Consider the following 56908-nt stretch of genomic DNA (forward strand, 5'->3'; position numbering starts at 1 on the left):
GGCCGGGCCGGCGCTCCGCCCGGGGGGGCGGGGGGTGTTTGTTTTTGGGTGGGCCCCTGCTTTCCTTTTCCGCCCGCCCCGGGGGGGCGGGGGGGGGGGGCCGGGGCCCCCCCCCCCCCCCCGACTCCAAGGGTTCGCCTGTGTGACGGGCCCTGGACCGGTGGACCGCTGTTCTTGACGCGAGCTCAACTATCGGATAGCGGGCGGGAGTTCATCGGCCTGCCGGGAGCGAGGTGTCGAGGACGGCCCTGATCCCCTTGTCCTCGTGCCCAACCGTCCGATCCCGGCCGCCCTCGCGTACGGGTTCAGCGGGTGGCGAGGGCCTCCACGACCCGCTCCAGCGAGGTGCCCAGGCCCCAGCGGGCGGACAGCTCCTCCAGGGTCATCGGGTCCAGCGGCTCGCGCGGCAGGGCGGGGTCGAACTCCGGCAGCGGCGCGTCGGTGGCGACCCGGACCACCGTCGGCGCGACGTCCAGGTAGCCGGCGCCCTCGACGATGTTGCGCCGACGGGCCGGGGTGAGCTTGGAGCCGGCGTCCAGGGCGGCGGCCCGGACGGCGGCGAGGTCCCCGTACTCGTTGATCAGCTGGACGGCCGTCTTCTCCCCGATGCCCTTGACTCCCGGCAGGCCGTCGCTCGGGTCCCCCCGCAGCGCGGCCATGTCGGCGTACCGGGCACCGCGCACGCCGTACTTCTCCAGCAGCAGCGCGTCATCGGTGACCTGTAGGTTCCCCATGCCCTTGACCGGGTAGAGCACGGTGACCGCCCGGGCGTCGTCGACCAGCTGGAACAGGTCGCGGTCCCCGGTGACGATCTGCACCGGGCCGGTGGCGCGGGCGGTGAGGGTGCCGATCACGTCGTCCGCCTCGTAACCGGGGGAGCCGGCCCGGGCGATGCCGAGCGCGTCCAGGACCTGCTCGATCACCGGGACCTGCGGGGCGAGCGTGTCGGGCACCTCCTCCTCGCCGTCCTCGGCCGCCTCGGCGACCCGGTGCGTCTTGTACGAGGGGATGAGGTCCACCCGCCACTGCGGGCGCCAGTCGGCGTCCATGCAGGCGACCAGTTGGTCGGGCCGGTGGTCCTGGACCAGCCGGGCGATGAAGTCCAGCAGGCCCCGGACGGCGTTGACCGGCTCACCCTGCGGGGAGCGCAGGGTGTCCGGCACACCGAAGTAGGCCCGGAAGTACAGGCTGGCGGAGTCGAGCAGCATCAGTCGCGGTGCGGTCACGCCTCAGATCATGCCGTACCGGGCGGACAGCCCGCCGGTTTCAGTGCTGGTGCGGGCCGGCGCGGTGGACCGGACCGTGCGAGTCGGCGCAGTGCTCGGGGTCGGGGCCGCGCCCGGTCGGCGCGGTGATCTGGAGCAGCGCGCCGGCCTCGTCCTCGCCGACATGGTCGACCTGGAGCGTGCTGTGGGTGATCCCGTACTCGCCGGCCAGCCGCCGCTGGAGCTCGCGGCGGACGGCGTGGCAGTCGCCGCCCGGGGTGACCAGGATGTGCGCCGACAGGGCGGGCTGGCCGGAGGTGATCTCCCAGATGTGCAGATCGTGGATCTCCGCCACCAGCGGCTGCGCGACCAGCCGGTCCGCCACGGCGTCCGGGTCGATGCCGGCCGGCGCGGCCTCCAGGAAGATCCGCCCGGAGTCCCGGACCAGGCCGATACCGGCCCGCAGCATCAGCGCGACCACGATCAGCGAGGCGATCGAGTCGGCCCGGACGAAGCCGGTGGTCAGCATGACCACGCCGGCGACGGCGGTGGCGATGAACGCGTACAGGTCGGTGAGCACGTGCTGGAAGGCACCCTCGACGTTGAGCGAGGTGCGGTTGGCCTTCGACATGCACCAGGTGGCGGCCAGGTTGACCACGATCCCGACCAGCGCGGTGACCAGCACCAGCGAGCCCGCCACCTCCGGCGGCTCGAACAGCCGGGTGATCGCCTCGTAGCCGAGCCAGGCGGAGAGCACCAGCAGGGTGACCCCGTTGGCCTGCGCGGAGAGGATCTCGGCGCGCTTGAGCCCGTAGGTGTACCCGCCCCGGGCCGGCCGGGCGGCCAGCCGCATCGCGACCAGGGCGAGCACGATCGAGGCGGCGTCGGTGAGCATGTGCGCGGCGTCCGAGATCAGCGCCAGCGACTTGGCGGCGAAGCCGACCACCACCTCGCCGGCCATGAACACCACGATCAGCGCGAGCGCGCTCAGCAGCCAGCGGCGGTCGGCGTCGGCGGCCACCCCGTGCGAGTGCCCGCCGTGCCCGTGACCGCCGGACGGCTGCCGGTCGGGCGTGTGCCCGTGGTCATGCGCATGATCATCGTGGGAGTGCTCGTACCCGGCCATCGATGTCCTCTCCTGGACGCACGGGGGGTAAGGGGGAAGGGGCGCGACCGCCCTGCACCCGAAGTGAACCGCAGATCGGACGGAGATCCAAAGGCTGTACTGGTGACCGTTGTCGTTGCCGTCGCGGCACCTCGCTCCGGTAGGGCCACGCCGCCGCTGAGCAGGGGAGGAACCGCCATGAGGGGCGCCGGACCGCTCGGCCCGGCGACGATCGCCGCCCCGCTCGGCCACGGCCGGCGGCGGGAGGCGCCGCCCCGGCCGGTCGCGGCCCGCCGGGGCGTGGTGCCCACGCTGCTCGCCGCCGGCGCGGCCGGGGTGCCCGCCACCCCGGCGGGCCCGCCCCAGGCCCACCCCCGGCCCGCCGCCCGTTCCGCGCCGGGCCTCAGCCCAGCGCCGCCTCCACGGCCTCCAGCGGCACCGAACGCGCCGCCGTCGCCGCCCGTACCAGCGCCTGCATCACCCGCAGGTCGTCGCCCTGCTCCGGGTGCCACTGCACGCCCAGCGCGAAGCCCGGGCCCTCCACCGCCTCGGCCGTGCCGTCCGGCGCGTGCGCGCTCACCCGCAGCCCCGAGCCCAGCCGGTCCACCGCCTGGTGGTGGAAGGTCGGCACGGTCAGCTCGCTCTCCGGCAGCAGCCCGCCCAGCAGCGTCCCCGGCACCGGCCGTACGGCGTGCTCCCGGTACCGGCCGGGCGAGCCGCCGTGCACGTCCGGGGTGACCACGTCCGGGAGGTGCTGCACCAGCGAGCCGCCGCACACCACGTTGAGCACCTGCATGCCCCGGCAGATGCCCAGCAGCGGGATGCCCGCGGCCAGCGCGGCCCGGACCAGCGCCGACTCCCACTGGTCCCGCTCCGGAGCGTCCGCCTCCGTCGACGGGTGCGGAGGCTGCCCGTAGTACGCCGGGTCGATGTCCGGCCCGCCCGCGATGACCAGCGCGTCCAGCCGGGCGAGCACCTCCGGCGCGCGCTCCGGGGCGTCCGGCGGCAGCAGCACCGCGATCCCGCCCGAATCCCGCACGTACGCGGTGTACCGCTCGGGGACCAACGCCACCCGGCGATCCCGCCAGTCGCTCCAACTCGCGTCCACCACGTAGGTGCTGACGCCGATGAAAGGCCTGCGATCCATGGCGCGCATTCTCCTCCCGCACCACCTGATAACCCGTCAATCCGGGCTCTCGGCGCGCCACACCCGCCCGCCCTCTTCCGCGCTGTCAGGGGCAGGCCGTACGGTTCGCTGTGACCGACCGATCTCGCAGAGTGATCGAGGAGGAGGGTTCCGCCATGCCCGACCACGCCACCGCGGGCGCGCCGCCGCGCCCGCCGCTCACCCTGGACGAACTGCGCACGCTGGTCGACGCCGGCGAGATCCACACCGTCGCGCTCGCCTTCACCGACATGCAGGGCCGCCTCCAGGGCAAGCGCTTCGCCGCCCGCTTCTTCCTCGACGAGGTCGCCGAACACGGCGCCGAGGCCTGCGACTACCTGCTGGCCGTCGACATCGACCTCAACACCGTCGACGGCTACGCCCTCTCCTCCTGGGAGAGCGGCTACGGCGACTTCGCGATGCGCCCCGACCTCGCCACCCTCCGGCGCACCCCCTGGCAGCCCGGCACCGCCCAGGTCACCGCCGACCTCGCCCGGCACGGCGGCCACCCCGTCGCCGCCGCGCCCCGCCAGCTGCTCCGCCGCCAGATCGAGCGCCTCGCCGAGCACGGACTCGCCGCCGACATCGGCACCGAGCTGGAGTTCCTGGTCTTCCGCGACACCTACGAACAGGCCTGGCTCGGCGGCTACCGCGGCCTCACCCCGGCCAACCAGTACAACGTCGACTACTCACTGCTCGGCACCGCCCGGGTCGAGCCGCTGCTCGCCCGGATCCGCAACGAGATGGCCGGCGCCGGGCTCGTCGTCGAGTCCGCCAAGGGCGAGTGCAACCTCGGCCAGCACGAGATCGCCTTCCGCTACGCCGACGCCCTCACCACCTGCGACCAGCACAGCGTCTACAAGACCGGAGCCAAGGAGATCGCCGCCCAACAGGGCTGCGCGCTCACCTTCATGGCGAAGTACGACGAGCGCGAGGGCAACAGCTGCCACATCCACCTCTCCCTGCGCGACGCCGACGGCGCCCCGGCCTTCGCCGGCCGCGACGGGCGGATGACCGACACCATGCGGCACTTCCTCGCCGGACAGCTCACCGCGCTGCGCGAGTTCGGCCTGCTCTACGCGCCCAACATCAACTCCTACAAGCGCTACCGGCCCGGCTCCTTCGCCCCGACCGCCGTCGCCTGGGGCCGGGACAACCGCACCTGCGCCTACCGCGTCGTCGGCCGCGGCCCCGGCCTGCGGATGGAGAACCGCGTCCCCGGCGGCGACGTCAACCCGTATCTCGCCGTGGCCGGAATGATCGCCGCCGGGCTGCACGGCCTTCGGCAGAAGCTCGACCTGCCCGCCCCCTGCCTCGGTAACGCCTACGCCGCCGACGAGTACGCCCGGGTGCCCGGCTCGCTGCGCGAGGCCGCCGGCCTCTGGGCGGAGAGCGAACTCGCCCGCGCCGCGTTCGGCGACGACGTGGTCGAGCACTACCTCCACATGGCCCGGGTCGAACAGGCCGCCTACGACGGCGCCGTCACCGACTGGGAGCGCTACCGATCCTTCGAGCGGATGTGAGCACCATGCCCGAGCCCACCGCCAGCACCGTCCTCAACCCCGCCACCGGCGAGCCGCTCGCCACCGTCCCCGACACCACCCCCGAGCAGCTCGACGCCGCCGTCCAGCGCGCCCTCAAGGCCCAGCAGGGCTGGGCCGCCCTCGCCCCGGGCGAACGCGCCCGGCTGCTGCGCCGCTTCGCCGACCAGGTCGAGGTGCACATCCCCGAACTCGCCGCCCTGGAGGTGCGCGAGGCCGGCCACACCCTCGGCAACGCCCGCTGGGAGGCCGGCAACGTCCGCGACCTGCTGGAGTACGCGGCCGGGGGAGTGGAACGGCTGACCGGCCGGCAGATCCCGGTGGCGGGCGGCCTGAACGTCACCTTCCACGAGCCGGTCGGCGTGGTCGGCGTGATCGCCCCGTGGAACTTCCCGATGCCGATCGCCGCCTGGGGCTTCGCGCCCGCCCTCGCCGCAGGCAACGCCGTCCTGCTCAAGCCCGCCGAGGCCACCCCGCTCACCGCCCTGCGGCTGGCCGAACTCGCCCTCGCCGCCGGGCTGCCCGAAGGCCTGTTCCAGGTCGTCCCCGGCGCCGGCCCCGTCACCGGGCGGGCCCTGGTCGACCACCCGGCCGTCCGCGGGATCGTCTTCACCGGCTCGACCGTGGTCGGCAAGGAGGTCGCCGCCCGGTGCGCCGCCCGCGCCAAGCGGGTCACCCTCGAACTCGGCGGCAAGAGCCCCAACATCGTCTTCGCCGACGCCGATCTCGCCCGCGCCGCCGACCCGATGTCCTTCCTCGACAACAGCGGCCAGGACTGCTGCGCCCGCAGCCGGATCCTGGTCCAGCGCGAGGCCCTCGACGACTTCCTCGCCCTGCTGCTGCCCGCCGTCGAGGCCGTCCGCACCGGGGACCCGGCCGACCCGGACACCCGGCTCGGGCCGCTGATCTCCGCCGCCCAGGTCCGCCGGGTCGCCTCCTACGTCACCCCCGACCTGCCGGTGCTCGCCCGCGGCCGGGTGCCCGACGGCCCCGGGTTCTGGTACCCGCCGACGGTCCTCGCGCCCACCGACCCGGACGTGCCCGCCGTCACCGAGGAGATCTTCGGCCCGGTCGCCGTCGTCCTGCCCTTCGACGGCGAGGCGGACGCCCTGCGGCTCGCCAACGCCACCCGCTACGGCCTCTCCGGCTCCATCTGGACCAGGGACCTCGGCCGGGCGCTGCGCCTGGCCCGGGGCGTCGCGGCGGGCAACCTCTCGGTCAACTCCCATTCCTCGGTGCGGTACTGGACGCCGTTCGGGGGCTTCGGCGAGTCCGGCGTGGGCCGGGAGCTGGGGCCGGACGCGCTGGCCCACTTCACCGAGACCAAGAACGTCTTCATCCGGAGCGAGGAGTAGGGGACCAGCCATGACCGAGAAGCCCGCCACCACCGGGAAGGACGCGCCGGTCTGCCGGCGCCTGGTCGGCCGCACCGCCGTGATCACCGGCGCGGGCAGCGGCATCGGTCTGGCCGCCGCCCGCCGGCTCGCCGCCGAGGGCGCCAAGGTGGTCTGCGCCGACATCGACGAGAGCAGTGGCAAGGCGGCCGCCCAGGAGGTCGGCGGCCTCTTCGTGCACACCGACGTCACCGACCCGTACATGGTCGAGGCGCTGTTCGACCAGGCCTACGAGACGTACGGCGGCGTGGACGTGGCGTTCAACAACGCGGGGATCTCACCGCCGGAGGACGACTCCATCCTGACCACCGGCCTGGAGGCCTGGCGGCGGGTGCAGGAGGTCAACCTCACCTCCGTCTACCTGTGCTGCAAGGCCGCGTTGCCGTACATGCGCCGGCACGGGCGCGGCTCGATCATCAACACCGCCAGCTTCGTGGCCCGGATGGGCGCGGCCACCTCGCAGATCTCCTACACCGCCTCCAAGGGCGGGGTGCTGGCGATGTCCCGGGAGCTGGGGGTGCAGTTCGCCCGCGAGGGGATCCGGGTGAACGCGCTCTCGCCGGGGCCGGTGGACACCCCGCTGCTGCGGGAGCTGTTCGCCAAGGACCCGGAGCGGGCGGCCCGCCGGCTGGTGCACATCCCGCTCGGCCGGTTCGCCCGGGCCGAGGAGATCGCGGCCGCCGTCGCCTTTCTGGCGAGCGACGACTCCTCCTTCATCACGGCGAGCGAGTTCCTGGTCGACGGCGGGATCGCGGGGGCGTACGTCACCCCGCTGTAGGCGGCGGCGCGGGGCCGCCCGGCGGGTTCTCACCGTAATCTCATCGAAAAACCCCGGAATTCGCGGTCCCGCTGATATCGCGTTTATCCGCGTGCCTTTAGATTCTCTGTCGTGAGTGAGCAGATTCCCGCCGGGTGGTACCCGGACCCGAAGGACACCACCAGCGACCCGAGACCGCAGCGCTGGTGGGACGGCAAGGGCTGGACGGCCAGTACCCGGCCCGCACCCTCGGACGCGCCGGCCCCGGTACCCCCGGTGGCGGACGCTCCGGGGCCGGACGCGACCGCCGAGACCCGGGTGCTGGAGGGGGAGGTGCTGGAGAGCGGGCCGACGGTCCGCCATCCCGGGCCGCCCCCCTTCGGCGCCGCCTACGGCGCCGCGGTGCCGCCCGCGCCCAGGCCCCGGCGCAAGCCCTCCAAGCTCGTGGTCGCGGCCACCGTGGCGGCGGTGCTCGGACTGGGCGTCGGGTCCGGGGTCACCTACCTGGCGATGGACGGGCACGGCGACCGGGCGCCCCACCGCACCGCTCGGCAGGCCCCGCCGTACGGCGGGAACGGCCCCGGGGACGGCCAGCCCGGCAACGGAGGCAACGGCAACGGGGGTGGCAGCAACGGGGGTGGCAGCAACGGCGGTGGCAGCAACGGGAACGGCAAGGGCAACGGGAACGGGAACGGCAAGGGCGGCCCGCTGTCCGGCAGCGGGATCGCCCCCGACCTGGTGAACCGGATCACCCTGCCCGTCCCCTCCGGCTGGGAGGGCGGCACCACCACCGACGGCTTCGCCGCGCTCAGCGTCGGCTCCTACACCTGCGAGGGCGGCGGCAGTTGCTCGCTCGGCGGGGCCAACACCGGCCAGATCTCCGGCGGCGGCACCGACGTCCAGGCGGCGGCCAAGGCGGACATCGAGAAGGCGGCCAAGGACTCCTACAACGACATCAACTCCCACGAGGAGCTGAAGTCCGAGGCGGTCAAGGTCGACGGCCGCGACGGCTACCTGGTCCGCTGGAAGGTCGACGCGGCCAAGGGCAACGACGGCTACGTCCAGACCGTGGTCTTCCCGTCCGCCGACGGCAAGTCGCTGGTCTCCGTCCACCTGGGCTTCGACATCGCCGCCAAGGCGCCCGACGTCTCCGTGATGGACACCATCGTCAAGGGCATCGCCGACTACAGCGGCAAGATCCCCGCCTTCCCCGGCGGCGGCGCCGGCCCCGACGGCGGCACCGCCACCACCTGACCGCACCGCTCAGCTCACGCACGGCGGCCCACCCGGAAGGATCCGGGTGGGCCGCCGTCGTTCGGGTCTGCCTACGGGCTGGCGGGGGCCGGACCGTCCGGGGGTTGGCGGGCGGTCCGACCCCGGCCTCCGGCGGTCAGAAGTCGCGTCGAACAGCCTCGATGCGACGGCGCCGGAGCACCATGCCGGCCCAGCCGACGCTGATCGCGGCGGCACCGCTCAGCAGCAGCGGACCGGTGGGCGAGCTGCCGACGGCGGCGCTGGAGGTCGGAACCACCGCGCCGGCCGGCTCGTTCTGGTCGCCGCCGTGCCCGTGGTGGGCGACGGTGGACTTGGGCGCGTCCGCGGCGATCTGCTGCTCGCTCGGCGCGGCCGGAGCCTGCGCGGACAGTGCCGAGACGGCCTGGCCGGCCGCGGCGGGCTGGCCGAAGTCGACGTCGGAGCAGCTGTAGAACGCCTCCGGGCTGTCGCTGCGCTGCCACACCATGTAGAGCAGCTGACGGCCGGTGCGCTGCGGCAGCGTGCCGGTGTAGTTGTAGTAGCCGTCGGTGGGGTTGCGGGTGACCGGCACCTGGGCGACCGGGGTCGGGTCCAGGTCGGACCACTTCAGCGGCTTGGTCGGGTCGTAGCCCGGCTTGGTGATGTAGACCGTCTGGGTGCCGACGTGGGCCGCGGTGACGCGGAACTTGAAGTCGAAGCTGCCCGCGTGCACGGGGGTGGCGGGCCAGTCGGTCCGCGGCATGTCGAGCGCCTTGTACTTGTCGCGGTTGGCCGAGCAGAGCTTGCCGTCCGGGATCAGCGCCTGGTGGTTGCCGTTCGCGTTGGCGATGTTGACCTCGTTCCAGTCGTACAGCGGCTGGGTGCCGCTCATCGCGACGAGGTCCTTGCAGACCTGGGACTTGGGGGTCTCCGGGCCTTCGGCGTAGCAGGCCGCGACGCGGCTGACCGGGTTGGTCATGGTGCCGTGGGCGCTGGCGGTGCCGGCGGTGGATGCCGCCACGGCGAGGAATGCGGCGCCGATGACGCCGACGGACAGGGCACTTCGCTTGATGGACATGGGGTGGGGACTCCTTGACCGTGTTCCGGGCCGAGGTTGTGGGGGGAACGAACGGGCACGTCTGCCCGGGGGCCGTCGGCCCGGCGCGCCGACCCCCGGCTGAGCGTATGATTGGACTAGACCAACTGGCAATAGCCCGTTGTGTCGCACTTTTTGACGGACTGTAGTCGTACGAGCGGTGCAAAGGCCCGACAGGTCGGCGAAGTTAGCCGTTCCATCGGGCCTTCTTAAGGCTCGGAAAAGGTGTCGGGCCTGAACGGCCCCCGGCGGCCCGGGATATCCCCGGGGCGCCCCCGGCTCAGTGCCGCGGCCGGTGGCCGCCCGGTACCTGGCCGATGGCCAGTCCGTTCACCGTGTGCGCCTGGACCACGGTGCCGTCGTGCACCGTCCCGCCGCTGATCACGTTGTGCACCGCGGCGCCCTCGCCGGTCCGGGTGGCGGGCGCGAACTCGTCCAGGATCGACCGGAGTTCGGCCGCCGCCTCCGGGTTCTGGCGGATCATCCGGCGGAGCCGGCCGCGAAGCTCGGCGGCGTGGTCGGCGAGCACCTCGTCGTCGCCGTCCGCCTCGACCACCTCGCCCCGGATCACCTCCAGCTCGGCGCTCACCTCCGCGACGTCCCGGCCCCGCCCCAGCAGCGTCGCGAGACGCGAACGCACCTGCGTCCAGGCCTCGGTGGCCATCAGTCCGACCACCGTCGTGGCACCCGACGTCACCAGCTGCTGCACGATCTCGGCCTCCACAGCTGCCCCCTCTGGTCGCTTGCGGTTCCCGCTTATACCACGGTAGAGCACCCGCCCGACCGGCGCGCCGGCCCGGACCGTTCAGAGGAAGGTTTTCCGCTCGCCCCGGTAGGTCGGGGCGGTGCGCACCACCCGGTCGCCCTCGATCAGGTGCAGCTCGGCGAAGCGCTCGCAGAGTTCACCCGCCTTGGCGTGCCGGAACCAGACCCGGTCGCCGATCAGCAGGTCGTCGGCGGCCGCACCGAGCAGTGGGGTCTGCACCTCGCCGGCGCCCTCCATCGGGTCGTAGCGCAGCCCCGGCGGAAGCCAGGGCACCGGCGAGCGGTCCGGGCCGGCCGCGCCGGAGGCCGGGTAGCCGCCGCCGAGCACCGTCACCACGCCGACGCCGGGCCGGCGCACCACCGGCTGGCCGAACAGCGCGGCCGGCCTGCCGTGGAACGAGCGGTAGTTGTCGAACAGCCGTGGTTGGTACAGTCCGGAGCCGGCCGCCACCTCGGTGACCGCCGGCTCCGCCGCGGTCGACTCCACGCTGCCGGTACCGCCGCCGTTGACGAACTCCAGTTCCGCGACCTGCCGCAGCCGTCGGACCGCCGCCGCGCGCCGCTCGGCCAGCTCGGCCCGGGCCGCGGACTGCATCAGCCGGATCAGCCGCGAGCGCACCGGCCGCCCGGGCGCCCGGTCGCCCACCCCGGCGACGTGCCCCTCGTACGCCATCAGCCCCACCACCCGGAATCCCGGGCGGAGCTGGACGAGTTCGGCGAACGCGGCCAGGTCCTCGGGCGTGCGCAGCGGCGAGCGCCGGGCGCCGACCCGGATCCGCCCGCCGAGCAGGTGCAGCGCGGTGTCCAGCTCCAGGCAGACCCGCACCTCGGCGTCGCCGGCCCGGGCGGCGTCGATCAGGTCGAGCTGGGCCGGGTCGTCCAGCAGGACGGTGACGGCGGCGGCCGGCCCGGGGTCGGCGGTCAGTTCGGCGAAACCGGCCCGGTCGGCGGAGGGGTAGGCGAGCAGGATGTCGCGCAGGCCCGAGCGGGCCAGCCAGAGCGACTCGGCGAGGGTGAAGCTCATCACCCCGGCGAAGCCGTCCATCGCCAGCACCCGCTCCAGCAGGGCCCGGCAGCGAACCGACTTGCTGGCCACCCGGACCGGCTTCCCGGCGGCCCGGCGCACCAGGTCGGCGGCGTTGGCGTCGAAGGCCGCGAGGTCGACGACGGCCACCGGCCCGTCCAGATGGGCGGTGGCCCGGTCGTACCGGGCCCGGTCGGCACTCGGCGAGCCGGCCGGGACGGTGGCGGGGACGGCGGGGGCGGCAGCGACATCGGGCGTGGCCATGCGCGCAGACTGCCACACCCCTCCTACCGGTGGGTAGGGGTGCGACGGCGTCCGCCGACCTCCGCGGGCCGCGGGTGTGAGGTGGCATAGGGTCGGCCGCGTGGACCGCAAGAACATCCCGAACCCAGGATTCGCCGGAGACGACGGCACCGCCGACCCGGCGCTCGTCGAGGCGCTCGCGCGCTGGTCGCAGGGCGACACGGCCGAACCGGAGCTGCTCGCGGCGCTGACGCAGACCCGGCTGATGGTCCCGATCGTCGCCATCCTCGGTGAGGTGGAGCTGGACGAGAACGGGCTCAAGCGCGAGAAGACCAGCGACATGGCCGTCCCGGTGATCGAGGCCGCCGACGGCCGCCGGGCCCTGCCGGCCTTCACCTCGCTGGAGACCCTGGCCCGCTGGCGCGCCGACGCCCGCCCGGCTCCGGTCGCCGCGCCGCAGGCCGCGATGGTGGCCTTCTCCGAGCGGGCCGACACCCTGCTGATCGACCCGGCCGGCCCGGTCACGTACCGGCTGAGCGGTGCCCGGCTGCGCGCGCTGGCGGAGAACCGCCCGTACCTGCCGCCGGTGCGCGACCCCGAGGTGCGGGAGGCCGTCCGGGCGCTGCTGGCGGCCGAGCCGCAGGTGGTGAGCGGTCTGCTGGCGCCGTACGAGGACGGGGACGGGCTGCTCGCGGTGGTGCTGGACCCGGCCCTGGACCAGCCGTCCGTGCAGGAGGCCGCGCAGCGGGTCGGGCAGGCCGTCGCGGCCGACCCGGTGCTGCGGGTGCGGCTCGACCGGGGCCTGAGCCTGGCCGTGCTGCCGACGGACGCGCAGCTGCCCGGCGAACCGCTCTACCGGCGGTAGCGCGCACCCCGCGCCTCCCGCTCCGAATACGAAGGTGCCCCCTCGGTTTCGAGGGGGCACCTTCGTATTCGGAGCGGGAGGGCTCAGGCGTAGACCGGCCCGGTGAACTTCTCGCCCGGGCCCGCGCCCGGCGCGTCCGGGACGAGGGAGGCCTCGCGGAAGGCCAGCTGGAGCGACTTCAGGCCGTCCCGCAGCGGCGCGGCGTGGAAGTTGCTGATCTCGGGGGCGCCGGCGGTGACCAGCCCGGCCAGCGCGGTGATCAGCTTGCGCGCCTCGTCGAGGTCCTTGTCCGCCTCGCCGCCCTCGGCCAGGCCGCACTTGACGGCGGCGGCGCTCATCAGGTGCACCGCGACGGTGGTGATCACCTCGACGGCCGGGACCTCGGCGATGTCCCGGGTGAGGTCGTCGAAGCCGATCGCGTCGTCGTCCGCGGCGGGGTTCTTGGTGGGCTCGCTGCTCAAGGGTGGCTCGTTCCGTCGTGCCGGTGTAGATACCGTGCCGGTGTAGATACACAGGGAGCGTACAAGGGGGCGCGCGAAGGGGCGGAATGGCGTTCGACCGGGCGGCACGGTAAGCTTCGAGACTGACCGGCCAGGAGTCCTCAGGACGCCGGGCCAGCAAGTGGAGGCTCCACCCAGGAGGCCCCGAGGGGCAATCCCGAAAGTCTCCCACCTGATCGGCTTCACCGTCGACGGGTCCGGTCCGCGACGGGCGCCCAGGCGCCGAGTCGCCCGCAGTGCCCCTCACCGGGCACCGCCCCCGGTTGTGTGGAGCCCCGCTTGTACCGAGCGGGGCTTTTTTCGTGTCGCGGTGCATGCAGTGCCTAGCAGCAAGTCAGGCAGCGCAGCACGAATGAAGCCCCGCCCAGTGGTCGAGTCCACTACGTGCGACCGCCGTCCGACGGCCGCATCGCAGAAGGTGCAACCGAGGAGGCCCCATCAGCACCGAGCCCCGCATCAACGACCGGATTCGCGTCCCCGAGGTGCGACTCGTCGGTCCCAGCGGCGAGCAGGTCGGCATCGTGCCGCTTGCCAAGGCGCTGGAGCTCGCGCAGGAGTACGACCTCGACCTGGTCGAGGTCGCGGCGACCGCCCGGCCGCCGGTGTGCAAGCTCATGGACTACGGCAAGTTCAAGTACGAGTCGGCCATGAAGGCCCGTGAGGCGCGCAAGAACCAGGCGCACACGGTCATCAAGGAGATGAAGCTCCGGCCGAAGATCGACCCGCACGACTATGACACCAAGAAGGGTCACGTCGTCCGGTTCCTCAAGCAGGGCGACAAGGTCAAGATCACGATCATGTTCCGCGGTCGTGAGCAGTCCCGCCCCGAGCTGGGCTTCCGACTGCTGCAGCGGCTGGCGAACGACGTCCAGGACCTGGGCTTCGTGGAGTCCTCGGCCAAGCAGGACGGCCGAAACATGATCATGGTTCTTGGCCCGCACAAGAAGAAGACCGAGGCGATGGCCGAGGCCCGCGCGCTCGCGGACGCCCGCAAGGCCGAGCGTCAGGGCCGCACCGTCGGCTCCGACGACGACGCCGCGGCCGACGACGCGGCGCTCGAGGCCGAGAACGCCGCGGCCGAGGCGGAGGCGGACGCCGACGAGGCCGACGTCGAGGACGCCGCCGAGGTCGAGCAGCCGGCCGAGGCCTCCCAGGACGCCTGAGCCGTAACGGCCAGGGCGGCCCGGGAGACCGGCCACCAGAGGTGACGGGGCGTCCCGCCCGGTCACCGCAGATCCATCCAGTTCACGCCCGCGCGGCGCAATCCGCGCGGGCGTGGGCGGACCGACGAGGAGATACGGCGAAATGCCGAAGCAGAAGACGCACAGTGGCGCCAGCAAGCGCTTCAAGATCAGTGGCTCTGGCAAGGTGCTGCGCGAGCGCGCCGGCCGCCGCCACCTCCTGGAGCACAAGCCCTCGACGCTGACCCGCAAGCTGGCCGGGACCGTCGAGCTGGCCCCCGCTGACGCCAAGAAGATCAAGAAGCTTCTCGGCAAGTGATCGCCCTCCCGCCCGGCGCGAGCCGAGCGGGGCAGCTGATCCTTCCCGACCCATTCGAATGACGGACCACGTGAAGTAGTCCGTGGTCCAACCCAAGGAGTAATCAAGTGGCACGCGTCAAGCGGGCAGTCAACGCCCACAAGAAGCGCCGGGTCATCCTGGAGCGCGCCAGCGGCTACCGTGGCCAGCGTTCGCGCCTGTACCGCAAGGCCAAGGAGCAGGTCACCCACTCGCTGGTCTACAACTTCAACGACCGCAAGAAGCGCAAGGGCGACTTCCGTCAGCTGTGGATCCAGCGCATCAACGCTGCGGCCCGTGCCAACGGCATCACCTACAACCGCTTTGTGCAGGGCCTGAAGGCCGCCAGCGTCGAGATCGACCGCAAGATGCTGGCCGACCTCGCCGTCAACGACCCGGGCGCGTTCGCCTCGCTCGTCGAGGTGGCCCAGAAGGCGCTGCCGGCCGACGTCAACGCCCCGAAGGCCGCCGCCGACGCCGCCTGATCTTCCTGGATCAGTTGAGCTGACCGGACCCGCAGGCTCTCCCTGCGGGTCCGGTTTTGCTTTCCTCCGCCACAGAGACGAGACCATGCAGAGCACCGACACCCCCCTGCTCACCTCCCTGCGCTCGCCCCGCGTCGTCGCCGCCCGCCGGCTCGCCAAGCGCAACCAGCGGAGCAAGGACCGCCGCTTCCTGGCCGAGGGCCCGCAGGCCGTCCGCGAGGCGGTCGCGTTCGGGAGGCTGCCGGGCTCGTCCGACCACGCCGTGGTCGAGGTGTACGCCACCCTGGAGGCCGCCGAGCGGCACGCCGGCATCGTCGCCGCCGCCGAGGCCGAGGGCCTGCCGGTGCTCACCGCCACCGACGAGGTGATCGCGGAGATCTGCGACACCGTGACGCCGCAGGGCATCGTGGCGCTCTGCCGCTTCATCGACACCCCGTTCGACGAGGTGCTCAGGGCCCGCCCCCGGCTGGTCGCCGTCCTCGCCCACGTCCGTGACCCCGGCAACGCCGGCACCGTGCTGCGCACCGCCGACGCGGCCGGCGCGGACGCCGTGGTGCTCACCGACGCTTCGGTGGACCTGTACAACCCGAAGGCCGTCCGGGCCTCGGTCGGCAGCCTGTTCCACCTCCCGGTCGCCGTCGGCGTGCCGGTCGAGGAGGCGGTCGGCCGGCTGCGCGAGGCCGGCGTCAGGGTGCTCGCCGCGGACGGCGCGGGGGAGCGCGACCTGGATCAGGAACTGGACGAGGGCACCCTGGGCGCGCCCGGCGCATGGGTGTTCGGCAACGAGGCCTGGGGGCTTCCGGAGGAGACCCGCGCGCTCACCGACGAGGTGGTGCGGGTGCCGATCCACGGGCACGCCGAGAGCCTCAACCTGGCCACCGCCGCCGCCGTCTGCCTCTACGCCTCGGCCCGGGCGCAGCGCTCGCCCGGCGGGTGTCGCGCGCAGGCGTAGGGCACGCCCCGCGAGCCCCCGGAAGTCGCGATCGCGACGCCGCGGGCCCTACTGCGGGGGGCCGCGAGACGCTAGGGTCTGCCTCGGTGGGGGAAAAGACACGGTGGGTAATCGGGGAGGACACCCATGGTCGGCAGCGGGCCAGAGCTCGACCCGGACGACCTGCCGGACGGTCTGGTGGTCGCGGACGTCCTGGGCCGGGTGGTCTGTTTCAACCGCGCCGCCGCCCGGCTGACCGGCATCCCCCCGGAGCTGGCGCTCGGCAGCCCGCTGGAGGAGGCGCTCCCGCTGGAGGACCTGGACGGCCGCCGCTGGTGGCAGCTGACCGATCCGTACGGCGGCCTGGCGATCCGCACCAGCCAGCCGGAGCGCAACCTGCTGCTGCCCGGCGGCCGTGAGGTGCTGGTCTCCGCCCGGTACGTCCGCGCCCGCCCGCAGGGGCCGCTGGAGCGGCTGGTGATCGCCCTGCGGGGCACGGAGGCGCGGCGGCGGACCGAGCGCAGTCACGCCGAGCTGATCGCCACCGTCGCGCACGAGCTGCGCTCCCCGCTCACCAGCGTCAAGGGCTTCACCGCGACCCTGCTGGCCAAGTGGGAGCGGTTCACCGACGGGCAGAAGCGGCTGATGCTGGAGACCGTCGACGCGGACGCCGACCGGGTCACCCGGCTGATCGCCGAGCTACTGGACATCTCCCGGATCGACGCGGGCCGGCTGGAGCTGCGCAAGCAGGTGGTGGACCTGGCCGCCGCCGTCCGCCGCCACGTCGAGCGCAAGGTCGCGACCGGCATCCCCGAGGACCGCTTCGACATCCGGATCCACGAGCCGCTCACCGTGCTCTGGGCCGACCCCGACAAGGTCGACCAGGTGCTGGCCAACCTGCTGGAAAATGCGGTGCGGCACGGTGAGGGAACTGTCACGATCGAGGTGGCACCGGCCAAGGAGGTCGTCGAGGCGCACATCTGGGAGCGCCCCGGCACCCCGCCCCGCACCCTGGAAGGCACCGCGATCACCGTGAGCGACGAAGGCAGCGGCATCCCCGAGGAGTCGATGCCCCGCGTCTTCACCCGCTTCTGGCGCGGCTCCAAGCGCGGCGGCACGGGCCTGGGCCTCTACATCGTGAAGGGCATCGTGGAGGCCCACGGCGGCTCGATCCGCGTCGACCGCGCGCCCGGCGGCGGCGCCCGGTTCCGATTTATCCTGCCCGCCGGCGTGCCCGATTTCATGCTCTGACCGCCCACCGGCCGCCTCGGCCGCAGCGGCGGAGCAGGCTCTGGATCGGCCCCCGGACGGGCTTCACGGCGGTTGCGCTACGCGCTGCGACTACACTCGACCTTTGGCGTTTGTGGGACGCCCTGCGCGGTTGTGCCGCGGACAACCCTCCTCCCCGTACGGAGATCGGCTGCCCGCGCCCCGGCCCCGCCGGGCGTAGCGCACTGGGCCCCTCCCGTCCCCTGGCGGGCCGGGAGGGCGCGAGTCCACCCTTACCTGAGCACGGACGAGCAGGAGCACGGGAAAGATAGAGATGTCGGCACCCAACAAGTCGTACGACCCGGTCGAGGTCGAGGCCCTCAAGCCCGAGGCGGTGGAGCAGGCCCGGGACGAGGCCGTCGCGGCCTTCGCCGCCGCCACCACCCTGGACGAGCTGAAGCAGGCCAAGGTCGCCCACACCGGCGACCGCTCCGCGCTCTCCCTCGCCAACCGCGAGATCGGTGCGCTCCCGCCGCACGCCAAGGCCGCCGCAGGCAAGCTGATCGGCCAGGCCAGGGGCGCCGTCAACCAGGCCCTCGCCAAGCGGCAGGCCGAGCTGGAGGCGGAGCGCGACGCCCGCGTGCTGGTCGAGGAGGCGGTGGACGTCACGCTGCCCTACGACCGCACCCCGCGCGGCGCCCGCCACCCGCTGACCACGATGGCCGAGCGCATCGAGGACACCTTCGTCGCGATGGGTTACCAGGTCGCCGAGGGCCCCGAGGTCGAGGCCGAGTGGCTGAACTTCGACGCCCTCAACCTGGGTCCGGACCACCCGGCCCGCTCGATGCAGGACACCTTCTTCGTCCAGGCCCCGGACGGCTCCGCCGACTCCGGCGTGGTGCTGCGCACCCAGACCTCCCCGGTCCAGGCCCGCACCCTGCTCGACCGCGAGCCGCCGGTCTACGTGATCTGCCCCGGCCGGGTCTACCGGACGGACGAGCTGGACGCCACCCACACCCCGGTCTTCCGGCAGGTCGAGGGCCTGGCCGTGGACGAGGGCATCACCTTCGCCGACCTCAAGGGCACCATCGAGCAGCTGGTGTCCACGCTGATCGGCGACGGCCTGGAGCTGCGCTGGCGCCCCTCGTACTTCCCGTTCACCGAGCCGAGCGCCGAGATCGACCTGCAGTGCTTCGTCTGCCGCGGCGAGAGCGTCGGCGACCCGGACCGGCCCTGCCGCACCTGCTCCTCCGAGGGCTGGATCGAGCTCGGCGGCTGCGGCGTGGTCAACCCGCGGGTGCTGGTCGCCTGCGGTGTCGACCCGAACCGCTACAGCGGGTTCGCCTTCGGCCTGGGCCTGGAGCGAATCCTGATGAACCGTCACAACGTCGCCGACATGCGCGACATGGTCGAGGGTGACATCCGCTTCACCCTCCCGTTCGGGATGGAGATCTGATGCGCGTCCCGCTTTCCTGGCTGCGCGAGTACGTGGACCTGCCGGCCGGCGAGACCGGCCGCGACGTGGCGGAGCGCCTGGTCCGCGCCGGCCTCGAGGTCGAGACCGTCGAGCAGATCGGCACCGACCTCAAGGGCCCGCTGGTGGTCGGCCAGGTGCTCTCGATCGAGGAGCTGTCCGGCTTCAAGAAGCCGATCCGGCACTGCTTCGTCAACGTCGGCGACGCCAACGGCACCGGTGAGCCGCAGGAGATCGTCTGCGGCGCGACCAACTTCGCCGTCGGCGACAAGGTCGTGGTCGTGCTCCCGGGCGCCGTGCTGCCCGGCCCGTTCCCGATCGCCGCCCGCAAGACCTACGGCCAGACCTCGGCCGGCATGATCTGCTCCGCCCGCGAGCTGGGCATGGGCGACGACCACAACGGCATCATCGTGCTCCCGCCCGAGTACGAGCCCGGCACCGACGCGATCGAGCTGCTCCAGCTCGTCGACGAGGTGCTGGACATCGCCGTCACCCCGGACCGCGGCTACTGCCTCTCCATGCGCGGCGTCGCCCGCGAGGCCGCCGCCGCGTACGGGCTGCCGCTGGCCGACCCGGCGCTGCTCGACGTGCCGCCCGCCAACTCCTACGGCTACCTGGTCAAGGTCGCCGACCCGGCCGGCTGTGACCGTTTCGTGGCCCGCACGGTGGTCGGCCTCGACCCGGCCGCCAAGTCCCCGATCTGGCTCCAGCGCCGCCTGCAGAAGTCCGGCATCCGCCCGATCTCGCTGGCCGTGGACATCACCAACTACGTGATGCTGGAGGTCGGCCAGCCGCTGCACGCGTACGACAAGCAGCGGGTGGACGGGCCGATCCTGGTCCACCGGGCCGAGGAGGGCGAGACCCTCACCACCCTCGACGGCGTCGAGCGCAAGCTCTCCGCCGAGGACCTGCTGATCTGCGACAACAGCGGCCCGATCGGCCTGGCCGGTGTCATGGGTGGCGCCTCCACCGAGATCCTCGACCCGGCCGCAGGCCCGGGCACCACCGAGGTGATCATCGAGGCGGCGCACTTCGACCCGGTCGCCATCGCCCGCGGCGCCAAGCGGCACAAGCTGCCGTCCGAGGCGTCCAAGCGCTTCGAGCGCGGCGTGGACCCGGAGGCCGCCCGCGCCGCCGCGCAGCGCGCCGTGGACCTGCTGGTGCTGATCGCCGGCGGCACCGCCGAGGCCGGGGTCACCGACATCGCGGCCCCGCACCCGGTCCGCACCATCACCATCGCCGCCGACCTGCCCGACCGGGTCGCCGGCACCGGGTACGGTCGCGAGACCGTCACCCGGCGTCTGCAGGAGATCGGCTGCTCGGTCGCGGGCGCCGACATCCTGGAGGTCACCCCGCCGACCTGGCGGCCCGACCTCACCGACCCGTACGACCTCGCGGAGGAGGTCATCCGCCTGGAGGGCTACGACAACGTGCCCTCGCGGATGCCCACCGTGCCGCCGGGCTCGGGCCTGACCGAGGCCCAGCGCATCCACCGCCGGACCGGGGTCGCGCTGGCCGGTGCCGGCTACGTCGAGGTCAACACCTACCCGTTCCTCGGCCAGGCCGCCTTCGAGGCGCTCGGCCTGGAGCCGGAGGACCGGCGCCGCCGTACGGTGAAGCTGGTCAACCCGCTCAACGACGAGGAGCCGGAGCTGCGCACCACGCTGCTGCCGGGCCTGCTCGGAGCGCTGCGCCGCAACGTCGGCCGCGGCAACACCGATCTGGCGGTCTTCGAGACCGGGACGGTCTTCCTGCCCAAGGACGAGCTGTCCGTCGCGCCGCGCCCGGCCGTGGACCGCCGTCCGAGCGACGAGGAACTGGCCGCGCTCGACGCCGCCCTGCCGGACCAGCCGCGCCGGATCGCCGTCGCGCTGACCGGTGAGCGGCTGCCCTCCGGCTGGTGGGGCAAGGGCGCGCCGGCGGGCTGGGCGGACGCCGTCGAGGCGGGCCGCACGGTGGCCCGCGCGGCCGGCGTCGAGCTGACCGTGCGCCAGGGCCAGCTGGCCCCGTGGCACCCGGGCCGCTGCGCCGAGCTGCTGGTCGCCGGCACCGACCGGGTGGTCGGCCACGCCGGTGAGCTGCACCCGCGCGTGGTCAAGGCGCTCGGCCTGCCGGCCCGCACCAGCGCGATGGAGATCGACCTCGACCTGCTCACCGCCGACGGCGCCGAGCGGGTCTCGGGCCCGGTCGTCTCCGGGTTCCCGGTGGCCACCCAGGACGTGGCGCTGATCGTCGACGCCGCCGTCCCGGCCGCCGAGGTGGAGGCCGCGCTGCGCTCCGGCGCGGGTGAACTGCTGGAGGCCATCCGACTGTTCGACGTCTTCACCGGCGAGCAGGTCGGCGAGGGGAAGAAGTCGCTGGCGTACGCGCTGCGCTTCCGCGCCACGGACCGCACGCTGACCGCCGATGAGGCGAGCGCCGCCCGCGAGGCGGCCGTCGCCGAGGCCGTCGCCCGCACCGGCGCGGTGCTGCGCGGCGCCTGACCCGCCCGGCCCCAGGGGCCCCGCCCGGACACCGTCCGGGCGGGGGCCCCGGCCGGGGGCGGTGAGCGGGTGCGGGTGGCGCGGGGGGGGGGGGGCCGGGCGGGCGGGGGGGGGGGGGGGGGCGCCCCGCCCCCCCCCCCCCCGGGGGGGCGGGCCCCCCCCCCGCCCCCCCCCCCGGGCCCCTGGCCGTTCCAGTTCATCGCGTTCGGCTGGACGGCGGCGGCGGGGGTGGCGGCCTGCGCGGCCGCGGTGCGGTGGGTGCGGCGCCGGGCGGTGTGAGCGGGCCCGGCTTTTTGAAGAGGTTCGGTCAAAGCCCTTGCGGGCGTGCGGCGGCTGACGCTATCTCTTGGTTAGGAAAGTTTCCTAACTCCCCGCGAGCGGGCGCACCCCCTTGCCCGCTCCTCACGGAACCGGAGCGCGAGATGCACCGTCAGCAGCACCGCATCGTACGCATGGCCCTCGCCGCCCTGCTGGTGGCCGCACCGGCCACGGTCGCGGCCGCCGGGGCCGCCCACGCCGCCCCGGCGGGCGCCGCCGCCGTCCAGGTCAAGGGCATAGGCCTGGACGACCCGCACAAGAAGGACATCGCGATGCAGCTGGTGTCCAGCGCCGAGAACTCCTCGCTGGACTGGAAGGCCCAGTACAAGTACATCGAGGACATCGGCGACGGCCGCGGCTACACCGCCGGCATCATCGGGTTCTGTTCCGGCACCGGCGACATGCTCGACCTGGTGCAGCACTACACCGACCTCAAGTCCGGCAACGTCCTCGCCAAGTACCTGCCCGCGCTGCGCAAGGTCAACGGCAGCGACTCGCACTCCGGCCTCGGCGCCGCCTTCGAGAAGGACTGGGCCACGGCCGCCAAGGACTCCGTCTTCCAGCAGGCGCAGAACGACGAGCGGGACCGCGTCTACTTCAACCCCGCCGTCAAGCAGGCCAAGGCGGACGGTCTGCGCGCCCTCGGCCAGTTCGCCTACTACGACGCCATCGTCATGCACGGCGACGGCTCCGACCCGACCAGCTTCGGCGGCATCCGCAAGGCCGCCCTGAAGAAGGCCAGGACCCCCGCCCAGGGCGGCGACGAGGCCACCTACCTCAAGGCCTTCCTGGACGCCCGCCGGGCCGCCATGAAGACCGAGGAGGCGCACTCGGACACCACCCGCGTCGACACCGAGCAGCTGGTCTTCCTCAACGCCAAGAACTTCGACCTCAACCCGCCGCTCAAGTGGAAGGTCTACGGCGACAGCTACGCCATCAACAGCTGACGTACCGTCATCAAGGCTGCGGGGGGCCGGAGATCCGGCCTCCCGCACGGCCGTCGGCGGCGAATCGCCCGGCGGCGGGAGCGCGGCGGGCCGTCCGCACCGACTCCACCGCCCCGGACCGCGCCCCGTGCCTCCGGTGACCGCGGGCCCCCGGGCGCGGCGGAGCGGCACGGCGGGACCGACCGTTCCGGTCGAGGTCCCGCTTGGCCGGTTCCGTCGTTTCCAGGAGCCCGGGCGCCGGGGTAGAACGGGGCGAGGCCGCGGCAGCGCGGCAGGAGGAGGCGCCGGGTGGACGCTTCACTGCCCGCGGCCGGGAGCGCCGCCGGCGGCCCGGGCGGTGGTCCGCCCGCCTGCCGTGCGGCGGCACCGTGCGGCGCCGCCGCTGGAGCGGGGCGACCCGGGACGCCCGGCGAACCCGGCGGCCTCCACCGCGCCGCCAGACACCGAACCGGGGGTTTCGTATGGGCATGGACGGGCTGGAAATCCACACCTCGCACATCCACGACCGGGGGGTCTTCGCCACCCGCGGATACCGTGCGGGGGAGACCGTCGAACGGTGCCCCGTGCTGGTCGTCCCGGCCGCCGAGCGCCACCTGATCGACCGGACCCACCTCCACCACTACTGCTTCCCCTGGCAGGACGGTGCCGCCGCGATCGCCCTGGGCTTCGGCAGCCTGTACAACCACGCCGCCGAACCCCGGGCGCGGTACCGCAAGGACTTCGGCGCGGGCATCGTCGAGATCGTGGCCGCCCGCGACATCCCGGCCGGGTACGAGATCACCGTCGACTACACCGAGGGCGGCACCGAGAAGCTGTGGTTCCCCCAGTGACGGCCCCGGGGGCCCGGGGAGGCCGGCCGCGCGCGTGAGAGAGTCGGGGCGCCAGCCCGCACGCGCGTGAGGAGGACCAGGGTGTCGGAGTGGAAGAGCTACGGCCGGCGGCAGGTCTACGGATCGCCGTGGGTGGAGGTCTGGCTCGACGACGTCGACATCCCCGGCGTGGGCCGCGTCGACCACCACGTCGTCGCCATGCCCCGGGCCTCGACCACCGCGGTCGTCACCGACGAGCGGGGCCGCTTCCTCCTGCTCTACCGGCACCGCTTCATCACCGGCCGGTGGGGCTGGGAGGTGCCCGCCGGCTGGGCCGAGCCCGGGGAGGAGCCGGCCGACGCGGTCGCCCGCGAGGTCGAGGAGGAGACCGGCTGGCGCCCCGGCCGGGTCGACCCCCTGCTCGCGTACGACGCCCTGTCCGGCATCTCCACCATGCGGTTCCACTCCTTCCACGTCACCGGCTGCACCCGGGTCGGGGCACCCCAGGACATCAGCGAGGCGACCAGGGTGGAGTGGGTCCCGGAGGCCGACGTCCTCGACCTCCTGACCGGCGGCAAGGTCAACGACGGCGCCTCCCTGGCCGCCCTGACCTACTACCTCGGCCCCTACCGCCTGGCCGCTGCCAGGCGGTAGGGGCGGCCGTCACCCGCGATCGCGGGGGAGTATCGCGGCGCTGTTCGGGTCACCGACGAAGGTGCCGATGCCGCCCTTGAGGACGGTCAGCGCGGCCGGCAGGGCGGCCACCGCCGCCGCCCGCAGCGTGCCGACGCTCGTCAGGTCGACGCGGTCGGCCAGCAGCAGGCCGAGCAGGGCCGCGAGGTAGGTGGCGACCGTGCGTTCGGTGAGGTCGAGGAGGAACGTGCGCATGCTGATCTCCTTGATCAGTCGGTGACGGTGAAGCCGTGGGCGGCGCCCAGGCGCTGGAGGGAGTCGCGGCCGGGGATGCCGTCCGCGGCGGTACCGGAGTAGCCCAGCCGCTGCTGCCAGCGGGAGTACGCCGTCACGGTCCTGGTGCCGAACGAGCCGTCCACCCACTGGCCGTCGAGCAGGCCCTCGTCGGCCAGTGCCTGCTCGACGATCAGGACGTCGGCGCCGTACGTCCGGTGGCCCTGTTCGGCGCCGGGGTCCGTTTGCGCCGCCGCGACGACGTGCGACAGCGAGACGGTGCCGCCGGGCAGGGTGCCGAGCAGCCGGCGGAGGCTGGTCTCGCCGGGGACGCCGTCCGCGTCCGACCCGCTGAAGCCGAGACTGCGCTGGTAGTCCTGGTAGTTGAGGGTGTCCGCGTCCGTCCAGTCGGGGCCGGGGCCCTGCTGGTAGTGGCTGCCGAAGCCCGCGGCCACGAGCGCCCGGCCGACCTCGGTCACCTGGTCGCCGTGCGCGCCGTAGCCGTACGGCAGGCCGTTGATCGTCACCTGGTACCGGGCGGGGGTCTGCCCGGGGGCCGGCGGCGAGGGCGGCGATCCGGGGGTGAAGTCGGGCCACGAACCCGGGTCGGTGTGGTCGTTCTCCGGGACCTGGCTGTGGCCGTACCAGCCGCCCCGGGTCTCCCACACGCCCTCGTCGCGGTGGGCGGTGAAGTCGACCGGCCTGCCCATCGGCCAGACGTCCGGGACGCCCCAGCCGCTGATCCAGGCGTGCAGCCGGTCCCAGCCGGTGCACGGGGTGTCCGTCAGCCGGGCGTACACCTGACCGTTGTAGCGGCAGTACGGGAAGAACACCGCCTCGATCTGGATCACCACCCGCCCCGCCCGGTTGGTGCGGGTGCCGCCCGGCGCGTCGACGAGGCTCTTCGAGCGGGAGTCGGCCGGGAACAGCTGGGCGATCCGCCCGCTGAACGGGTCCCAGACGATGTGCGGCGCCTCGTCGGCGCCGCTGCCGGTGAAGTAGCCGACCAGGGAGTCGAAGTCGCACCAGTCCTGCGGCGCGGCGGCGGTGGCGTCGCGGTCCCACGTGATGTGGGCGATCGCCTTGGGCGGGTACTGCTGGTCGGTCGGCGCGTGATCGCCGACGTCATGGACCTCGGCTCCGGGTATCCACAGATCGGGCATGCGGGCCTCCAGGCATGCGCGGGCCCCGAACGGGAGGGTTCGGTGGCGGGTCGGGACGGGTGGATACGCTTCTTATCGGCACAACAGGCCTCGGGCTTCAGTGGTTTGGGGCAGGCAAAAACCCCCGGCCGACGGCGCGGGGGCTGGTGGGGGAGACGGGGCCGGAGGGGCGGAAGGCCCGGCCGGACCAGGACGGTCCGGCCGGGCCGGGGGTCAGGCGCTCGCGGTGTAGTCGTAGAAGCCGCGGCCGGACTTGCGGCCCAGCAGGCCCGCGTCGACCATCCGGGAGAGCAGCGGGGGAGCGGCGTACAGCGGCTCCTTGTACTCGTCGTACATCGACTCGGCGATCGACACGATGGTGTCCAGGCCGATCAGGTCGCACAGCCGCAGCGGGCCCATCGGGTGGGCGCAGCCGGCCTCCATGCCCTTGTCGATGTCGGAGGCGGTCGCCACGCCCGACTCGAACATCCGTACCGCCGACAGCAGGTAGGGCACCAGCAGCGCGTTCACCACGAAGCCGGCCCGGTCGCGGGCGCGGATCGGCTCCTTGCCGAGGACCTGGAAGGCGAACGCCTCGACCCGCTCGGTGGTGCCGCCCGAGGTGGTCAGCGTCGGGATCACCTCGACCAGCTTCTGCACCGGCGCCGGGTTGAAGAAGTGCAGACCGATCACCTGCTCCGGCCGCGAGGTGGCGGCGGCCAGCTTCACGATCGGGATCGACGAGGTGTTGGAGGCGAGGATGGCGTCCCGGCGCTCGACCACCTGGTCCAGCTTCTGGAAGATCTGGACCTTGATGTCCTCGCGCTCGGCGACCGCCTCGACCACCAGGTCACGGTCGGCGAAGTCGGCCAGGTCGGTGGTGAAGGTCAGCCGGGCCAGCGCCTCGTCCCGCAGTTCGGGGGCCAGCTTGCCGCGCTTGACCGCCGTCTCCAGGGAGTTGGTCAGCCGGGTGCGGCCGAACTCCAGTGCCTCGCCACTGGCCTCCGATACCAGGACGTCCAGCCCGGCCCGGGCGAAGACCTCCGCGATGCCCGACCCCATCAGGCCGCAGCCGATCACTCCGACGCGCGCGATGTCACTCACTCAGTTGCCCTTCGGTGGTGCTGGGGGTGGCCCAGCGACAGGTGTCCCATGCAAGCTGCTGTTCAGCGGGTGGGCGCCGGTGTGTGTGGACCGGTGCACCGTCCTGACGACGTTACTACTCCGTACCGGCCGGTAGGGCATTCCCTCCCCGGCTCCTCCGAACGGGTGGGCCCGCTCCCGCCGTCCGTGCGCCCGGGTTCCGGCACGCCCGCGGCCGGACAGAATGCCGCAGACGCGACGCCGGTCCTGGTGGGGCGGGCGCGGGGACGTGAAGGGAGCACGGGATGTCGACGGGATCACTCGCAGGACAGGTCGCTCTGGTCACCGGTGCCGGCCGGGGCATCGGCCGGGAGATCGCCATCGGCCTGGCCGCCGAAGGCATGGCCGTCGGCCTGGTCGGCCGCACCCACGAGACCCTCACCGAGACCCTCAAGGAGTGCGCCCGGCACGGCGCCCGCGGGGTCGCCGTCACCGCCGACGTCACCCGTCCCGGCTCCGTCCGCGAGGCCGTGCGCATCGTCGAACGCGACCTCGGCCCGATCGACCTGCTGATCAACAACGCCGGCCAGGTCGACCCCTCCGAGGTCCCGATCTGGGAGACCGACGCCAACCAGTGGTGGCAGGTCGTCGAGACCAATCTGCGCGGCCCCTACAACCTGCTGCGCTGCGTCCTGCCCGGTATGGTCCAGCGCCGCGGCGGCCGCGTCATCAACCTCAACTCCGGCTTCGCGCTGCGCCCCGACGGCCACTACACCGCCTACGCCACCTCCAAGGGCGCGCTGCTCCAGCTCTCCGACAACATGGCGGACTCGCTCGCCGAGCACCACGTGGTGGTCCTCGACATCAGCCCCGGCGCGGTCGCCACCGACATGACCGCGGGCATGCCGATGTTCCGGGACACCAAGACCTGGGGCAGCATCCCGTACATGGTCGCCGTCACCGTCGACGCCGCCCGCGGCCGCTTCGACGCCCTGCACGGCCGTTTCGTCCACGCCGGCCGGGACGATCTGGAGGAACTGGTCCACCGCGCCGACGAGATCCGCGAGGCGGACGCCCGCACCCTCCGGCTGCGCCCGTACGGGCCCGATGACCCCCTGGCGTGACACCGGCCCGCCGCGCGCCCTGGCCCTACGCGCAGAGCTGACTGGCCGTCACCGGTCTGAGGCCGGCCTTGGCGAGGCCGTCCAGGATCCCGGGCAGCGCGTCCACGGTGCACTGGTGGCCCATGTGCAGGGCGACCACCGAGCCGCCCTTCACCGAGGAGAGCACCCGGCGCTGGAGCGAGGCGGCGCTCGGGTCGCTGTAGTCGCGCGGGTCGACGTCGAAGGAGAGCACGTGCTCGTACCCGACGGCCCTGGCCTGCTCGCGCACCATCGGGGTGGCGTACTGGGTCGCCGACGGGCGGAACCAGCGGCCGATCGAGCCGGTGAGCCGCTGCAACCGCTCCGCGCACTGGGCGATCTCGGCACGCGCCTGCTCGGGTGTCATCGCGGAGATGTTCTGGTGGTTCTGGGTGTGGTTGCCGAGTTCGTGGCCGGCGTCCAGGATGCGCCGGGCCATCTGCGGCTGCTGGTCCAGCCAGCTGCCGACGGCCATCACGGTCAGCCTGGCACCGCGCTGCTCGGCGGCGTCCAGCAGGGCGAGGGCCAGCTTCGGGTCGCCGCTGCCGTGGACGGTGAGCGCGACGTTCTTGCCGGTGCGCGGCCCGTACACGACCTCCACGGGGGTGCCGGGCGCCAGCGGCGGCAGCACCGGGGGGACGGGCGGCGCCGTGGTGGCGGCCATCGTCGGGTCGGGCTGCGGATCCGGTGAGGGGGTGGGCGCGGGGGCGGGGGAGGCCGGGCCCTCGCCGTCCACCCACGCGGGGTCGACCGCGGTCGGATCGCCGCCCTCCGGGTCGACGGTGCCGGGGTGCACGGCGAGCGCCCCCGGGTCGGCGCGGCGGGGGTCGCCGCTGCCGCAAGCCGCGAGCAGCCCGCCGGCGGCGGTGAGGGCGGCCAGTCGGGCGGTGGTCCGCAGTACGGTGCGGCGGTCGACAGTCATCGGCAGTCAGCATAGGGACGGCGCCGCGTTCCGGCGATTCGGGGAAACGGCCGCCGACCGCCGTTGACGTGCGCACGCTTCGTCCCGGAGGGCGTGCGGAAACCCGAACTCGCGCTGTTTCCGCGGCGTGTCGTCGGATACGATCACCGCGCACCGCGTGGTACGTCGCGGCATGCCGGGCCGACCGCGAAATTCGGTGCCCGATCGCGGTGTTCGGACGCGCGACGGGACGCATTCCGGCAGTGAGTACAGGGGGCGGGAACAGGATGCACGAGGACACCGTTGCGGCGGCCACGCGGGCCGGCACGGACTGGCACTGGGCGAAGCGGGACGACTGGGAGCCACCGACCGAGCTGGACACGGGCGTGCCGCACACGGCCCGGATGTACGACTACTACCTCGGTGGCAAGGACAACTTCGAGGCCGACCGCAAGGCCGCCGAGGCCGCCGTCGCCGCCTATCCGGCGCTGCCGCTGCTGGCCCGCACCAACCGCGAGTTCCTCGGCCGCGCCGTGGAGTTCGCGGCCGGCCGGGGCATCCGCCAGTTCGTCGACATCGGCACCGGTATCCCCGCCGTCGGCTCCACCAACGAGGTGGCCCAGCGGGTCGCCCCGGACGCCCGCGTGGTGTACGTCGACAACGACCCGATCGTGGCCACCCACGCCCGCGCCCTGCTGGCCGGCCACCCCGCCGGGCACACCTCCGTCATCGAGGCCGACCTGCGGGACCCGGCCGCGATCCTGGACCACCCCGGCCTGCGCCAGGCCGTGGACCTCGACCGGCCGGTGGCCCTGATGCTGGTCGCGGTACTGCACTTCATCCGGGACGAGGACGGCGCCCGGGAGATCGTCCGCACCCTGCGCGACGCGCTCGCCCCCGGCAGCGCGCTGATCCTCTCCCACGGCACCCCCGACTTCGCCTCCCGGGAGAGCGCCGCCGAGGGCACCCGGATCTACCGGAGCGCCAGCGCCCCGCTGGTGCTGCGCCCGCGCGCCGCCATCGAGCCGTTCTTCGGCGACTTCGAGTTCGCCGGCCCCGGCCTGGTCCAGCTCCCGCTCTGGCGCCCCGAGGCCGGCCATGTGCCGACCGCGGAACTGCCCGAGGGCTGGCAGGACGTCTCCGGCTACGCGGCCGTCGCCTTCAAGCGCTGACCCCGGCACCGGATCCGGCGCCTCCCCTCCCGGCGCCGGATCCGGCCACCGGAACATAACCTCCGCCACTGACAGACCATCATCCGTTCGAGTTACCCCGCGGCGTGACCGCGGCCCTCCCGCCCCTGCCCGACGCCGCCGGGCGCGAACCGCGGGAGGTCTTCCTGGCGTTGGACGACCTGCTCACCCGGCTCGGCGACGACGCCGGGCGCCGACTGGCCGTGCAGGCCGCGCACCCCCGTCCGGTAACGGGGCGAAGCCGGGCCCACCGGTGGAAAATGGCGCGACGCGCCGCCTGGGCCGGTGTTAGCTTCCGGGGCATGAGACCCCTGAGCGAGAACGAGATCCGCGGTTCCTTCGTCAACTGCTCCAAGGGCGAGGCCCGTCGGCTCAACCTGCCCCGGGGCCTGGCCGAACTGCCCTGGGAGGACCTGGACTTCCTCGGCTGGCGGGACCAGGGCGCGCCCGATCGCGGCTATCTGGTCGCCGAGCGCGACGGCGGGCCGGTCGGCATCACGCTGCGGGTGCCCTCGATCCGCCGCAGCCTGAGCAAGAGCAACGTCTGCTCGCTCTGCGTCTCCGCCCACGCGGGCTCCGGCGTCGCACTCCTCACCGCCCGCCGGGCGGGCGTCTCCGGGCGCGAGGGGAACACGGTCGGCACCTACATCTGCGCCGATCTGGCCTGCTCGCTGTACGTGCGCGGGCTGAAGACGTCCCCGCTGGTCAGCCGGCCCACCGAGTCGCTGTCGCGGGAGGAGCAGATCGCCCGTACGGTGGCCAACCTGGACGCCTTCGTCGCCCAGGTCCTCACCGACACCCTCGCCTGACCCGGCCTCCTGCGGCTGCCGGCGGCCGCCGATACCGACGGCCGGCGGCCGGGCCGCCCGCTACCCCCGGCGCAGCTGGTCCAGCTCGCGCCGGTCCCGCTTGGTGGGCCGCCCGGCCCCCCGGTCCCGCTCGCCGGCCGCCACGGCCAGCTCCCGGGGCGGCCGCGGCGGGCTGTTGTCCACCAGGCACTCGGCCGCGACCCCGGCCCCGACCCGCTTGCGGACCAGCTTCCTCACCACGACGACCCGCTCGTACCCCTCCTGGCGCACCCGCACCTCGTCCCCGGCCTTCAGCGCCTGCGCCGGCTTGGCCCGCTCCCCGTTCACCCGGACATGCCCGGCCCGGCACGCCGCCGCGGCCAGCGCCCGCGTCCTGGTGAGCCGTACCGACCAGATCCAGCTGTCCACCCGGACGCTTCCCTCGTCTTCGACCATGTCCAGACCCTAACGCCGTGCCCGCCCGGGCCCCGAGCCCGCTCACCGCCGTGGCTCACCGCCGTGGCGACTCCTGGACGGCCCAGCCGTTGCCGTCCGGGTCGTTGAAGAAGACGAACGAGTTCCAGTCCCCGCCGTGCCCGTCCACCCGCTCGCCGTCCGCGAAGTGCTGGACCGGGCTGACCTCCACGCCCCGCGCGACCAGCTCGGCGTGCGCCCTGGCGACGTCCGGCACCACCAGTTGCAGCCCCTTCATGGAGCCCGGTGGCGCCTCCGTGAGGCCGACCCCCACCACGATCGAGCACCCCGAACCCGGCGGCGTGAGCTGGACGACCCGCACCCCGTCACGGATCCGGGTGTCATGGTCGACCGTGAAGCCGCCCTGCTCCTCGTAGAACAGCTTCGCGCGGTCCACGTCCGACACCGGGACCACCACCACTTCGAGCTTCCAGTCCATGGCCGCTGCCCCTTCCGATCGGGCTCTCCCAGTATCGGCCGCCCGGACGGCCCCCGCCCGGCCGTCGGCTAGCCTGAGCTCACGATGAACCGCCTCAGCACGCCCGCCGCCACGCCCTTCACCACGTCCTGGGGCACCTTCGACCTCACCCGCTTCCCGGCGGACCCGCGCGAGCTGTTGCGGGCCTGGGACGCGGCCGACGAGTACCTGCTGCGCCATCTCGCCGGCGAGACGGACAGCGCGCAGGGCGTGGCGACCGACCTCACCGGCCGGACGGTCGTGGTTCTCGGCGACCGCTGGGGCGCCCTCACCACCGCGCTCGCCGCCCACCGCCCGGTGCAGATCGGCGACTCCCACCTCGGCCGGCGGGCCACCCTGGAGAACCTCGCCCGGGCCGGCACCGCCCCCGGCGCCGCCCGGCTGCTCTCCACCCGGGACACCCCGCCGGAGCGCGTCGACGTCCTGCTGGTCCGTGTCCCCAAGAGCCTCGCGCTGCTGGAGGACCAGCTGCACCGGCTGGCCCCGGCCGTCCACCCCGGCACCGTGGTGATCGGCGCCGGCATGGTCACCGAGATCCACACCTCCACCCTCCAGCTCTTCGAGCGAATCCTCGGCCCGACCCGCACCTCGCTCGCGGTCCGCAAGGCCCGGCTGATCTTCTGCACCCCCGACCCGGCGCTCGACCCCGGGCCCAGCCCGTGGCCGCACAGCTACGCCCTGCCCGGTGACATCGGTATCGCGTCCGGCCGCACCGTGGTCAACCACGCCGGCACCTTCTGCGCCGAGCGCCTGGACATCGGCACCCGCTTCTTCCTGGGCCACCTGCCGACGGCCGCCCCCGGCGACCGGGTGGTGGACCTCGGCTGCGGCAACGGTGTGGTCGGCACGGCCGCCGCCCTCGCCGGCCCGGGCGCCGAGCTGGTCTTCGTCGACGAGTCCGACCAGGCCGTGGCCTCCGCCGAGGCGACCTTCCGGGCCAATCTCGGCCCGGACGCCCCGGCCGAGTTCCTCACCGCGGACGCCCTCGCGGCCGAGGCGGTCGCGGCCGGTTCGGTGGACCTCGTGCTCAACAACCCGCCGTTCCACTCCCACCAGGCCACCACCGACGCCACCGCCTGGCGGATGTTCACCGGCGCCCGCCGAGCCCTGCGTCCGGGCGGTGAACTCTGGGTGGTCGGCAATCGCCACCTGGGGTACCACCTCAAGCTCCGCCGGCTCTTCGGCAACTGCCAACTCGTCGCCGGCAATCCCAAGTTCGTCGTCCTGCGGGCCGTCCGGCGCTGACCGCGACGCCGGCCGCGGCGGGCTCCGCCGCCGGGAGGCCGCCCGCGAACTCCTTGCATGAATGTTCCGCACTGCGTATATTCATGCCACGACTAAGGAGGGAACGCCATGGCATTGCGAGTCGCCGTTGCCGGTGCGAGCGGATACGCGGGCGGTGAGGTGCTGCGCCTGCTGCTGGGCCACCCGGAGGTGGAGATCGGGGCGCTGACGGGCGGCTCGAACGCGGGCACCAGGCTCGGCGCGCTGCAGCCGCACCTGCTGCCGCTCGCCGACCGGATCCTGGAGCCCACCACCCCCGAGGTGCTGGCCGACCACGACGTGGTGTTCCTGGCGCTGCCGCACGGCCAGTCCGCCGCCGTCGCCGAGGCCCTCGGCGGAAACGTGCTGGTCGTGGACTGCGGAGCCGACTTCCGGCTCAAGGCCGCCGCCGACTGGGAGCAGTTCTACGGCTCCGCGCACGCCGGCACCTGGCCGTACGGGCTGCCCGAGCTGCCCGGTCACCGCGCCGCGCTCAAGGGCAGCAACCGCATCGCCGTCCCCGGCTGCTACCCGACCGCCGTCACGCTCGCGCTCTTCCCCGCGTACGCCGCCGGGCTCGCCGAGCCCGAGGCCGTGATCGTCGCCGCCTCCGGCACCTCCGGCGCCGGCAAGGCCGCCAAGACCAACCTGCTCGGCAGCGAGGTCATGGGCAACGTCAGCCCCTACGGCGTCGGCGGCGGCCACCGGCACACCCCGGAGATGTCCCAGAACCTCAGCCCGGTCGCGGGCGAGCCGGTCACCGTCTCCTTCACCCCCACCCTCGTCCCGATGCCGCGCGGCATCCTCGCCACCTGCTCGGCCAAGGCCAGGCCCGGGGTGACGGCCGAGAGCCTGCGCGCCGCCTACGCCGAGGCGTTCGCCGACGAGCCGTTCGTCCACCTGCTGCCCGCCGGGCAGTGGCCGCAGACCAGCAGTGTCTACGGCTCCAACGCCGCCCTGGTCCAGGTCACCCTGGACGAGACCGCCGGGCGGATCATCGCGATCAGCGCGATCGACAACCTGGTCAAGGGCACCGCAGGCGGCGCGGTGCAGAGCATGAACATCGCCCTCGGCCTGCCCGAGGAGCTGGGCCTTCCCCTGAACGGAGTCGCACCGTGACCGACCAGCCGAACCTGGGAGTGACGGCCGCCAAGGGTTTCCGCGCCGCCGGTGTCACCGCCGGTATCAAGGCCTCCGGCACCCCCGACCTCGCCCTCGTCGTCAACGACGGCCCCTCGCTCGCCGCCGCCGGCGTCTTCACCTCCAACCGGGTCAAGGCCGCGCCCGTGCTCTGGTCCGAGCAGGTCCTCAAGGGCGGCCAGGTCTCCGCCGTCGTCCTCAACTCCGGTGGGGCCAACGCGTGCACCGGCCCGCTCGGCTTCCAGGACACCCACGCCACCGCCGAGAAGGTCGCCGAGGAGCTCGAGCTCTCGGCCGGCGAGGTCGCCGTCGCCTCCACCGGCCTGATCGGCCTGCGGCTCCCGATGGACATCCTGCTGCCCGGCGTCGCCCTCGCCGCCCGGGAGCTCAGCGCGACCGGTGGCGAGGCCGCCGCGGTCGCCATCAAGACCACCGACACCGTGCACAAGACCGCCCAGGTGACGAAGGACGGCTGGACCGTCGGCGGCATGGCCAAGGGCGCCGGCATGCTCGCCCCGGGCCTCGCCACCATGCTGGTCGTCCTCACCACCGACGCCGCCCTCGACCCGGCCGCCCTGGACGCCTCGCTGCGCGCCGCGACCCGCACCACCTTCGACCGGATCGACTCCGACGGCTGCATGTCCACCAACGACACCGTGCTGCTGCTCGCCTCCGGCGCCTCCGGCACCACCCCGGACCAGGCCGCGTTCGACGAGGCCGTCCGCACCGTCTGCGCCGACCTCGCCCGCCAGCTGATCGGCGACGCCGAGGGCGCCGGCAAGGACATCCGGATCGACATCACCGGCGCCGCCACCGAGGACGAGGCCGTCGAGGTCGCCCGCACCATCAGCCGCAACAACCTGCTCAAGTGCGCCATCCACGGCGAGGACCCCAACTGGGGCCGCGTCCTGGCCGCGATCGGCACCACCGCCGCCACCTTCGACCCGGACCGGCTGGACGTCGCCATCAACGGCGTCTGGGTCTGCCGGAACGGCAGCGTGGGGGAGGACCGGGACCTCGTCGACATGGCCGGCCGCGAGGTCGTCATCACCGCGAACCTGAACGCCGGCGAGGCCGCCGCGACCGTGTGGACCAACGACCTCACCGCCGACTACGTGCACGAGAACAGCGCCTACTCCACCTGACCGGCGCGCCGTCCGACGGCCACGCCAACCGACACCGAGCCCACGAGGGACACCGGAACCGTGCAGATCGCACCCAAGGGCGAACAGGCCCGCAACAACACCGCGTTGCCCAAGGCCATAACGCTGATCGAGGCGCTGCCGTGGCTGGAGCGCTTCCACGGCAAGACCATCGTGATCAAGTTCGGCGGCAACGCCATGGTGGACGAGAGCCTCAAGGCCGCGTTCGCGCAGGACGTGGTCTTCCTGCGCTACGCCGGCCTGCACCCCGTCGTGGTGCACGGCGGCGGCCCGCAGATCAGCGCGCAGCTGAACAAGCTGGGCCTGGAGTCCTCCTTCACCAACGGCCTGCGGGTCACTACCCCCGAGACCATGGACGTGGTCCGGATGGTGCTGGCCGGCCAGGTCCAGCGCGAACTCGTCGGGCTGCTCAACAGCCACGGCCCGTTCGCGGTCGGCATGACGGGCGAGGACGCCCACACCATGACCGCCGTCAAGCGCTACGCCGTCGTCGACGGCGAGCAGGTCGACATCGGCCTGGTCGGCGAGATCGTCAACATCGAGGCCGGCGCGGTGAAGGCGCTGATCGCCGACGGCCGCATCCCGGTGATCTCCTCGATCGCCCGCGGCGCCGACGGCCACGTCTACAACATCAACGCCGACACCGCCGCCTCCGCCCTGGCGGTGGCGCTCGGTGCCGAGATGCTCGTCGTCCTCACCGACGTCGAGGGCCTGTACGCGGACTGGCCGATCTCCGACGACGTGATCAGCCAGCTCAGCGCGAGCGAGCTGGAGGGCCTGCTGCCCGAGCTGGCCAGCGGCATGCTCCCCAAGATGGAGGGCTGCCTGCGCGCCGTCCGTTCCGGCGTGGGCACCGCCCGCGTGCTGGACGGCCGGGTGCAGCACAGCCTGCTGCTGGAGATCTTCACCGACGAGGGCATCGGCACGATGGTCGTGCCGGACGACGACGAGGCGACCGTGACCGGGGGACTGGCATGACCGACAACAGCGCGCTGACCGAGCGGTGGCGGCACGCCTTCACCGACAACTACGGCACCCCCCGCATCCCGCTGGTCCGGGGCGAGGGCGCCAGGCTCTGGGACGCCGACGGCAACGTCTACACCGACCTGCTCGGCGGCATCGCGGTCAACGCCCTCGGCACCGCCCACCCGGCCGTCGTCGAGGCCGTCACCCGGCAGATCTCCACCCTCGGGCACGTCTCCAACCTCTTCATGGCCGAACCGACGATCGCACTGGCCGAGCGGCTGCTCCGGCTGGACGGCCGCGCGGGCCGGGTGTTCTTCTGCAACTCCGGCGCCGAGGCCAACGAGGCCGCCTTCAAGATCAGCCGCCGGACCGGCCGCACCCATGTCGTCGCCCTCCAGGGCGGCTTCCACGGCCGGACCATGGGCGCCCTCGCGCTCACCGGCCAGCCCGCCAAGCAGGAGCCCTTCCTCCCGCTCCCCGGCGAGGTGACCCATGTGCCGTTCGGTGACATCGAGGCCCTGCGGGCCGCCGTCACCACCGAGACCGCCGCCGTCTTCCTGGAGCCCGTCCAGGGCGAGAACGGCGCGATCCCGCTGCCCGACGGTTACCTGAAGGCGGCCCGCGAGATCACCCGCGCCACCGGCACCCTGCTGGTCCTGGACGAGATCCAGACCGGCATCGGCCGGACCGGGTACTGGTTCGCCCACCAGGCCTTCGAGGGCGTCGAGCCGGATGTCGTCACCCTCGCCAAGGCGCTCGGCGGCGGGCTGCCGATCGGCGCCGTGCTCGCCTTCGGCGAGGCCGCCGACCTGCTCACCCCGGGCCAGCACGGCACCACCTTCGGCGGTAACCCGGTGGTCGCGGCCGCCGCCCTCGCGGTGCTCGACACCATCGAGTCGGAGGGGCTGCTGGCGCACGTCCGCGCGCTCGGCGAGCGGCTGCGCCGGGGCGTCGAGGCGATCGGCGACCCGCTGGTCTCGCATGTCCGCGGCGCCGGCCTGCTGCTGGGCATCGTGCTCACCGAGCCGGTGTCCGCGAGGGTCCAGGCCGCCGCCCAGGAGGCGGGTTTCCTGGTCAACGCCGCCGTTCCGGACGCCGTCCGGCTGGCGCCTCCGCTGGTGCTCACCGAGCAGGAGGCGGACGCCTTCCTCGCCGCGCTGCCGGGCATCCTCCGGACGGTGCGCGAGAGCGCCCCGGCCGGTGCGAGCCGAGCGTAGTCCGGGAGAATAATCACATGACCGTACCCAACTCCGGCCAGTCCTCCGCCGGGCCGACGCCGCAGGTCCCGCAGACCCGCACCGCGCGCCACCGGCGGATCGTGGATCTGCTCACCCGCCAGCCCGTGCGCTCGCAGAGCCAGCTCGCCAAGCTGCTCGCCGACGACGGACTGGTGGTCACCCAGGCCACCCTCTCCCGGGACCTGGACGAGCTGGGCGCGGTCAAGATCCGCAACCGGGACGGCGCGCTCATCTACGCCGTCCCGGCCGAGGGCGGCGACCGCACGCCGCGCGCGCCGATGGGCGAGTCGGCCAGCGAGGGCCGGATGGCCCGGCTGGCCGGCGAACTCATGGTCTCCGCCACCGCGTCCGGCAACCTCGTGGTGCTGCGCACCCCGCCGGGCGCCGCGCAGTTCCTGGCCTCGGCGATCGACCAGGCCGAGGTCTTCGAGATCATCGGCACCATCGCCGGCGACGACACCGTCCTGCTGATCAGCCGCGACCCGGCCGGCGGGCAGGCCCTGGCCGACCACCTGATGCAACTCGCCCAGGCCAAGGCCCAGTAACCCCCGCTCACCGGGATGCGGCGATGGGTTTTGAATTTCATACGGTGTAGTGCATACTTATGCCTATCGCCGTAAACCTGTTCGCACAGTTGTGAAGGAGAAAGCCGTGACCGAGCGCGTCGTACTCGCCTACTCGGGCGGTCTGGACACGTCCGTCTGCATCGGCTGGATCGCCGAGGAGACGGGCGCCGAGGTCATCGCCGTCGCCGTCGACGTCGGCCAGGGCGGCGAGGACCTGGACGTCATCCGCCAGCGCGCGCTGGACTGCGGTGCCGTCGAGGCCGAGGTCGCGGACGCCCGCGACGAGTTCGCCGACGAGTACTGCCTGCCGGCCGTCAAGGCCAACGCCCTCTACCAGGGCCAGTACCCGCTGGTGTCCGCCCTCTCCCGGCCGGTCATCGTCAAGCACCTGGTCGCCGCCGCGCAGAAGCACGGTGCCACCACCGTGGCCCACGGCTGCACCGGCAAGGGCAACGACCAGGTCCGGTTCGAGGTCGGCATCAACTCCCTGGCCCCCGGCCTGAAGTGCATCGCCCCGGTCCGCGACTACGCGATGACCCGGGACAAGGCGATCGCCTTCGCCGAGGCCAAGGGCCTGCCGATCGCCACCACCAAGAAGTCCCCGTACTCGATCGACCAGAACGTCTTCGGGCGCGCCGTCGAGACCGGCTTCCTGGAGGACATCTGGAACGCCCCGATCGAGGACGTCTACGAGTACACCCAGAACCCGGCCACCCAGCGCGAGGCCGACGAGGTGGTCATCACCTTCGACGCCGGCGTCCCGGTCGCCATCGACGGCCGCAAGGTCACCGTCCTGCAGGCCATCGAGGAGCTCAACAAGCGGGCCGGTGCCCAGGGTGTCGGCCGGCTCGACATGGTCGAGGACCGGCTGGTCGGCATCAAGTCCCGGGAGATCTACGAGGCTCCTGGCGCGATCGCCCTGATCACCGCCCACCAGGCGCTGGAGAACGTCACCGTCGAGCGCGAACTCGCCCGCTACAAGCGGCAGGTGGAGCAGCGCTGGGCCGAGCTGGTCTACGACGGCCTCTGGTTCTCCCCGCTCAAGCGCGCCCTGGACGGCTTCGTCAACGAGGCCAACCAGCACGTCTCCGGTGAGATCCGGCTGGTCCTGCACGGCGGCCGGGCCGTCGTCAACGGCCGGAAGTCGGACCAGTCGCTGTACGACTTCAACCTCGCCACCTACGACACCGGTGACACCTTCGACCAGTCGATGTCCAAGGGCTTCATCGAGATCTTCGGCCTCTCCTCGAAGATCGCCGCGCGGCGCGACCTCGCCTGATCCACTCCCTCCCGGGCCCCGGCCGTCCCACCCCACGGCCGGGGCCCGCCCCCGACACCCCTCAGCTTGTAAGGAGCCCGCGCGATGCCTGCCGACCAGAACGCCGCCAGTACCGGTCCTGAGCTGCGCCTCTGGGGCGCGCGCTTCGCGGACGGCCCGTCCGAGGCGCTGGCCAGGCTCTCGGCCTCGGTGCACTTCGACTGGCGGCTGGCGCCGTACGACATCGCCGGCTCCAAGGCGCACGCCCGGGTCCTGCACAAGGCCGGGCTGCTGAGCGCCGACGAGCTGGCCGGCATGCTGGAGGGGCTCGACCGGCTGCTCGCCGACGTCGAGGCGGGCACCTTCACCGGGACCGTCGCCGATGAGGACGTGCACACCGCGCTGGAGCGGGGCCTGCTGGAGCGGCTCGGCGCCGAACTCGGCGGCAAGCTCCGGGCCGGCCGCTCGCGCAACGACCAGATCGCCACGCTGTTCCGGATGTACCTGCGGGACCACGCGAAGATCATCGGCGGGCTGGTCCTCGACCTCCAGCACGCCCTGGTCGGCCTGGCCGAGGCCCACCCCGACACCGCCATGCCGGGCCGCACCCACCTCCAGCACGCCCAGCCGGTCCTCTTCGCCCACCATGTTCTCGCGCACGTGCAGGCCCTCGGCCGGGACGCCGAGCGGCTGCGCCAGTGGGACGCCCGGACCGCCGTCTCCCCGTACGGCTCCGGGGCGCTGGCCGGCTCCTCGCTCGGCCTGGACCCGGAGGCCGTCGCCGCCGACCTCGGCTTCGAGGGCGGTTCGGTCGGCAACTCCATCGACGGCACGGCCTCCCGCGACTTCGTCGCCGAGTTCGCCTTCGTGACCGCGATGATCGGGATCAACCTCTCCCGGATCGCGGAGGAGGTGATCATCTGGAACACCAAGGAGTTCGGCTTCATCACGCTGCACGACGCCTTCTCCACCGGCTCCTCGATCATGCCGCAGAAGAAGAACCCGGACATCGCCGAGCTGGCCCGGGGCAAGTCCGGCCGCCTGATCGGCAACCTGACCGGCCTGCTGGCGACGCTGAAGGCGCTGCCGCTCGCCTACAACCGGGACCTCCAGGAGGACAAGGAGCCGGTCTTCGACTCCTGCGACACCCTTGAGGTGCTGCTGCCGGCCTTCACCGGCATGATGGCCACCCTCACCGTGCACCGGGAGCGGCTGGAGGAGCTGGCCCCGGCCGGCTTCTCGCTCGCCACCGACATCGCCGAGTGGCTGGTCAAGCAGGGCGTGCCGTTCCGGGTCGCGCACGAGGTGGCCGGCGCCTGCGTCAAGGTCTGCGAGGCCCAGGGCATCGAGCTGTCCGACCTGACGGACGAGCAGTTCGCCGCGATCTCCGGGCACCTGACGCCCGAGGTGCGCTCGGTGCTCAGCGTCCACGGCGCGATCGCCTCGCGGAACGGGCGCGGCGGTACCGCCCCCTCGGCCGTCGCCGTCCAGCTGGCCGAGGTGAAGGCGGACCTCGCGCTCCAGCAGGAGTGGGTCCAGGGCTGACAGGTGAGCCAGGCGGAAGGGGCGTGACGGGCCGACCGTCACGCCCCTTCCGCGCGAGCACGCCCGCCCGACCGTGACCGCCCCCGCCCGGACCCGGTCATGCACGGTATGCGCACCAACGTTCCCTCCGTCCCCTCCGCCGAGGACGAGGTGTTCGCCGAGCTCCGGCGCCGTCTCGTCCGCGAGGCGGTGGCCGCCCTGCCCGGCCGCTGTCCCCGGCTGGTCGCGGCCCTCGCCGAGGACCCGCCGCCGACCTACCACGAGCTCTCCGTCCGCCTCGGCATGCCGCGCGGCTCCATCGGCCCCACCCGCTCCCGCTGCCTCGCCTGCCTGCGCGTGCTCCTGCACGGCGAGCGTCATGGCTGAGGCCGGCCCGTGCTCCGACACACCCAGTCACCGCGCGCCCCCCGTTCGGACGTGACCCTCGCCACGTCGGGCACCCCTCCCGCCCCCGCGCCGGCCGGCCGCCGACCTCTCCGCCGTCCGGGGCGCACCCACCACGCCGGACGTCCTCCGCCCCGGCCGGCCCCTTGGGCGCACGGCCCTCACCGCCCCTTTCGCCCGCCGCCCCCGCCCGGCCGCCCGACGTGACCCTCGCCACGTCGGGCGGCCGGAAGGTTGAGGGAAGCTGACACGCGGGTAGAGCGCTGGCGAACGTAGCTCTTGACGACGGCGCGATCACTTGGATACTGAGCGTGAGCGCGCCGTCGGCGACGTGGGCCCCACCGGGCCGTGCGGCTGGTACGTTCGTGCGCCACCCCCGGCCAGGGCGGATCCCCGGCCGGTCCATCTCCGGCAGGACATCCGGTGCGGCACCCTCACGTTCGCGCGCCGGGCACGACATTGGGGAGGCCCCAGCACATGGGCATGAGCGTGATCATCTCGGCGGCGGACGCCGAGGACGCGGAGCAGATCCTCAAGCTCCAGTACCTCGGCTACCAGAGCGAGGCCGAGTTGTACGGCGACTGGGCCATCGAGCCGTTGACGCAGACCCTGGAGAGCCTGCGCGACGAGCTGACCGAGCAGCACTTCCTGGTCGCCCGGCTCGGCGGCGAGGTGGTGGGCACGGTGCGCGGCCGGATCGGCCCCGACGGCGTCGGCCGGATAGAGCGCCTGGTCGTCCACCCGCGGATGCAGCGGCACGGCCTCGGCGGGCGCCTGCTGGAGGCGCTGGAGCGCCGCCTCGCCGAGGACGGCCGCCCGGTGACGTCCTACCGGCTGGTGACCGGCCACCGCAGCCTCGGGAACCTGCGCCTCTATGCCCGCCAGGGCTACCGGCAGACCGCCGTCGAGCAGGCCGACGGCCGGATCAGCCTGGTCCACCTGGAGAAGTCCGCCGAGGCGCCGCTCGCCGCCACCGCCTGAGCCCCGCCACCCGGCCCCACCCGGTCGGCGCCGCCACCATTCGAGCCTTTCGGTGGCGGCGCCGAGCCGTATCGTCCCTGGTAGCGGCGTTTCCTGTCCGTATTGCGGACAGCGGATCCAAATAATTGGGACGAAACCGGCCCATCTGATTTACTGGCTCACATGACTGCGACGACGAAATGGACCCCCACCGGCACTCTGCCGGCAGGTGAGCGTGCCATGTGTCGTCGAATGTGTCACCGCTGAGGGCCACTGTTCCCTCCCAGCCTCCGGCTGGGAGCACCCCCCTCCTCGCGCCCCGAAGCGAGACCCCGCCCGCTCCCGTCCGTGTGAGCGCGCCCCGCCTGCCGCACCCTCTCCCTCCGCCTGCCCACCCACGGGCGGTGGTCGTCCCCGATGACTCGTAAGGGCCACGCCGTCGCGCGGCCCGGTCGCCCAGCGGCCACGATCAAGGGGTGGCAGGTCCGGATCCCCCTGGCGCAGCGCCGGCCACGCCACCGACCCGAAACCCGGTCCGGTCGCCGTCCGCCGCCCGCCCCCGACCCACGGAAGCAGCTGTGATCACCACCACGGACCTCACCAAGGTCTACCGCTCCCGCGGCCGCGAGGTGACCGCCCTTGCCGGCGTCGACCTGCACGTCCGCCCCGGCGAGGTCTACGGAGTCGTCGGCACCAGCGGTGCCGGCAAGTCCACCCTCATCCGCTGCGTCAACATGCTGGAGCGCCCCAGCTCCGGCACGGTGACCGTGGACGGCGTCGAGCTCACCGCGCTGTCCGGCGGCGAGAACCGGGCCGGCCGGGAGCTGCGCGAGGCCCGCCGCCGCATCGGCATGGTCTTCCAGCACTTCAACCTGCTCGCCTCCCGTACCGTCCAGCAGAACGTCGAACTCCCGCTGGAGATCATCGGACTGGACCGCACCGAGCGCCGCCGCAAGGCCTCCGAACTGCTCGACCTGGTCGGCCTCGCCGACAAGGCCCGCAGCTACCCCGGCCAGCTCTCCGGCGGCCAGAAGCAGCGCGTCGGCATCGCCCGCGCCCTCGCCGGCGACCCCAAGGTGCTGCTCTCCGACGAGGCCACCTCCGCGCTCGACCCCGAGACCACCCGCTCCATCCTCAAGCTGCTGCGCGACCTCAACCAGCAGCTCGGCCTCACCGTCCTGCTGATCACCCACGAGATGGACGTCATCAAGTCCGTCTGCGACTCCGCCGCCCTGATGCGCGGCGGCCGGGTGGTCGAGTCCGGCGAGCTCACCGACCTGCTCGCCAAGCCGGGCTCCGAGCTCGCCCGCGAGCTCTTCCCGCTCAGCGAGTTCGGCTCCGGCCACCCCGGCGGGACCGTCCTGGAGATCACCTTCCAGGGTGAAACCTCGGCCGAGCCCTTCGTCTCGCAGCTCGCCCGCACCTACCAGATCGACGTCAACATCCTCGGCGCCGCCGTCGAGACCATCGCCGGCCGCATGGTCGGGCGGATGCGGGTCGAACTCCCCGGCGGCCACCAGGACAACGTGGTGCCGATCGGCTACCTGCGCGAGCAGGGCCTTCAGGTGGACGTGCTCGACGTGAACGGAGCGGTGGCATGACCTGGGACCAGATGCAGGAACTGCTGTGGCCCGCCACCTGGGAGACCTTCCAGATGGTCGCCGTCTCCACCGTCGGCAGCGTGCTGTTCGGACTGCCGCTCGGCGTCCTGCTGGTGCTCACCGCCAAGGGCGGCGCGCTGGAGAGCGTCTTCCTCAACCGGGTGATCGGCACGGTCGTCAACATCGCCCGTTCGCTGCCCTTCCTGGTACTGATGGTCGCGCTGTTCTCCTTCACCAAGCTGATCGCCGGCACCTCCCTCGGCTGGCAGGCCGCCACCGTGCCGCTCACCATCGGCGCCATCCCGTTCTTCGCCCGCCTGGTCGAGACCTCGGTGCGCGAGGTGGACGGCGGCCTGGTCGAGGCCGTCCGGGCCATGGGCGGCAGCACCTGGACCATCGTCCGCAAGACGCTGATCCCGGAGGCCCTGCCCAGCCTGACCGCCTCGCTGACCACCACGGTCATCACGCTGATCAGCTACTCGGCGATGGCCGGCACCGTCGGCGGCGGCGGCCTCGGCAACCTCGCCATCACCTATGGCTACCTGCGCTTCGAGACCACCTTCATGTGGGTCATCGTCGCGGAGCTGGCGATCATCGTCACCGCCATCCAGCTGCTCGGCGACTACGCCGTCCGCCGGCTCGCCAACCGCGGCCGCGGCGGCGGCCGCACCCGGCTGCTCCGCGGCGGCGCGACCCCGGCGGCCACCCCCGACGAGGACCTCGTCGCCCCCTGACTTCCCGCCGTCCGACTCCGGACGCGGCTCCCCGTATCACGCAGAAAGGCACTTTTCGTGCGCAACGCCCTGAAGTTCACCAGCGTCCTCGCCACCGCCGGCATCGCCCTCTCGCTCGCCGCCTGCGGCAGCTCCGGCTCGTCGTCCGGGTCCTCCGACCCGAACGCGGCCCTCACCGTCGCCGCCAGCCCCACGCCGCACTCCCAGATCCTGAAGTTCGTCAAGGACAACCTGGCGGAGAAGGCGGGCCTCAAGCTCAACATCAAGGAGGTCACCGACTACGTGACCCCCAACACCGCGGTGCAGGACGGCTCGGCCGATGCCAACTACTTCCAGCACCTGCCGTACCTGGAGGACTTCAACAAGAAGCACGGCACCGACATCGTCTCCGTCGAGCCGGTGCACCTGGAGCCGCTGGGCGTGTACTCGAAGAAGGTCAAGTCCATCGGCGACATCGCCGACGGCGCCACCATCGGCCTGCCCAACGACGCCACCAACGAGGGCCGCGCGCTCAAGCTGCTCGCCGACAACAAGCTGATCACGCTCAAGGAGGGCGCGGGCACCGCCGCGACCCCGGCCGACGTCACCGGCAACCCGAAGAACCTCAAGTGGAAGGAGCTGGAGGCCGCCCAGCTGCCCCGCTCCATCGGCGACCTCGACGCGGCCGTCATCAACGGCAACTACGCGATCGACGCCGGCCTGAAGCCCGCCACCGACGCGGTGGTCCTGGAGAAGGCCGAGGGCAACCCCTACGCCAACATCCTCGCCGTCAAGAAGGGCAAGGAGAACGACCCGCGGGTCAAGAAGCTCGCCGAGCTGCTCCACTCGCCCGAGGTGAAGAAGTACATCGACGACACCTTCAACGGCTCGGTCATCCCCGCCTTCTGATCCGTCGCGCACCGTTCGACCGGGCCCCCGCCACACCTCGGCGGGGGCCCGGTCGGGCAGTATGCGGGAGTGACACCCTGACAGGCCGAGTTCTGACGTACCGTCGTGCGAGCCGTGCACCGCGTGACACCCGGGTACCGGCGAGGCGTACGGTGTGTCCAGGACCCGGCGAGGAGAGACGGCATGGCAGCGAGCTTCCCCGAGACCGCCATCAGCACCGAACGGCTGCTGCTGCGCCCCCTTGCGGAGGACGACGCCCCCGGCCTGGCCGCCATGATGGCCGACGAACTCGTCCTGGCCTGGACGGACCTGCCGCACCCCTTCACCGAGGAGTACGCCGCCACGCTCGCCCGTACCCTCGCGCCCGGGCACCGGGCCGCCGGCCGCGGCATCGTCTTCGCCGTCGCCGAGCACCTCACCCAGCGCCTGGTCGGCCTGGTCGAACTGCGCAACACCGACTGGCGGCTGCGCTCCACCGAGATCACCTATGTCACCGCGCCCTGGGGCCGCGGCGAGGGCTACGCGCCGGAGGCCGTCCTCGGCGTCGCCCAGTGGCTCTTCGAGGACCGCGGTTTCCTGCGCCTGGAGATGCGCACCGCCGCCGGGAACACCGCCGCCCAGCAGGTCGCCCAGAAGATCGGCGGCATCAGCGAGGGCGTCCTGCGCAGCGCCTGGATAGTGCGCGGCGACGGGCTCCGGGCCGGAGGGGAGAGCCGCAGCGACCTCATCCTGTGGAGCCTGCTCCCCGAGGACATGGAGACCGAGCCCGCCGACGCCACGGTCTGGCCCGGCGACCACCACTACGTGCTCCGCGACTGACCGCCCCGTCCACCGGACGCGACCGGTGGCGGACATGTGTACGAGATGTCGGCGCCGAGGGGATCACACCCGGTAGCCTCTGCTCCGGCGCCGTACACGGGCGCGGGATGTCGGCGTACCAAGGCGAGGGAGAACAGCCGCAGATGGCTGACCGGATCACGGTCATCGGGTGGGACGGCACACCGCTGACCGAGGCCGCCGGCGCGGCCCTCGCCGCGGCGACCCTGGTGGCCGGCGCACCCTACCAACTCAACGCCCTCCCGGTGCCGCCCGCCGCCGAACGGCTGGCCCTCGGCAGCGTCCAGCTGGCCGCCCGCAGGATCGCCGAGCACCGCGGCGCCGCCGTCGTCGTCGCCGAGGGCGACCCGGGCTTCTTCGGCGTCGTCCGCACCCTGCGCCGGCCCGAGTACGGCCTCGAACTCGAAGTGCTGCCCGCCGTCTCCTCGGTGGCCGTCGCCTTCGCCCGGGCCGGCATGCCCTGGGAGGACGCCCAGGTGGTCAGCGCCCACGGCGGACGACTGCGCCGCGCCGCCAACATCTGCCGGGCCAACCCGAAGGTGGCGGTCCTCACCGCCCCGGGCGCCGGGCCCAGCGAACTCGCGCTGATGCTGCGTGGGGTGCACCGGACCTTCGTCGTCTGCGAGGCCCTCGGCACCCCCGACGAGGACGTCACGGTGCTCACCTCGGACCGGGTCGCGGACCACATCTGGCGCGACCCGAACGTGGTACTGGTCATCGGCGGCCACAGTGGCGGCCCGCAGTCGGGCGCGCCCGGTGAGGCGGCCGGCTGGCTGGCCGGGCGTCCGGTCGGCTTCCCCGGCGCGGACCGCGGCTGGGCACTCCCCGGCGATGCCTACGCGGGCGCCGGGCGTGCGGAGGACGAGCCCGGCGCGTCGGAGGCGCTCCCCGCGCAGGTGCGTGCGCTGGTGCTGGCCCGGCTGGGCGCGCGCCCCGGCGACCTGGTCTGGTCCGTGGGCGCGGGCAGCGGAGCCCTCGCCGTCGAGGCCGCCCGCTTCGGCGCGGCGGTGGTCGCGGTCGAGTCCGACCGTTCGGCCTGCGCCCGGCTGGCCGTCAACGCCCGCCGCTACGGCGTCGAGGTGGAGACCGTCCACGGCCGTGGCCCCGAGGTGCTCGGCGGTCTGCCGGAGCCGGACGCGGCGGTCGTCGAATCCGGCGGTTCCGAGGTGGTGCGCGCCGTCCTGGCCCGCCGGCCCGAGCGGTTCGTCGCGGTGGCCCGCACGCTCGCGGAGGCGGAGGAGATCCGCCGGGCCATCGCCGAGGCCGGCTACCGGGCGGACGGCGCGCTGCTCCAGTCCACGCCCCTGCGGACGGACGGGAGCGGTGGCGGGCTGCGGTTCGGGGCGGGGGAGCCGGGCGTGCTCCTGCTCTGGGGTGAGCAGATCGTGTGAAGGCGAAGTGCCGCCGCCCGTGGTCCCGAAGGCGCCCGGCGGTGATCCAGGTCGCATCCGGACACCGATTCGAGAGGTGACACCGCCGGGCCGGTAGTGTGGCGTCCTGGGCGGCTGTGGCGGCCGGTGACCTGCCCGATCCGGTCGGTTTGTCGCCTTTTTGACGTGGTGCAACCCGGTGTGGCTCGGAGTGTGGGCAATTCGACGGGCCGCGTGCCGGACCGGGAGAATGCCGTAGGGTCCGGTGCGGACGTGCCGGTTGCCCCGGGTTGTCGTTGTTTCAGATGGCGCGCCGCTCCTCGTGGGTGGTGCGTGGGCCGGGGTGCCGCAGCGCGCCGGAAGTAGGACTTCGGCCGCAGCGCCTCGGCGCGGCGGCCGTGTGTGGTTGAGGGGCGGGTCGGTGCAGGCCCGGCCCGTGCGGATGGGCGCTGCGGTCGGTGATCGCGTCGCCAAGGGCGCGGCAGCGGCCTGGAAGGAGCTTTGACATGACCGATGGCGGCCACGTCCCGAACGAGGGACTGCCGGAGCACCTGCTCGCCGGGCCCGCCCCGCTCGGCGGCCCGGAGGGCGTCGCGGTACCCGTCGCACCCGTCCAGGGCGTCGCGATGGACGGCGGTGCGGTCCCGAACCCCGCGGTGCCGGGGGCGGGCGGGATCCCGCCGCAGGGCGTCCACGGGCAGGGGCTGCCGCAGGGCGTGCCCGGCCACGGCACTCCGGCCGTCGGTGTGCCCGGCGGGGGCTGGGCCGTCGACCCGGGTGCCCCGCGCCCGGCCTTCCACTTCCTCGACCAGCCCGACCAGCCGGACCCGCTCGACGACGAGGACGATGTGCTGCTGATGCCCGGTCCGCAGGGCTCCTGGGGCGAGCCGCCCGTCCCCGCCGACCAGCTGGCGTACGGCGCCGAGGAGCAGACCGGGGCCGCCGTGCCCGGCACTCCGGTCGAGCCGTCCTGGCCGCCGCTGGACCCGCCGCTGCTGGGCGCCGCCGACCCGGCCGCCCTGCACGCGCAGGCCCAGTCGTACGTCCAGGCGCAGCCCCAGACACAGACGCAGGGACAGCCGGTCCAGGCACAGGGTCAGCCGCATGGCCAGCCGCCGGTCCAGGCGCAGGGACCGGAGCCGCTGACGGTGGCTCAGGCGCCGCGACGCCCGCTGCACGCCGGCCCGCCGATCCCGGACCCGTCGCTGATGACCGGCCACGTCCCGGTCCGCTCGCTCGCCGACCGCGGCCCCTCGCAGGGGGCGACGCCCGCGCACGGCATTCCCGTCGTGGTCGGCCCGCAGCCGGAGCCGCAGGCCGCGGTGCCCGCTCAGGGCTTCGCGCCGCAGGCCGCGCCGGCCGGGTCGGCGCAGCCGGGTGTGCCGGTTCAGAACGTCCAGCAGGTGCCGGAGGCCGAGCCCGCCGCCCCGGTGGCCCCGCAGGCCGCCGTCGCCGCCCCGGTGGCGGACGCCACCGCGCAGCCCGTCGCCGAGCCGACCGCCGAGCCGGTCACCGAGCCGGTCACCGAGGCCCCCGCCGTCGCGCAGGACACCGCCGAGGCCCCCGCCGCCGAGCAGGTCCCCGCGCCCGGTGCCGCCGAGGCCGGGGCCGCGACCGTGCCCGCCGAGCAGGCCGTCCCCGCCGTGGCCGCCGAGGAGCAGCCCGCCCCGGCCGGCCAGCCCCGCCGCATCTCCGCCTTCCTCGCCGCCCCCACCCCGCACGGCCTCCCGCAGGTCGAGGCGGTCGAGCCCGCTCCGGTGGTCGCGGAGACGACCGCCCAGCAGCCCGCCCCCATAGCGGTCGCCGAGCAGGGTGACGCACCGGCCGCCGAGGTGGCACACCCTGCCGAGGTGGCACAACACGCCGCGTCGGCGCAGGCTGCCACGGAGCCGGAGCAGGCCGCCCCGGCGGACACCGCCACCGAGGCACAGCCTGCCGCCCCGGCCCCCGAGGCGGTCGAGGCCGGCGAGACCGCTGAGACCGTCGAGACCACGGAGACGGCGGTCGCCGCCGAGACCCAGCAGGCCGCCGAGACCGCCGCCGGCACCGGTGAGATGCCCTCCGGGCAGGCCGTCGTGGCCCCGTCGGCCGAGCAGCCGCAGGAGGCCACCCCGGTCGAGGCCGGACCCGCCGAGCCGGCCACCGCCGAGGTCCCCCCGGCCGCCGAGCCCGCCGTGACCGAGCCCGCCGCCGAAACCGAGGCCGAGGCCGTGGCGGAGGCCGAGCCCGCCGTCGCGCAGGACACCGCCGAGGAACCCGCTCCGGGTCAGGACGCCGCCGAGGAGCCCGTCGCCGAGACGGCCCCCGAGGCCGGGCCCCAGCCCGAGGCCGGCCCCGGGGCCGAGCCCGCCGCCGCACCGGACACCGCCGCCGCGCAGGACGCCACCGAGGACCCCGCCCCCGGGCAGGACCCCGCACCCGACCCGGTCGCCGAGCCCGCCGCGGAGGAGCCCGCCGCGGAGGAGCCCGTCACCGCCGAGCCCGTCGCCGAGGAGCCCGCTCCCGAGGAGCCCGCCGAGCCCCGCGGCCCGGCCGCCCCCGGCTACGACGAGGCCGGCCGCGAGGCCGTCCACCAGGTCATCCGCGAGCGCCGCGACGTCCGCAACGGCTTCCGCCCCGACCCGATCCCGCACGAGGTGCTGATCCGGGTCCTGGAGGCCGCCCACACCGCGCCCAGCGTCGGCTACTCCCAGCCGTGGGACTTCGTGGTGATCCGCTCGGCCAAGACCCGCCGCAAGATGCACGAACTGGCCGAGCGCCAGCGCGAGGCGTACGCGGACTCGCTCCCCAAGGGCCGGGCCAAGCAGTTCAAGGAAATCAAGATCGAGGCCATCCTCGAAACGCCCGTCAACATCGTGGTCACCGCCGACCGCACCCGCGGCGGCCGCCACACCCTGGGCCGGCACACCCAGCCCCAGATGGCGCCGTACTCGGCCGCCCTCGCGGTCGAGAACCTCTGGCTGGCCGCCCGGGCCGAGGGCCTCGGCGTCGGCTGGGTGAGCTTCTTCGACGAGGACGAGATGGTCCGCGAGCTCGGCCTGCCCGAGCACCTGGAGGTCGTCGCCTACCTCTGCGTCGGCTACGTCGACGCCTTCCCGGACGAGCCCGAGCTCCAGCAGCAGGGCTGGGCCAGGAAGCGCCCGCTGTCCTGGGTCGTCCACGAGGAGCAGTACGGCAACCGCGCGCTGCCGGGCGAGGAGCCGCACGGCCTGCTGTCCGAGACCCTGCGGGGCATCCGCCCGCTGGACGCCAAGGCGCTCGGCGAGTCCTGGGACCGCCAGAAGCGGATGACCAAGCCGGCCGGTTCCCTCGGCATGCTGGAGATCATCTCCGCGCAGCTGAGCGGCCTCTCCCGCAAGTGCCCGCCGCCGGTCCCCGAGCCCGCCTGCGTGGCGATCTTCGCGGGTGACCACGGCGTCCACGCCCAGGGCGTCAGCCCCTGGCCGCAGGAGGTCACCGTCCAGATGGTCGGCAACTTCCTGGCCGGGGGAGCGGTGATCAACTCCTTCGCCAAGCAGATCGGCACCGAGGTCTGCGTGGTGGACGTCGGCGTCGCCGCCGAGCTGCCGGACGCCGTCCAGCAGGGCCGTACCACCGGCCTGCTGCCGCGCAAGGTCAGGCCCGGCACCGACGACATGACCCAGGGTCCGGCGATGAGCCGCGAGGAGGCCCTCAAGGCCATCGAGGTCGGCATCGAGACCGCCCGCGACCTGGTCGCCGCCGGGAACAAGGCGCTGGTCACCGGCGACATGGGCATCGCCAACACCACCGCCTCCGCCGCCCTGATCTCGGTCTTCACCGGCCTGGACCCGGCCGAGGTCACCGGCCGCGGCACCGGCATCGACGACGAGACGCACGCCCGCAAGGTCGAGGTCGTCCGCGCCGCGCTCGCCCTGCACGAGCCCGACCCGGCGGACCCGATCGGTGTCCTCGCCGCCGTCGGCGGCCTGGAGCACGCGGCCATCGCGGGCTTCCTGCTCGGCGCCGCCTCGCTGCGCACCCCGGTCGTCCTGGACGGCGTCATCGCCGGCTCGGCCGCGCTCGTCGCCAAGGCGATCGCCCCCGAGGTGCTCGCCGCCTGCATCGCCGGCCACCGCTCCGCCGAGCCCGGCCACCAGGCCGCGCTGGCCAAGCTCGGTCTGCGCCCGCTGATCGACCTCGACCTGCGGCTCGGTGAGGGCACCGGCGCCCTGCTGGCCCTGCCGCTGGTGCAGAGCGCGGCCCGGGCGATGCACGATGTAGCCACCTTCGACTCCGCCGGGGTCACCGAGAAGGCCTGACGCCGCCCGCACCGCCGCGCGTACCGGCGCACCCCCGGGCCGGTACGCGCGGCGGTGCCGTCGTACCCCCACCTGTCCGTCCCCGATCCAGGAGTTCCGCCGATGACCGCGCCCAACCCGCACCCGAGCACCGAGGGACGTACCCCGTACCCGGTCGGCCTGCTGCTCGCCGGCCGCCGCGTGGTCGTGGTCGGCGGCGGCCAGGTCGCTCAGCGGCGGTTGCCGGCGCTGATCGCCACGGGCGCGGAGCTGCACCTGGTGTCGCCGACCACCACGCCGGCCGTCCAGGCCATGGCCGACGCCGGTGAGCTGACCTGGCACGCCCGCCCGTACCAGGACGGCGATCTCGCCGACACCTGGTACGCGCTGGTCGCCACCGCCGACCCGGCCGTCAACGCCGCGGTCAGCGCCGAGGCCGAGCGCGAGCGGGTGTTCTGCGCCCGCAGCGACGACGCGTCGGCCGCCACCGCCTGGACCCCGGCCAGCGGCCGCGACGCGGGCGTCACCGTCGCCGTCCTCACCGGGGACCCGCGGCACTCCGCGGCCCTGCGCGACTCGATCGTGGACGGCCTGCGGGACGGCTCGCTGGCCGCCCGCCGGTTCCGCTCGCACGGCGCTGGGGGTACCTCCAGGCCGTCAGGCCGGGGGAGCGTCGCCCTGGTCGGCGGCGGCCCGGGCGACCCCGATCTGATCACCGTGCGCGGCCGCCGCCTGCTGGCCGCCGCGGACGTGGTGGTCACCGACCGCCTCGCCCCGCGCGAGCTGCTGGCCGAGCTGCCGGAGCACGTCGAGGTGATCGACGCGTCCAAGATCCCGTACGGGCGGTTCATGGCCCAGGAGGCGATCAACCGGACGCTCGTCGAGCACGCCAAGGCGGGCAAGTTCGTGGTCCGGCTCAAGGGCGGCGACCCGTACGTGTTCGGGCGCGGCGGCGAGGAGCTGCTCGCCTGCGCCGAGGCCGGGCTGCCGGTCACCGTGGTCCCGGGGATCTCCAGCTCGATCAGTGTCCCGGCGGCCGTCGGCGTGCCGGTCACCCACCGCGGCATGACGCACGAGTTCACGGTGATGTCGGGCCACGTCGGTCCCTCCGACCCGCGCTCGCTGGTCAACTGGGAGGCCGCCGCGCGGATGAGCGGCACCCTGGTGCTGCTGATGGCGGTGGACAAGATCGGCGAGATCGCCGCCCGGCTGGTCGAGTGCGGCCGCCCCGCCGACACTCCGGTCGCCGTCGTCCAGGAGGGCACCACGGCCGCGCAGCGCCGCGTGGACGCGACCCTCGGCACCGTCGCCGCCACCGTCGAGGCCGAGCGGATCAAGCCCCCCGCCGTGATCGTCGTCGGCGACGTCGTCAACGTGCTGGCCCCCGGCCTGCGTCTCTGACACCGGCGCGGCGCGCCGGGCGAACACCCCGTCCGCCCGGCGCACCGCCTACTCCAGCGGCTGCTCCGTCCAGATCACCTTCCCCGTCCCCGTGTACCGGGTGCCCCAGCGGTCGGCGAACTGGGCGACCAGGAAGAGCCCGCGCCCGCCCTCGTCCGTGGTGGCCGCGTACTTCAGATGCGGCGAGGTGTTGCTGGTGTCGGACACCTCGCAGATCAGCGCCCGGTCGCGGAGCAGGCGTACCCGGATCGGCCCGGTCCCGTAACGGATCGCGTTGGTCACCAGCTCGCTCAGGATCAGCTCGGTGACGAACGCCGCCTCCTCCAGCCCCCACCCGGTCAGCCGCTCCGCGACCGCCGCCCGGACCTCGCCCACCGCGGCCGGGTCGGACGGCACCTCCCACTCCGCGACCTGGTCGGGCGCCAGCACCCTGGTCCGTGCCACCAGCAGCGCGATGTCGTCCTGCGGATGCGCCGGCAGCATCGTCTGCAGCACGTCCGCGCAGGTCTGCTCCGGCGTCCGGTCCGGTTTGCTCAGCGCCGTCCGGAGCAGCTCCAGCCCGACGTCGATGTCCCGCTCGCGGTCCTCGACCAGCCCGTCGGTGTAGAGCACCAGCCGGCTGCCCTCCGCCACCTCCAGCTGGGTGGTCTCGAACGGCATCGACGCCAGCCCCAGCGGCGGCCCGGTCGACAGCTCGGGGAAGTCCACCCGCCCGTCCGGGCCGACCAGCGCCGGCGGCAGATGCCCCGCGCTGGCCAGCGTGCACCGCCGCGACACCGGATCGTAGATCGCGTACAGGCAGGTCGCGCCGGTCACCGCCGCCCCGGTCCCCGACTCCTCCTGGTCGATCCGGTTCACCAGGTCGTCCAGGTGCCCCAGCAGCTCGTCCGGCGGCAGGTCCAGCGTCGAGAAGTTGTGGATCGCCGTCCGCAGCCGGCCCATCGTCGCCGCCGCGTGCAGCCCGTGCCCCACCACGTCCCCGACCACCAGCGCCACCCGGGCCCCCGGCAGCGGGATCACGTCGAACCAGTCCCCGCCCACCCCCGCCTGCGCCGGCAGATACCGGTGCGCGATCTCCAGCGCGTTCTGGTCCGGCAGGGTGCGCGGCAGCAGACTGTGCTGCAGGGTCACGGCCATCGCGTGTTCCCGGGTGTACCGGCGCGCGTTGTCGATACAGACCGCCGCGTGCGCGACCAGCTCCTCGGCCAGCGCCAGATCGTCCTCCTCGAACGGCTCCGTGCGGTCCGCCCGCCAGAACCGCGCCACCCCCAGCAGAGCCCCGCGCGCCCGCAGCGGCACCCGGACCAGCGAGTGCACCCCGTACGCCAGCACCTGCGCGGACCGCTCCGGATCCTGCTCCCGCCACTCGTGCGCGTCCGCCAGCCGCGGCTCCACCCCCGGCAGCCCGCTGTTCAGCGCTCCCGCCAGTGGTGCCGACGGCACCACGTTCAGCGCCGTGCCCACCGGATAGAACGGCGCGTCGTCCCGGACGCCGCTCAGCGCCGCCCGGCGCATCCGCCCCAGCGCCGGCCCCGGCGGCGGCTCCTCGCCCTCCAGCACCTGCTCGGCGAGGTCCACCGTGACGAAGTCCGCGAACCGCGGCACCGCCACCTGCGCCAGCTCCTCCGCCGTCCGCGTCACATCCAGCGAACTGCCCACCGCCACCCCGGCGTCGTACAGCAGCCGCAGCCGTTGCTGCGCCACGTCGGCCCGCCCGGAGAGCGCCAGCAGCTCGGTCGAGTCGCGCAGCGTGGCGACGCAGCCGGGCGGGCCGCCGTCGCGGTCGGTCAGCCGGATGTTCACCGCCAGCAGCCGCTCACCGGCCAGCACCACCTCGTCGCTGACCGGCCGGTTCGCGGTCAGCAGCTCCTCGGGTGCCCGGTCCAGCCCCAGCTCGGTCACCGGCCGGCCCTCGGCGTCCGGCGGCAGGTCCAGCAGCCTGCGCGCCTCGTCGTTGCAGAGCAGCAGCCGGCCGTCACCGCCGACGATCAGCACGCCCTCGCGCACCGCGTGCAGCACCGCCGCGTGGTGCTCGTACATCCGGGTCATCTCGGCCGGACCGAGCCCGTGCGTCTGCCGCCGCAGCCGCCGGCTGATCAGCGCCGTCCCGCAGGTGGCCAGCCCGACCGTGACCACAGCGGCCGCCAGCACCAGCGGCAGCTGCCGCTCGCTCGCGCTGCTCACGCTGGCGATCGTGATCCCGGCGGACACCAGCCCGACCACCGTGTGGTTCTGCCCGTAGACCGGTACCACCGCCTGGATCAGCGGCCCGAGCGAGTCGTTGACCTTCTCGGTGACCACCTGCCCGTGCACCGCGGGCTCGAAGGTGCCGTTGAACATCCCGCCGATCAGGTTCGGGTTCGGGTGCGTGTAGCGGACGCCGGAGAGGTTCAGCACGACGATGAAGGACACGTCGGAGGCCGTCCGGGCGGCCTCCGCCGACGGTTGCAGGACGGCCGTGGGATCGGGGCCGACCAGCGCGGCGGCCACGCCGGGGGAGTTGGCGAAGGTCTGGGCCACCGCCACCGACCGGTTGCGGGCCTCGTCCGTGGCGTTGTTGCGCGACTGCACGACCAGCGCCAGCGCCGCGGCGATCACCAGCAGCACCACCACGAACACCTGGAGCGCGAACACCTGCCTGGCCAGCGACCGACGCTTCGGTGAGCGCGAACGGGCCGCCGACGGCTGTGCTGGCCGACCGTGTGGGCCCCCACCGGCGGAGCCGGTGGCACCGGCGGAACGGGAGGATACGGCGGAACCGGAAGTGCCAGAGGCCGACGGAGCCCATGATCGACCCGGAAATCGGGCCATACGCCATCCTCGCACTCCCGCCGCCGTCGGGCCAAGGCCAGCCGGTCCGGCCGTACGCCCGTTTGGTCTTCTCCTCCCGGGCTTGGCAAGATCGCAGGGTGTCCGAACCCAGCACCGTCACCGACCCTGCCGACCCGCGCCTCGACGACTACACCGGCCTGACCGACGTCGAACTGCGCCGCCGACGCGAACCCGCCGAAGGCCTGTTCATCGCCGAGGGCGAGAAGGTCATCCGCCGGGCCCTCGCCGCCGGCTACCGGATGCGGTCGATGCTGCTCACGGCCAAGTGGCTGGACGTGATGGCGGACGTCATCGCCGAGGCCGACGCCCCCGTCCACGTCGTCGAACCCGCCCTGGCCGAGGCCGTCACCGGTTACCACGTCCACCGCGGGGCGCTCGCCTCGATGGAACGGAAGCCGCTGCCGGACGCCGCCGCGCTGCTGGCCGGTGCCCGCCGGGTGGCCGTCCTGGAGGGGCTGGTCGACCACACCAACCTGGGCGCGATCTTCCGCAGCGCCGCCGCGCTCGGCATGGACGCCGTCCTGCTCTCGCCCGACTGCGCCGACCCGCTCTACCGGCGCGCGGTCAAGGTCTCCATGGGTGCGGTCTTCGCCGTCCCCTACGCCCGGCTGGAGCCCTGGCCGGCCGCCCTGGGGACGGTCCGTGCCGCCGGCTTCGACCTGCTGGCCCTCACCCCCGCCGACACCGCCGTCGACCTCGCCGCCCTGGCCCCGCACCGCCTCGCCAAGGCCGCCCTGCTGCTCGGTGCCGAAGGGGACGGACTCACCCCGCAGGCCCTCGCCGCGGCCGACCGTCCGGTCCGCATCCCGATGTCCCACGGCATCGACTCGCTCAATGTGGGCGCCGCCGCGGCCGTGGCCTTCTACGCCGTCACCGCCGCCTCCTGAACCGGGCGGCGCCCCCGTCCGTGCCGTCAGCCCGTCGGAGAGGTCGGCGGCGCGGGGGCCGCGGCGGGCGGCGCGACCGAGCTGAGGCCGGTGCCGCCGGAAGCGCCCGCGCCGGGCCAGGACTCCTCGATGGTGCCGTCGCCCCGGACGGTGTACCGGGTGGACGTGACCGCACCGGTCTGGGTGACCCGCTCCTCGCGGACCAGCGCACCGTTGTCGAGCCGCCAGGTCGCCGTCGACTGCGGATCCGCGGCCGAGGAACGGGAGGCAAGCGGGACGGGCGTGTCCCCGTTGAAGGAGAACAGCTGGACCAGGTCCACCGGCACCGAGCCCTCCGCCCGGCGCAGCACCACCAGCGTCGCCGGGGCGCCCTTGTACCGGGCCGGCAGTACGGCGCTCAGCACGACCTGCGGCCCCGTCGTCCCCACCGAGCGGCCGTCACGCA

51 protein-coding genes (1 of these 51 running past the window's edge) are annotated in these 56908 nt (G+C 73.7%); 36 read left to right on the forward strand and 15 right to left on the reverse strand.

All coding sequences use genetic code 11. The annotated features are described in order from the left end of the window. Window positions 1-305 precede the first annotated feature (305 nt). The 3 genes from ACIQIB_RS10450 to ACIQIB_RS10460 all read right to left on the reverse strand — a co-directional run bounded on the left by ACIQIB_RS10450 (window position 306) and on the right by ACIQIB_RS10460 (window position 3457). Window positions 306-1208: a 5'-3' exonuclease gene (locus ACIQIB_RS10450; protein ID WP_363611358.1), complete on the reverse strand. Its 903-nt coding sequence runs from the start codon at window positions 1206-1208 to the stop codon at window positions 306-308. A gap of 58 nt (window positions 1209-1266) precedes the next feature. Beyond that, complete coding sequence (locus tag ACIQIB_RS10455) at window positions 1267-2331, reverse strand: cation diffusion facilitator family transporter (protein WP_363611242.1); 1065 nt, start codon at window positions 2329-2331, stop codon at window positions 1267-1269. Window positions 2332-2713: 382 nt separating this feature from the next. Beyond that, entirely contained in the window at window positions 2714-3457 is a 744-nt protein-coding gene (locus ACIQIB_RS10460; protein WP_400757529.1) for a gamma-glutamyl-gamma-aminobutyrate hydrolase family protein, read from the reverse strand. A gap of 155 nt (window positions 3458-3612) precedes the next feature. Between ACIQIB_RS10460 and ACIQIB_RS10465 the strand changes: the two genes are divergently transcribed. From ACIQIB_RS10465 to ACIQIB_RS10480, 4 genes are all read left to right on the forward strand, one after another. Continuing rightward, entirely contained in the window at window positions 3613-4998 is a 1386-nt protein-coding gene (locus ACIQIB_RS10465) for a glutamine synthetase family protein (RefSeq protein ID WP_400653591.1), read from the forward strand. A gap of 5 nt (window positions 4999-5003) precedes the next feature. Beyond that, window positions 5004-6371 (forward strand): aldehyde dehydrogenase family protein, encoded by a 1368-nt coding sequence (locus ACIQIB_RS10470; RefSeq protein ID WP_400653590.1) that lies wholly within the window; start codon window positions 5004-5006, stop codon window positions 6369-6371. A gap of 10 nt (window positions 6372-6381) precedes the next feature. Beyond that, window positions 6382-7188, forward strand: coding sequence for a 3-oxoacyl-ACP reductase (locus tag ACIQIB_RS10475; RefSeq protein WP_363611250.1), 807 nt, complete (start codon window positions 6382-6384; stop codon window positions 7186-7188). A gap of 111 nt (window positions 7189-7299) precedes the next feature. Further along, complete coding sequence (locus ACIQIB_RS10480; protein ID WP_400757530.1) at window positions 7300-8421, forward strand: DUF2510 domain-containing protein; 1122 nt, start codon at window positions 7300-7302, stop codon at window positions 8419-8421. Window positions 8422-8557: 136 nt separating this feature from the next. Here ACIQIB_RS10480 and ACIQIB_RS10485 read toward each other — a convergent pair whose 3' ends face one another. From ACIQIB_RS10485 to ACIQIB_RS10495, 3 genes are all read right to left on the reverse strand, one after another. Then, window positions 8558-9478, reverse strand: coding sequence for a lytic polysaccharide monooxygenase (locus ACIQIB_RS10485; RefSeq protein ID WP_400757531.1), 921 nt, complete (start codon window positions 9476-9478; stop codon window positions 8558-8560). Between the two features lie 298 nt (window positions 9479-9776). Further along, window positions 9777-10220 (reverse strand): hypothetical protein, encoded by a 444-nt coding sequence (locus tag ACIQIB_RS10490; RefSeq protein ID WP_400757533.1) that lies wholly within the window; start codon window positions 10218-10220, stop codon window positions 9777-9779. An 81-nt stretch (window positions 10221-10301) separates the two neighbouring features. Further along, window positions 10302-11549 carry an alanine racemase gene (locus ACIQIB_RS10495; RefSeq protein ID WP_400757534.1) on the reverse strand — a complete coding sequence of 416 codons (1248 nt, stop codon included), beginning with the start codon at window positions 11547-11549 and terminating at the stop codon, window positions 10302-10304. Window positions 11550-11649: 100 nt separating this feature from the next. Here ACIQIB_RS10495 and ACIQIB_RS10500 point away from each other — a divergent pair, with 100 nt between their 5' ends. Next, window positions 11650-12393 carry an SseB family protein gene (locus ACIQIB_RS10500; protein ID WP_400757536.1) on the forward strand — a complete coding sequence of 248 codons (744 nt, stop codon included), beginning with the start codon at window positions 11650-11652 and terminating at the stop codon, window positions 12391-12393. A gap of 83 nt (window positions 12394-12476) precedes the next feature. Here ACIQIB_RS10500 and ACIQIB_RS10505 read toward each other — a convergent pair whose 3' ends face one another. Continuing rightward, a complete protein-coding gene (locus tag ACIQIB_RS10505) occupies window positions 12477-12854 on the reverse strand; it encodes a DUF1844 domain-containing protein (RefSeq protein WP_363611263.1) in 378 nt (125 codons plus the stop codon). 476 nt (window positions 12855-13330) lie between these two features. Between ACIQIB_RS10505 and infC the strand changes: the two genes are divergently transcribed. The 10 genes from infC (at window position 13331) to ACIQIB_RS10555 (ending at window position 23721) form a co-directional block, all read left to right on the forward strand. Continuing rightward, entirely contained in the window at window positions 13331-14056 is a 726-nt protein-coding gene (gene infC, locus ACIQIB_RS10510) for a translation initiation factor IF-3 (RefSeq protein ID WP_363611360.1), read from the forward strand. Between the two features lie 142 nt (window positions 14057-14198). Then, window positions 14199-14393: a 50S ribosomal protein L35 gene (gene rpmI / locus ACIQIB_RS10515; RefSeq protein WP_030055648.1), complete on the forward strand. Its 195-nt coding sequence runs from the start codon at window positions 14199-14201 to the stop codon at window positions 14391-14393. 107 nt (window positions 14394-14500) lie between these two features. Further along, the gene (gene rplT / locus ACIQIB_RS10520) at window positions 14501-14896 is read left to right on the forward strand and encodes a 50S ribosomal protein L20 (RefSeq protein WP_030055649.1); all 396 of its coding nucleotides are present in this window, start codon (window positions 14501-14503) and stop codon (window positions 14894-14896) included. An 85-nt stretch (window positions 14897-14981) separates the two neighbouring features. After that, window positions 14982-15848 carry an RNA methyltransferase gene (locus ACIQIB_RS10525; RefSeq protein WP_363611265.1) on the forward strand — a complete coding sequence of 289 codons (867 nt, stop codon included), beginning with the start codon at window positions 14982-14984 and terminating at the stop codon, window positions 15846-15848. A 126-nt stretch (window positions 15849-15974) separates the two neighbouring features. Beyond that, window positions 15975-17078, forward strand: a complete 1104-nt coding sequence (locus ACIQIB_RS10530; RefSeq protein WP_363611267.1) for an ATP-binding protein — start codon at window positions 15975-15977, stop codon at window positions 17076-17078. Window positions 17079-17370: 292 nt separating this feature from the next. Then, window positions 17371-18492, forward strand: a complete 1122-nt coding sequence (pheS, locus tag ACIQIB_RS10535) for a phenylalanine--tRNA ligase subunit alpha (protein ID WP_363611269.1) — start codon at window positions 17371-17373, stop codon at window positions 18490-18492. After that, entirely contained in the window at window positions 18492-20993 is a 2502-nt protein-coding gene (gene pheT / locus ACIQIB_RS10540; RefSeq protein WP_400757538.1) for a phenylalanine--tRNA ligase subunit beta, read from the forward strand. Before pheS ends, pheT begins: the two co-directional genes overlap by 1 nt. Window positions 20994-21415: 422 nt before the next feature. Then, the gene (locus ACIQIB_RS10545; protein ID WP_363611273.1) at window positions 21416-22258 is read left to right on the forward strand and encodes a chitosanase; all 843 of its coding nucleotides are present in this window, start codon (window positions 21416-21418) and stop codon (window positions 22256-22258) included. Window positions 22259-22725: 467 nt separating this feature from the next. Further along, window positions 22726-23088, forward strand: coding sequence for an SET domain-containing protein-lysine N-methyltransferase (locus ACIQIB_RS10550; protein WP_363611275.1), 363 nt, complete (start codon window positions 22726-22728; stop codon window positions 23086-23088). An 81-nt stretch (window positions 23089-23169) separates the two neighbouring features. Further along, a complete protein-coding gene (locus ACIQIB_RS10555; RefSeq protein WP_363611277.1) occupies window positions 23170-23721 on the forward strand; it encodes an NUDIX hydrolase in 552 nt (183 codons plus the stop codon). Window positions 23722-23730: 9 nt separating this feature from the next. Here the strand turns inward: ACIQIB_RS10555 and ACIQIB_RS10560 are convergent, their stop codons facing one another. From ACIQIB_RS10560 to ACIQIB_RS10570, 3 genes are all read right to left on the reverse strand, one after another. Beyond that, the gene (locus tag ACIQIB_RS10560; RefSeq protein ID WP_363611279.1) at window positions 23731-23955 is read right to left on the reverse strand and encodes a holin; all 225 of its coding nucleotides are present in this window, start codon (window positions 23953-23955) and stop codon (window positions 23731-23733) included. 14 nt (window positions 23956-23969) lie between these two features. Continuing rightward, the gene (locus ACIQIB_RS10565; protein WP_400757540.1) at window positions 23970-25136 is read right to left on the reverse strand and encodes a peptidoglycan-binding protein; all 1167 of its coding nucleotides are present in this window, start codon (window positions 25134-25136) and stop codon (window positions 23970-23972) included. 213 nt (window positions 25137-25349) lie between these two features. Beyond that, window positions 25350-26219, reverse strand: coding sequence for a 3-hydroxybutyryl-CoA dehydrogenase (locus ACIQIB_RS10570; RefSeq protein WP_400757541.1), 870 nt, complete (start codon window positions 26217-26219; stop codon window positions 25350-25352). A gap of 284 nt (window positions 26220-26503) precedes the next feature. Here ACIQIB_RS10570 and ACIQIB_RS10575 point away from each other — a divergent pair, with 284 nt between their 5' ends. Beyond that, window positions 26504-27322, forward strand: a complete 819-nt coding sequence (locus ACIQIB_RS10575) for an SDR family NAD(P)-dependent oxidoreductase (RefSeq protein WP_400757543.1) — start codon at window positions 26504-26506, stop codon at window positions 27320-27322. 25 nt (window positions 27323-27347) lie between these two features. On the opposite strand, the gene ACIQIB_RS10580 is transcribed toward ACIQIB_RS10575, so the two are convergent. After that, entirely contained in the window at window positions 27348-28262 is a 915-nt protein-coding gene (locus tag ACIQIB_RS10580) for a polysaccharide deacetylase family protein (protein ID WP_363611287.1), read from the reverse strand. A gap of 266 nt (window positions 28263-28528) precedes the next feature. Between ACIQIB_RS10580 and ACIQIB_RS10585 the strand changes: the two genes are divergently transcribed. Both ACIQIB_RS10585 and ACIQIB_RS10590 read left to right on the forward strand, forming a co-directional pair. Further along, a complete protein-coding gene (locus tag ACIQIB_RS10585) occupies window positions 28529-29413 on the forward strand; it encodes an SAM-dependent methyltransferase (protein WP_363611289.1) in 885 nt (294 codons plus the stop codon). A gap of 320 nt (window positions 29414-29733) precedes the next feature. Next, entirely contained in the window at window positions 29734-30240 is a 507-nt protein-coding gene (locus ACIQIB_RS10590; protein ID WP_363611291.1) for an FBP domain-containing protein, read from the forward strand. Between the two features lie 60 nt (window positions 30241-30300). On the opposite strand, the gene ACIQIB_RS10595 is transcribed toward ACIQIB_RS10590, so the two are convergent. Then, entirely contained in the window at window positions 30301-30675 is a 375-nt protein-coding gene (locus tag ACIQIB_RS10595) for a S4 domain-containing protein (protein WP_363611293.1), read from the reverse strand. Window positions 30676-30730: 55 nt separating this feature from the next. After that, window positions 30731-31132 (reverse strand): VOC family protein, encoded by a 402-nt coding sequence (locus tag ACIQIB_RS10600; RefSeq protein WP_363611296.1) that lies wholly within the window; start codon window positions 31130-31132, stop codon window positions 30731-30733. Between the two features lie 84 nt (window positions 31133-31216). On the opposite strand from ACIQIB_RS10600, the gene ACIQIB_RS10605 reads away from it, so the two are divergent. The 17 genes from ACIQIB_RS10605 to cobA all read left to right on the forward strand — a co-directional run bounded on the left by ACIQIB_RS10605 (window position 31217) and on the right by cobA (window position 52744). Continuing rightward, on the forward strand, window positions 31217-32416 hold the full coding sequence (locus ACIQIB_RS10605) for a methyltransferase (protein ID WP_363611298.1): 1200 nt from the start codon (window positions 31217-31219) through the stop codon (window positions 32414-32416). A 108-nt stretch (window positions 32417-32524) separates the two neighbouring features. Then, window positions 32525-33553, forward strand: a complete 1029-nt coding sequence (gene argC, locus ACIQIB_RS10610) for an N-acetyl-gamma-glutamyl-phosphate reductase (protein WP_400757545.1) — start codon at window positions 32525-32527, stop codon at window positions 33551-33553. Window positions 33554-33567: 14 nt separating this feature from the next. Continuing rightward, window positions 33568-34719 (forward strand): bifunctional glutamate N-acetyltransferase/amino-acid acetyltransferase ArgJ, encoded by a 1152-nt coding sequence (argJ, locus tag ACIQIB_RS10615; protein ID WP_363611362.1) that lies wholly within the window; start codon window positions 33568-33570, stop codon window positions 34717-34719. A 60-nt stretch (window positions 34720-34779) separates the two neighbouring features. Beyond that, window positions 34780-35715 (forward strand): acetylglutamate kinase, encoded by a 936-nt coding sequence (gene argB / locus ACIQIB_RS10620; RefSeq protein WP_363611302.1) that lies wholly within the window; start codon window positions 34780-34782, stop codon window positions 35713-35715. Then, window positions 35712-36920 carry an acetylornithine transaminase gene (locus tag ACIQIB_RS10625; protein WP_400757547.1) on the forward strand — a complete coding sequence of 403 codons (1209 nt, stop codon included), beginning with the start codon at window positions 35712-35714 and terminating at the stop codon, window positions 36918-36920. Before argB ends, ACIQIB_RS10625 begins: the two co-directional genes overlap by 4 nt. A gap of 17 nt (window positions 36921-36937) precedes the next feature. Further along, on the forward strand, window positions 36938-37486 hold the full coding sequence (locus ACIQIB_RS10630) for an arginine repressor (RefSeq protein WP_363611306.1): 549 nt from the start codon (window positions 36938-36940) through the stop codon (window positions 37484-37486). 106 nt (window positions 37487-37592) lie between these two features. Beyond that, window positions 37593-38786, forward strand: a complete 1194-nt coding sequence (locus ACIQIB_RS10635) for an argininosuccinate synthase (protein WP_363611308.1) — start codon at window positions 37593-37595, stop codon at window positions 38784-38786. A gap of 84 nt (window positions 38787-38870) precedes the next feature. Continuing rightward, a complete protein-coding gene (gene argH / locus ACIQIB_RS10640) occupies window positions 38871-40310 on the forward strand; it encodes an argininosuccinate lyase (RefSeq protein WP_363611310.1) in 1440 nt (479 codons plus the stop codon). 108 nt (window positions 40311-40418) lie between these two features. Next, entirely contained in the window at window positions 40419-40676 is a 258-nt protein-coding gene (locus tag ACIQIB_RS10645; protein WP_363611312.1) for a hypothetical protein, read from the forward strand. Between the two features lie 495 nt (window positions 40677-41171). Beyond that, entirely contained in the window at window positions 41172-41675 is a 504-nt protein-coding gene (locus ACIQIB_RS10650) for a GNAT family N-acetyltransferase (RefSeq protein ID WP_363611314.1), read from the forward strand. A gap of 557 nt (window positions 41676-42232) precedes the next feature. Next, complete coding sequence (locus tag ACIQIB_RS10655; protein WP_400653579.1) at window positions 42233-43255, forward strand: methionine ABC transporter ATP-binding protein; 1023 nt, start codon at window positions 42233-42235, stop codon at window positions 43253-43255. Beyond that, on the forward strand, window positions 43252-43989 hold the full coding sequence (locus ACIQIB_RS10660; protein WP_363611318.1) for a methionine ABC transporter permease: 738 nt from the start codon (window positions 43252-43254) through the stop codon (window positions 43987-43989). The genes ACIQIB_RS10655 and ACIQIB_RS10660 overlap by 4 nt, the downstream gene beginning before the upstream one ends. A gap of 57 nt (window positions 43990-44046) precedes the next feature. Continuing rightward, window positions 44047-44877, forward strand: a complete 831-nt coding sequence (locus tag ACIQIB_RS10665) for a MetQ/NlpA family ABC transporter substrate-binding protein (protein WP_363611320.1) — start codon at window positions 44047-44049, stop codon at window positions 44875-44877. Window positions 44878-45060: 183 nt separating this feature from the next. After that, window positions 45061-45696, forward strand: coding sequence for a GNAT family N-acetyltransferase (locus ACIQIB_RS10670; RefSeq protein WP_400653578.1), 636 nt, complete (start codon window positions 45061-45063; stop codon window positions 45694-45696). 143 nt (window positions 45697-45839) lie between these two features. Beyond that, window positions 45840-47105 carry a precorrin-6y C5,15-methyltransferase (decarboxylating) subunit CbiE gene (gene cbiE, locus ACIQIB_RS10675; RefSeq protein ID WP_363611324.1) on the forward strand — a complete coding sequence of 422 codons (1266 nt, stop codon included), beginning with the start codon at window positions 45840-45842 and terminating at the stop codon, window positions 47103-47105. A gap of 485 nt (window positions 47106-47590) precedes the next feature. After that, complete coding sequence (cobT, locus tag ACIQIB_RS10680) at window positions 47591-51364, forward strand: nicotinate-nucleotide--dimethylbenzimidazole phosphoribosyltransferase (protein ID WP_400757550.1); 3774 nt, start codon at window positions 47591-47593, stop codon at window positions 51362-51364. A 102-nt stretch (window positions 51365-51466) separates the two neighbouring features. Next, on the forward strand, window positions 51467-52744 hold the full coding sequence (cobA, locus tag ACIQIB_RS10685; protein ID WP_363611328.1) for a uroporphyrinogen-III C-methyltransferase: 1278 nt from the start codon (window positions 51467-51469) through the stop codon (window positions 52742-52744). 48 nt (window positions 52745-52792) lie between these two features. Here cobA and ACIQIB_RS10690 read toward each other — a convergent pair whose 3' ends face one another. Continuing rightward, window positions 52793-55555: a SpoIIE family protein phosphatase gene (locus ACIQIB_RS10690; protein WP_400757551.1), complete on the reverse strand. Its 2763-nt coding sequence runs from the start codon at window positions 55553-55555 to the stop codon at window positions 52793-52795. A gap of 98 nt (window positions 55556-55653) precedes the next feature. On the opposite strand from ACIQIB_RS10690, the gene ACIQIB_RS10695 reads away from it, so the two are divergent. Continuing rightward, the gene (locus ACIQIB_RS10695; protein ID WP_400757552.1) at window positions 55654-56463 is read left to right on the forward strand and encodes a TrmH family RNA methyltransferase; all 810 of its coding nucleotides are present in this window, start codon (window positions 55654-55656) and stop codon (window positions 56461-56463) included. A gap of 26 nt (window positions 56464-56489) precedes the next feature. On the opposite strand, the gene ACIQIB_RS10700 is transcribed toward ACIQIB_RS10695, so the two are convergent. Further along, on the reverse strand, window positions 56490-56908 hold the 3' end of the coding sequence (locus tag ACIQIB_RS10700; protein ID WP_400757554.1) for a protein kinase. It continues 1588 nt past the right edge of the window; only the last 419 of its 2007 coding nucleotides appear in the window; its start codon lies beyond the right edge, outside the window — the gene reads right to left on this strand; it ends in the stop codon at window positions 56490-56492.

The organism is Kitasatospora sp. NPDC092286 (genome assembly GCF_044755565.1).
Taxonomy (GTDB): Bacteria; Actinomycetota; Actinomycetes; order Streptomycetales; family Streptomycetaceae; genus Kitasatospora.

What these genes read in the sequence shown, in the direction of transcription:
- ACIQIB_RS10585 (WP_363611289.1), top strand. Translation starts at nt 28,529, where the DNA reads ATGCACGAGGACACCGTTGCGGCGGCCACGCGGGCCGGCACGGACTGG.
- ACIQIB_RS10550 (WP_363611275.1), top strand. Translation starts at nt 22,726, where the DNA reads ATGGACGGGCTGGAAATCCACACCTCGCACATCCACGACCGGGGGGTC.
- ACIQIB_RS10575 (WP_400757543.1), top strand. Translation starts at nt 26,504, where the DNA reads ATGTCGACGGGATCACTCGCAGGACAGGTCGCTCTGGTCACCGGTGCC.
- ACIQIB_RS10475 (WP_363611250.1), top strand. Translation starts at nt 6,382, where the DNA reads ATGACCGAGAAGCCCGCCACCACCGGGAAGGACGCGCCGGTCTGCCGG.
- ACIQIB_RS10690 (WP_400757551.1), bottom strand. Translation starts at nt 55,555, where the DNA reads ATGGCCCGATTTCCGGGTCGATCATGGGCTCCGTCGGCCTCTGGCACT.
- ACIQIB_RS10450 (WP_363611358.1), bottom strand. Translation starts at nt 1,208, where the DNA reads ATGCTGCTCGACTCCGCCAGCCTGTACTTCCGGGCCTACTTCGGTGTG.
- ACIQIB_RS10495 (WP_400757534.1), bottom strand. Translation starts at nt 11,549, where the DNA reads ATGGCCACGCCCGATGTCGCTGCCGCCCCCGCCGTCCCCGCCACCGTC.
- rpmI (WP_030055648.1), top strand. Translation starts at nt 14,199, where the DNA reads ATGCCGAAGCAGAAGACGCACAGTGGCGCCAGCAAGCGCTTCAAGATC.
- ACIQIB_RS10460 (WP_400757529.1), bottom strand. Translation starts at nt 3,457, where the DNA reads ATGGATCGCAGGCCTTTCATCGGCGTCAGCACCTACGTGGTGGACGCG.
- ACIQIB_RS10560 (WP_363611279.1), bottom strand. Translation starts at nt 23,955, where the DNA reads ATGCGCACGTTCCTCCTCGACCTCACCGAACGCACGGTCGCCACCTAC.
- ACIQIB_RS10545 (WP_363611273.1), top strand. Translation starts at nt 21,416, where the DNA reads ATGCACCGTCAGCAGCACCGCATCGTACGCATGGCCCTCGCCGCCCTG.
- pheS (WP_363611269.1), top strand. Translation starts at nt 17,371, where the DNA reads ATGTCGGCACCCAACAAGTCGTACGACCCGGTCGAGGTCGAGGCCCTC.
- argC (WP_400757545.1), top strand. Translation starts at nt 32,525, where the DNA reads ATGGCATTGCGAGTCGCCGTTGCCGGTGCGAGCGGATACGCGGGCGGT.
- ACIQIB_RS10645 (WP_363611312.1), top strand. Translation starts at nt 40,419, where the DNA reads ATGCGCACCAACGTTCCCTCCGTCCCCTCCGCCGAGGACGAGGTGTTC.
- ACIQIB_RS10625 (WP_400757547.1), top strand. Translation starts at nt 35,712, where the DNA reads ATGACCGACAACAGCGCGCTGACCGAGCGGTGGCGGCACGCCTTCACC.
- ACIQIB_RS10580 (WP_363611287.1), bottom strand. Translation starts at nt 28,262, where the DNA reads ATGACTGTCGACCGCCGCACCGTACTGCGGACCACCGCCCGACTGGCC.
- ACIQIB_RS10595 (WP_363611293.1), bottom strand. Translation starts at nt 30,675, where the DNA reads ATGGTCGAAGACGAGGGAAGCGTCCGGGTGGACAGCTGGATCTGGTCG.
- ACIQIB_RS10455 (WP_363611242.1), bottom strand. Translation starts at nt 2,331, where the DNA reads ATGGCCGGGTACGAGCACTCCCACGATGATCATGCGCATGACCACGGG.
- cobT (WP_400757550.1), top strand. Translation starts at nt 47,591, where the DNA reads ATGACCGATGGCGGCCACGTCCCGAACGAGGGACTGCCGGAGCACCTG.
- ACIQIB_RS10485 (WP_400757531.1), bottom strand. Translation starts at nt 9,478, where the DNA reads ATGTCCATCAAGCGAAGTGCCCTGTCCGTCGGCGTCATCGGCGCCGCA.
- ACIQIB_RS10465 (WP_400653591.1), top strand. Translation starts at nt 3,613, where the DNA reads ATGCCCGACCACGCCACCGCGGGCGCGCCGCCGCGCCCGCCGCTCACC.
- ACIQIB_RS10605 (WP_363611298.1), top strand. Translation starts at nt 31,217, where the DNA reads ATGAACCGCCTCAGCACGCCCGCCGCCACGCCCTTCACCACGTCCTGG.
- cobA (WP_363611328.1), top strand. Translation starts at nt 51,467, where the DNA reads ATGACCGCGCCCAACCCGCACCCGAGCACCGAGGGACGTACCCCGTAC.
- ACIQIB_RS10660 (WP_363611318.1), top strand. Translation starts at nt 43,252, where the DNA reads ATGACCTGGGACCAGATGCAGGAACTGCTGTGGCCCGCCACCTGGGAG.
- ACIQIB_RS10470 (WP_400653590.1), top strand. Translation starts at nt 5,004, where the DNA reads ATGCCCGAGCCCACCGCCAGCACCGTCCTCAACCCCGCCACCGGCGAG.
- cbiE (WP_363611324.1), top strand. Translation starts at nt 45,840, where the DNA reads ATGGCTGACCGGATCACGGTCATCGGGTGGGACGGCACACCGCTGACC.
- ACIQIB_RS10525 (WP_363611265.1), top strand. Translation starts at nt 14,982, where the DNA reads ATGCAGAGCACCGACACCCCCCTGCTCACCTCCCTGCGCTCGCCCCGC.
- argH (WP_363611310.1), top strand. Translation starts at nt 38,871, where the DNA reads ATGCCTGCCGACCAGAACGCCGCCAGTACCGGTCCTGAGCTGCGCCTC.
- ACIQIB_RS10670 (WP_400653578.1), top strand. Translation starts at nt 45,061, where the DNA reads ATGGCAGCGAGCTTCCCCGAGACCGCCATCAGCACCGAACGGCTGCTG.
- ACIQIB_RS10590 (WP_363611291.1), top strand. Translation starts at nt 29,734, where the DNA reads ATGAGACCCCTGAGCGAGAACGAGATCCGCGGTTCCTTCGTCAACTGC.
- ACIQIB_RS10565 (WP_400757540.1), bottom strand. Translation starts at nt 25,136, where the DNA reads ATGCCCGATCTGTGGATACCCGGAGCCGAGGTCCATGACGTCGGCGAT.
- ACIQIB_RS10650 (WP_363611314.1), top strand. Translation starts at nt 41,172, where the DNA reads ATGGGCATGAGCGTGATCATCTCGGCGGCGGACGCCGAGGACGCGGAG.
- pheT (WP_400757538.1), top strand. Translation starts at nt 18,492, where the DNA reads ATGCGCGTCCCGCTTTCCTGGCTGCGCGAGTACGTGGACCTGCCGGCC.
- ACIQIB_RS10600 (WP_363611296.1), bottom strand. Translation starts at nt 31,132, where the DNA reads ATGGACTGGAAGCTCGAAGTGGTGGTGGTCCCGGTGTCGGACGTGGAC.
- ACIQIB_RS10530 (WP_363611267.1), top strand. Translation starts at nt 15,975, where the DNA reads ATGGTCGGCAGCGGGCCAGAGCTCGACCCGGACGACCTGCCGGACGGT.
- ACIQIB_RS10630 (WP_363611306.1), top strand. Translation starts at nt 36,938, where the DNA reads ATGACCGTACCCAACTCCGGCCAGTCCTCCGCCGGGCCGACGCCGCAG.